49 protein-coding genes and 1 tRNA gene (1 of these 50 running past the window's edge) are annotated in these 57671 nt (G+C 32.9%); 43 read left to right on the forward strand and 7 right to left on the reverse strand.

What is annotated here, in order from left to right; translation table 11 throughout:
• Positions 1 to 187 precede the first annotated feature (187 nt).
• Genes Z053_RS0122915 through Z053_RS0122925 form a run of 3 tightly spaced genes read left to right on the forward strand, consistent with a single transcriptional unit; the run spans position 188 to position 3574 of the window.
• On the forward strand, positions 188 to 1555 hold the full coding sequence (locus tag Z053_RS0122915; protein WP_025667299.1) for a Gfo/Idh/MocA family protein: 1368 nt from the start codon (positions 188 to 190) through the stop codon (positions 1553 to 1555).
• Positions 1556 to 1613: 58 nt separating this feature from the next.
• Positions 1614 to 2687, forward strand: a complete 1074-nt coding sequence (locus Z053_RS0122920) for a mevalonate kinase family protein (protein WP_025667300.1) — start codon at positions 1614 to 1616, stop codon at positions 2685 to 2687.
• A gap of 14 nt (positions 2688 to 2701) precedes the next feature.
• Positions 2702 to 3574 carry a sugar phosphate nucleotidyltransferase gene (locus Z053_RS0122925; protein ID WP_025667301.1) on the forward strand — a complete coding sequence of 291 codons (873 nt, stop codon included), beginning with the start codon at positions 2702 to 2704 and terminating at the stop codon, positions 3572 to 3574.
• Between the two features lie 77 nt (positions 3575 to 3651).
• Here the strand turns inward: Z053_RS0122925 and Z053_RS0122930 are convergent, their stop codons facing one another.
• On the reverse strand, positions 3652 to 3867 hold the full coding sequence (locus Z053_RS0122930) for a hypothetical protein (RefSeq protein WP_025667302.1): 216 nt from the start codon (positions 3865 to 3867) through the stop codon (positions 3652 to 3654).
• Positions 3868 to 4208: 341 nt separating this feature from the next.
• On the opposite strand from Z053_RS0122930, the gene Z053_RS0122935 reads away from it, so the two are divergent.
• Both Z053_RS0122935 and Z053_RS0122940 read left to right on the forward strand, forming a co-directional pair.
• Complete coding sequence (locus tag Z053_RS0122935) at positions 4209 to 5915, forward strand: helix-turn-helix domain-containing protein (protein ID WP_025667303.1); 1707 nt, start codon at positions 4209 to 4211, stop codon at positions 5913 to 5915.
• 130 nt (positions 5916 to 6045) lie between these two features.
• Complete coding sequence (locus Z053_RS0122940; RefSeq protein WP_025667304.1) at positions 6046 to 6231, forward strand: hypothetical protein; 186 nt, start codon at positions 6046 to 6048, stop codon at positions 6229 to 6231.
• 106 nt (positions 6232 to 6337) lie between these two features.
• Here the strand turns inward: Z053_RS0122940 and Z053_RS0122945 are convergent, their stop codons facing one another.
• Complete coding sequence (locus Z053_RS0122945) at positions 6338 to 7480, reverse strand: acyl-CoA dehydrogenase (protein ID WP_025667305.1); 1143 nt, start codon at positions 7478 to 7480, stop codon at positions 6338 to 6340.
• A gap of 471 nt (positions 7481 to 7951) precedes the next feature.
• Between Z053_RS0122945 and Z053_RS0122950 the strand changes: the two genes are divergently transcribed.
• The 7 genes from Z053_RS0122950 (at position 7952) to Z053_RS0122980 (ending at position 14107) form a co-directional block, all read left to right on the forward strand.
• A complete protein-coding gene (locus Z053_RS0122950) occupies positions 7952 to 9178 on the forward strand; it encodes a Glu/Leu/Phe/Val dehydrogenase dimerization domain-containing protein (protein WP_025667306.1) in 1227 nt (408 codons plus the stop codon).
• 27 nt (positions 9179 to 9205) lie between these two features.
• Positions 9206 to 10675: a sodium/proton antiporter NhaB gene (nhaB, locus tag Z053_RS0122955; RefSeq protein ID WP_025667307.1), complete on the forward strand. Its 1470-nt coding sequence runs from the start codon at positions 9206 to 9208 to the stop codon at positions 10673 to 10675.
• Positions 10676 to 10757: 82 nt separating this feature from the next.
• Complete coding sequence (locus Z053_RS0122960) at positions 10758 to 11444, forward strand: MotA/TolQ/ExbB proton channel family protein (RefSeq protein WP_025667308.1); 687 nt, start codon at positions 10758 to 10760, stop codon at positions 11442 to 11444.
• Position 11445: 1 nt separating this feature from the next.
• Positions 11446 to 11838, forward strand: a complete 393-nt coding sequence (locus Z053_RS0122965) for an ExbD/TolR family protein (RefSeq protein WP_025667309.1) — start codon at positions 11446 to 11448, stop codon at positions 11836 to 11838.
• 2 nt (positions 11839 to 11840) lie between these two features.
• Entirely contained in the window at positions 11841 to 12734 is an 894-nt protein-coding gene (locus Z053_RS0122970; protein WP_025667310.1) for a hypothetical protein, read from the forward strand.
• Between the two features lie 8 nt (positions 12735 to 12742).
• Positions 12743 to 13960, forward strand: a complete 1218-nt coding sequence (locus tag Z053_RS0122975) for a bifunctional folylpolyglutamate synthase/dihydrofolate synthase (RefSeq protein WP_025667311.1) — start codon at positions 12743 to 12745, stop codon at positions 13958 to 13960.
• Between the two features lie 69 nt (positions 13961 to 14029).
• Positions 14030 to 14107: transfer RNA gene (locus Z053_RS0122980), tRNA-Val, on the forward strand.
• A 145-nt stretch (positions 14108 to 14252) separates the two neighbouring features.
• Here Z053_RS0122980 and Z053_RS0122985 read toward each other — a convergent pair.
• Positions 14253 to 14927, reverse strand: coding sequence for an RNA polymerase sigma factor (locus tag Z053_RS0122985; RefSeq protein WP_051476128.1), 675 nt, complete (start codon positions 14925 to 14927; stop codon positions 14253 to 14255).
• Positions 14928 to 14978: 51 nt separating this feature from the next.
• On the opposite strand from Z053_RS0122985, the gene Z053_RS0122990 reads away from it, so the two are divergent.
• The 19 genes from Z053_RS0122990 (at position 14979) to Z053_RS0123080 (ending at position 40128) form a co-directional block, all read left to right on the forward strand.
• Positions 14979 to 16097, forward strand: coding sequence for a FecR family protein (locus tag Z053_RS0122990; protein WP_025667313.1), 1119 nt, complete (start codon positions 14979 to 14981; stop codon positions 16095 to 16097).
• Positions 16098 to 16356: 259 nt separating this feature from the next.
• Positions 16357 to 19788 carry a SusC/RagA family TonB-linked outer membrane protein gene (locus Z053_RS0122995; RefSeq protein ID WP_160170139.1) on the forward strand — a complete coding sequence of 1144 codons (3432 nt, stop codon included), beginning with the start codon at positions 16357 to 16359 and terminating at the stop codon, positions 19786 to 19788.
• 21 nt (positions 19789 to 19809) lie between these two features.
• Positions 19810 to 21375, forward strand: a complete 1566-nt coding sequence (locus Z053_RS0123000; RefSeq protein ID WP_081748323.1) for a SusD/RagB family nutrient-binding outer membrane lipoprotein — start codon at positions 19810 to 19812, stop codon at positions 21373 to 21375.
• Between the two features lie 284 nt (positions 21376 to 21659).
• Entirely contained in the window at positions 21660 to 23708 is a 2049-nt protein-coding gene (locus Z053_RS0123005) for a beta-N-acetylhexosaminidase (protein ID WP_035096609.1), read from the forward strand.
• A gap of 4 nt (positions 23709 to 23712) precedes the next feature.
• Positions 23713 to 24585 (forward strand): SMP-30/gluconolactonase/LRE family protein, encoded by an 873-nt coding sequence (locus Z053_RS0123010; protein WP_025667317.1) that lies wholly within the window; start codon positions 23713 to 23715, stop codon positions 24583 to 24585.
• A gap of 27 nt (positions 24586 to 24612) precedes the next feature.
• Positions 24613 to 25470, forward strand: a complete 858-nt coding sequence (locus tag Z053_RS0123015) for a carboxylesterase family protein (RefSeq protein ID WP_025667318.1) — start codon at positions 24613 to 24615, stop codon at positions 25468 to 25470.
• 161 nt (positions 25471 to 25631) lie between these two features.
• Complete coding sequence (locus Z053_RS0123020) at positions 25632 to 28973, forward strand: VCBS repeat-containing protein (RefSeq protein WP_025667319.1); 3342 nt, start codon at positions 25632 to 25634, stop codon at positions 28971 to 28973.
• 20 nt (positions 28974 to 28993) lie between these two features.
• Positions 28994 to 30310, forward strand: coding sequence for a gluconate:H+ symporter (locus Z053_RS0123025; RefSeq protein WP_025667320.1), 1317 nt, complete (start codon positions 28994 to 28996; stop codon positions 30308 to 30310).
• A gap of 11 nt (positions 30311 to 30321) precedes the next feature.
• Entirely contained in the window at positions 30322 to 30789 is a 468-nt protein-coding gene (locus Z053_RS0123030) for a RidA family protein (RefSeq protein WP_025667321.1), read from the forward strand.
• A 3-nt stretch (positions 30790 to 30792) separates the two neighbouring features.
• Positions 30793 to 31902: a D-TA family PLP-dependent enzyme gene (locus tag Z053_RS0123035; protein WP_025667322.1), complete on the forward strand. Its 1110-nt coding sequence runs from the start codon at positions 30793 to 30795 to the stop codon at positions 31900 to 31902.
• A 187-nt stretch (positions 31903 to 32089) separates the two neighbouring features.
• Positions 32090 to 32308: a hypothetical protein gene (locus Z053_RS30480; protein ID WP_025667323.1), complete on the forward strand. Its 219-nt coding sequence runs from the start codon at positions 32090 to 32092 to the stop codon at positions 32306 to 32308.
• 4 nt (positions 32309 to 32312) lie between these two features.
• A complete protein-coding gene (locus tag Z053_RS0123045) occupies positions 32313 to 33377 on the forward strand; it encodes a dipeptidase (RefSeq protein ID WP_025667324.1) in 1065 nt (354 codons plus the stop codon).
• Complete coding sequence (locus Z053_RS0123050) at positions 33368 to 34387, forward strand: sugar kinase (protein ID WP_025667325.1); 1020 nt, start codon at positions 33368 to 33370, stop codon at positions 34385 to 34387. Before Z053_RS0123045 ends, Z053_RS0123050 begins: the two co-directional genes overlap by 10 nt.
• A gap of 9 nt (positions 34388 to 34396) precedes the next feature.
• Entirely contained in the window at positions 34397 to 35032 is a 636-nt protein-coding gene (locus Z053_RS0123055; protein WP_025667326.1) for a bifunctional 4-hydroxy-2-oxoglutarate aldolase/2-dehydro-3-deoxy-phosphogluconate aldolase, read from the forward strand.
• A 19-nt stretch (positions 35033 to 35051) separates the two neighbouring features.
• Positions 35052 to 36197: a glycoside hydrolase family 18 protein gene (locus Z053_RS0123060; protein WP_025667327.1), complete on the forward strand. Its 1146-nt coding sequence runs from the start codon at positions 35052 to 35054 to the stop codon at positions 36195 to 36197.
• A gap of 25 nt (positions 36198 to 36222) precedes the next feature.
• Entirely contained in the window at positions 36223 to 37194 is a 972-nt protein-coding gene (locus tag Z053_RS0123065) for an aldo/keto reductase (RefSeq protein ID WP_025667328.1), read from the forward strand.
• A gap of 11 nt (positions 37195 to 37205) precedes the next feature.
• On the forward strand, positions 37206 to 38102 hold the full coding sequence (locus tag Z053_RS0123070; RefSeq protein ID WP_025667329.1) for a sugar phosphate isomerase/epimerase family protein: 897 nt from the start codon (positions 37206 to 37208) through the stop codon (positions 38100 to 38102).
• On the forward strand, positions 38099 to 38857 hold the full coding sequence (locus tag Z053_RS0123075) for an SDR family NAD(P)-dependent oxidoreductase (protein WP_025667330.1): 759 nt from the start codon (positions 38099 to 38101) through the stop codon (positions 38855 to 38857). The genes Z053_RS0123070 and Z053_RS0123075 overlap by 4 nt, the downstream gene beginning before the upstream one ends.
• A gap of 185 nt (positions 38858 to 39042) precedes the next feature.
• Positions 39043 to 40128, forward strand: coding sequence for a DUF2652 domain-containing protein (locus Z053_RS0123080; RefSeq protein WP_025667331.1), 1086 nt, complete (start codon positions 39043 to 39045; stop codon positions 40126 to 40128).
• Here the strand turns inward: Z053_RS0123080 and Z053_RS0123085 are convergent.
• Complete coding sequence (locus tag Z053_RS0123085) at positions 40125 to 41402, reverse strand: UDP-N-acetylmuramoyl-tripeptide--D-alanyl-D-alanine ligase (protein WP_025667332.1); 1278 nt, start codon at positions 41400 to 41402, stop codon at positions 40125 to 40127. The two genes, Z053_RS0123080 and Z053_RS0123085, sit on opposite strands and share 4 nt — an antisense overlap.
• Before the next feature lie 76 nt (positions 41403 to 41478).
• Positions 41479 to 43155: a gliding motility lipoprotein GldJ gene (gene gldJ / locus Z053_RS0123090; protein WP_025667334.1), complete on the reverse strand. Its 1677-nt coding sequence runs from the start codon at positions 43153 to 43155 to the stop codon at positions 41479 to 41481.
• Positions 43156 to 43670: 515 nt separating this feature from the next.
• Between gldJ and porV the strand changes: the two genes are divergently transcribed.
• The 7 genes from porV (at position 43671) to Z053_RS0123130 (ending at position 51362) form a co-directional block, all read left to right on the forward strand.
• The gene (gene porV, locus Z053_RS0123095; RefSeq protein WP_025667335.1) at positions 43671 to 44846 is read left to right on the forward strand and encodes a type IX secretion system outer membrane channel protein PorV; all 1176 of its coding nucleotides are present in this window, start codon (positions 43671 to 43673) and stop codon (positions 44844 to 44846) included.
• A 198-nt stretch (positions 44847 to 45044) separates the two neighbouring features.
• Positions 45045 to 45554, forward strand: a complete 510-nt coding sequence (locus Z053_RS0123100; RefSeq protein ID WP_323754786.1) for a cytidine deaminase — start codon at positions 45045 to 45047, stop codon at positions 45552 to 45554.
• Between the two features lie 149 nt (positions 45555 to 45703).
• The gene (pdhA, locus tag Z053_RS0123105) at positions 45704 to 46705 is read left to right on the forward strand and encodes a pyruvate dehydrogenase (acetyl-transferring) E1 component subunit alpha (RefSeq protein ID WP_025667338.1); all 1002 of its coding nucleotides are present in this window, start codon (positions 45704 to 45706) and stop codon (positions 46703 to 46705) included.
• Positions 46706 to 46708: 3 nt separating this feature from the next.
• Positions 46709 to 48316: a pyruvate dehydrogenase complex dihydrolipoamide acetyltransferase gene (locus Z053_RS0123110; RefSeq protein ID WP_025667339.1), complete on the forward strand. Its 1608-nt coding sequence runs from the start codon at positions 46709 to 46711 to the stop codon at positions 48314 to 48316.
• An 80-nt stretch (positions 48317 to 48396) separates the two neighbouring features.
• The gene (locus Z053_RS0123115; RefSeq protein WP_025667340.1) at positions 48397 to 49368 is read left to right on the forward strand and encodes a M28 family metallopeptidase; all 972 of its coding nucleotides are present in this window, start codon (positions 48397 to 48399) and stop codon (positions 49366 to 49368) included.
• A gap of 66 nt (positions 49369 to 49434) precedes the next feature.
• Entirely contained in the window at positions 49435 to 50115 is a 681-nt protein-coding gene (locus Z053_RS0123120; protein WP_025667341.1) for an SDR family NAD(P)-dependent oxidoreductase, read from the forward strand.
• A gap of 455 nt (positions 50116 to 50570) precedes the next feature.
• On the forward strand, positions 50571 to 51362 hold the full coding sequence (locus tag Z053_RS0123130) for a hypothetical protein (protein ID WP_035096610.1): 792 nt from the start codon (positions 50571 to 50573) through the stop codon (positions 51360 to 51362).
• Between the two features lie 82 nt (positions 51363 to 51444).
• Here the strand turns inward: Z053_RS0123130 and Z053_RS0123135 are convergent, their stop codons facing one another.
• Both Z053_RS0123135 and Z053_RS0123140 read right to left on the reverse strand, forming a co-directional pair.
• Positions 51445 to 51903: a hypothetical protein gene (locus Z053_RS0123135; RefSeq protein WP_035096611.1), complete on the reverse strand. Its 459-nt coding sequence runs from the start codon at positions 51901 to 51903 to the stop codon at positions 51445 to 51447.
• The gene (locus Z053_RS0123140; RefSeq protein ID WP_025667345.1) at positions 51900 to 52445 is read right to left on the reverse strand and encodes a hypothetical protein; all 546 of its coding nucleotides are present in this window, start codon (positions 52443 to 52445) and stop codon (positions 51900 to 51902) included. Before Z053_RS0123140 ends, Z053_RS0123135 begins: the two co-directional genes overlap by 4 nt.
• 494 nt (positions 52446 to 52939) lie before the next feature.
• On the opposite strand from Z053_RS0123140, the gene Z053_RS0123145 reads away from it, so the two are divergent.
• From Z053_RS0123145 to Z053_RS0123165, 5 genes are all read left to right on the forward strand, one after another.
• Positions 52940 to 53827 carry a DUF4349 domain-containing protein gene (locus Z053_RS0123145; RefSeq protein WP_025667346.1) on the forward strand — a complete coding sequence of 296 codons (888 nt, stop codon included), beginning with the start codon at positions 52940 to 52942 and terminating at the stop codon, positions 53825 to 53827.
• Positions 53828 to 53910: 83 nt separating this feature from the next.
• On the forward strand, positions 53911 to 54507 hold the full coding sequence (locus Z053_RS0123150; RefSeq protein WP_025667347.1) for a SprT-like domain-containing protein: 597 nt from the start codon (positions 53911 to 53913) through the stop codon (positions 54505 to 54507).
• A gap of 2 nt (positions 54508 to 54509) precedes the next feature.
• The gene (locus Z053_RS0123155) at positions 54510 to 55589 is read left to right on the forward strand and encodes a mannose-1-phosphate guanylyltransferase (protein ID WP_025667348.1); all 1080 of its coding nucleotides are present in this window, start codon (positions 54510 to 54512) and stop codon (positions 55587 to 55589) included.
• A gap of 6 nt (positions 55590 to 55595) precedes the next feature.
• Entirely contained in the window at positions 55596 to 57041 is a 1446-nt protein-coding gene (locus Z053_RS29215) for a DUF389 domain-containing protein (protein WP_035096613.1), read from the forward strand.
• A 191-nt stretch (positions 57042 to 57232) separates the two neighbouring features.
• A protein-coding gene (locus tag Z053_RS0123165) for a hypothetical protein (protein WP_025667349.1) crosses the window boundary here: on the forward strand, positions 57233 to 57671 show its 5' portion. It continues 8 nt past the right edge of the window; only the first 439 of its 447 coding nucleotides appear in the window; the start codon lies at positions 57233 to 57235; the stop codon falls past the right edge of the window.

The raw sequence follows: 57671 nt of genomic DNA on the forward strand, positions 1-57671 counted from the left end.
GGTTTTTTTTATGATTTAAAACTAACTTAAAATACTTCCAAAAGTATCATATCTATCCAATAACATAACACCAAATAAAAAATAAAAACTTATAGTCTGGAGAGATAGAGAAAAAGAAATGTATAGGTTTTTTTAACTATGCGCTTTTCTATTATATTTAAAGAATGTAATAGAAAAACTAAACATCATGAGTACACACAAATCTAGACGAAACTTTATTAAAAAAACAGCAATAGCAGGAGCTGGCATTTCTGTATTGCCTAACTTAACTTTTGGGAATAAGGGATATACTCAAAAAGATAAGCTTAAATTAGGGTTAATTGGTGTTGGTTTAAGAGGGACAAATCATTTAAGAAATGTTCTTTTAAGAGATGATGTGTTAGTAACAGCAATTTGTGATATTGATCAGGCTCGAATAGACCTTTCTTTAGAAGCAATCAATAAAGCAGGGAAAACTAAACCAAAAGTATTTAGCAAAAATGAATATGATTACAGAAATCTGCTAAACCTAGAGGATGTAGATGCAGTGATTATATCTACTCCCTGGTTGTGGCATACCAGGATGGCCAAAGATTCGATGGTGGCTGGTAAATATACTGGTCTTGAAGTTTCTGCTGCTAATACTCTCGAAGAATGCTGGGATTTGGTAAATACCCATGAAGCTACAGGTACACATCTTATGATTTTAGAAAATGTTAACTACAGACGAGATATTTTGGCAGTCTTAAATATGGTTAGACAAAATGTGTTTGGAGAGTTGGTACATTTTAGATGTGGGTATCAACATGATCTGAGATTTGTAAAACTAAATGATGGGAAAACTGCATATGGAAAAGGAGTAGAGTTTGGCGAAAAAGGTATTTCTGAATCAAAATGGAGAACACAGCACTCGGTAGTAAGAAATGCAGATGTATATCCAACCCATGGTGTAGGTCCTATGGCTACAATGTGTAATATTAATAGAGGTAATCGTTTTTCATCAATTACTTCTAATGCAACAAAAAGCATAGGTTTACACAATTATATTGTAAAACATGGAGGAGAAAATCATCCAAATGCAAAAGTTAAGTTTAAACAAGGGGATGTTATTACTTCAACCATTGAGACTACAATGGGAGAAACCATCATAGTTACTCATGATTGTAACTTGCCTCGCCCTTATTCATTAGGGTTTAGAGTTCAAGGAGCTAATGGATTATGGGAGGTCGATGGAAATAGAATATATATAGAAGGAAAATCAGAATCACATAAATGGGATCAGGCAGATGAATGGCTGGCAAAATATGACCACCCTTTATGGAAAAAATATGGAGAACATGCAATGGGTGCTGGTCATGGTGGGATGGATTTTTTTGTGATTAATGCTTTTGTAGAATCTGCAAAACAAAATATAGCACCACCATTAGATGTGTATGATGCTGCTGCATGGAGTGCAATTACACCTCTGTCAGAAGTCTCTATAGAGAATAATGGAGAACCACAGGATTTTCCGGATTTTACAAGAGGATTGTGGGTCAAAAGAAAACCGTACAACTGGATTAAGGATACCTATTAGTTTTAATAGAGATTATTGAGATGGATTATTATAAAACATACATTATTTAAAAGCAATTTTGAAAAAAATAAATATAGTATCTCCGGGAAGAACTTGCTTATTTGGAGATCATCAGGATTATCTTGGATTACCTGTTATTGCATGCGCGATAGATAAATATATCACACTAAATGCTATTGAAAATGCAGCCGCTCTTTTCAAGATAAAATTACCAGATATTGGAGAAGAGAGAGAGATTCTTATAGGTGAAAAATTTGAGCAGATCGAGCACAGGGATTATTTTGCTTCGTCTCTTAGAGTGCTAAGACGATATGGCTGCATCCCAGATCAAGGTTATGATATAGAGATAAAAGGAGATTTACCACTTAATGCAGGAGTTTCCAGTTCTTCTGCACTAATAGTAGCATGGGTAAGATTTCTGTTGGAAGCATTTGGTGCAAACCAGGAAGTAACCCCAATACTGGTTTCTAGAATAGCTTATGAAGCCGAAGTTCTGGAACATAATGAACCAGGAGGATTGATGGATCAATATTCAATTGGCTTGGGAGGAGTTTTGTTTATCGATACCAGTGAGAAAACATCTTATGAAAGGATACAGAATACGGTACCGGGATTAATTGTGGGCGAATCCGGAGTGAAAAAAGAAACCATAGGTACGTTGGGAGATCGAAAAGAAAAAGCACTTAAAGCTATAGAATACGTGACACTAAAAAAACCTGATTTCAATATAAAATCTACTTTACTGGAAGAGTATGACGAATATGAAAAATATATTCCATCTGATTTGAAACCTTATTTCTTTGCGGCCCTAAAAAATCATTCTATAACACTTGAAGCTTTACAAGAATTTAAAAAGGAAGTTCCTAATATGAAGTATTTAGGAGATTTAATGAATCAACACCACCATATTCTAAAAGATATCCTTAAAATAACGGTTCCTGTAATAGATAAAATGGTAGATAGTGCAATCGAAGCAGGGGCTTATGGGGTTAAGATTGTTGGATCAGGGGGGGGAGGTAGTATTGTAGCTATAGCTCCAAAAGATAAGGAGCAACAAGTTGTAGAAGCTATTAAACGGGAAGGTAAAACAGCCTATGTTGTAAATGTAGACTCTGGAGCAAGAGTTGTTTAAAGCGAAGAGAAATTATGCATGAAAATTTAATCATTTTGGCAGGAGGTGCATCCTCGCGAATGAAGAAAGCAATAAACACTGGATTGAGTACTGATCTAACAGCGCAAGCTAATACGCGATCAAAATCTCTTATTAGTATAGATACAAGCGGGAGACCTGTGATGGATTACCTTTTGTATAATGCTAAACAGGCAGGGTATAAACATGTATTCATTGTTATCGGAGAAAAAGAAAACCTGATAAAAGAGTTCTACGGAGATAATCTTAAGGGAAATAGCTTTCATGGCCTCACTATTAATTATGCAATACAGTATATCCCAAAAAATAGAGAAAAACCTTTTGGGACTGCAGATGCTTTACATCAGGCGATTACACAATATCCAGAATTGAATACCGAAACCTATACTGTTTGTAACAGTGATAATCTGTATTCTGAGGTTGCCTTAAAGGCTTTACGCTGTACAGATCATGCAAATGCTTTTGTGAGTTATGATAGAGATGCATTACAGTTTAGTTTACAACGTATAGCTCGGTTTGCTCTGGTATCTTTGGATGAAGAAGGGTTTTTGAAGGATATTATTGAAAAACCATCAGTCCAGGACAGTGAACTCTATAAAGATGAATCTGGTAAACTGAGGGTAAGTATGAATATTTTTAAGTTTGATGGAGCAATGTTTCAGGAGTATGTAGTGAATTGCCCGGTTAATGAAAAAAGGAATGAAAAAGAACTTCCCACAGCGCTATTAAATATGGTAAAAGAGCACTCTGCATCGGTAATCGGGATACCAATATCAGAACATGTCCCGGATCTAACATCAAAAGAGGATATTGCTATCCTTAAAGAATATATAGAGAAACACTATGTTGATATGGATTGGAATAGATAAAGCGTTTTATATGATCTTCAAAAAAAGGTTCATCTACATAAGATGAACCTTTTGATATTTATATGTGCTTGTGCTAATTAAACTTCTACAGCACATAATCCAACACGGCCTCCAACACAGGATAAACCAGGTCCACAGGATAAATGTGGTAATGATGATCCTTGCAGGCATAATTCGCCTACTTGTTTATCGCCGTCACCTGCAAGCTGAAGTGCAGTAGCAGCTCCTCCGTTTATTAACTTTTGTTCTTCTCTGCTAAGTGTGTTGCTTAAAGCTAAGATATTTTTTAACATAATATAAAGTTTGGTTTATTAACGCCATAATTTTTTTTGAGTCGTTCATGGCTTTACGACTTATTCTTAGAACAAAAACAGTATAAAGTTAACTGTGCATCGTTATTTGTTTATTTTTTGATTGAGTTTGATTGAAACAAATATATAGACAGAGCTAGTAGTTTTTCAAGGTGCTCTGGTTAGCATTTATAAATTTTACCTTATCGATTTATAAATTTTAACCTACGTTTTTATACTTAGGTTCTTTTTTTGTAATTGCCAGGATAACTACTTTTTTGAAGTTTTTTATTCTTTGTAAGTTTGTTTATTAAACATACATGCCCTTTTTAATCTACTTATATATGAAATGGATCGGTTTATTGGTAATATTAATATCTTATATCCCTTCATTACACACAACATCACCATTACAAACTGAACAGAAAATTGTTGATGCAGATTCATTAAAGAATAAAACATTAAGAGAATTAACAATTGAGTTTTGGAAAGGGAAAGACCTCGATTCTGTTTATAAACGAAAACTTGCAGATACTTATATTTTTAAAGCGAAAAAACAGATTAATAATGAGAGGGTAGCAGATGGATATCAAATGTTTCTTTCTATCTACAAAAAACAACCTGAAATATCATTACAGTATGCAGATTCTATAATTGAAATAACAAAAAAGTTACGAAATAACCATTATCCTTCTACAGGATATATGATAAAGGGAAATATATTAAGTACCATAGAACAGCACGATGAAGCATTAGAAGCATATTTAATTGCTAAAGAATATGCAGAAAAGAATAACAATAAACGACAATTGATTGGTTTAAAACATAATATTGCATTGTTAAAAACCATCCTGGGAAAAGAGAAAGAAGCACTATTGGTGTATAAAGAGAATTATAATTATTTAATGAAACAGGAGAATAGTGTTTTAAGACGCAGTCAGATTTATATAGCTACGTTGTATAAATTGTCTGATAGTTATAATCGACTTAAGCACTATGATTCGGCATACTTTTATCTTAAAAAAGGAATAAAAGCTAGCCTGTCTAATGCTTATAAGCATCATTACCCGAATCTTTTATTTGCTTACGGAATCAATAGTTATTATAGAGAAGAATACCAATCGGCTATCGATAGTTTAGATAAAGCATTAATTTTATCTGAAGAAGATGTCAATGATGTAAATGTAAGAAAAGGATATCTGTATTTGGGGAAAACCTATTTGCAACTAAAAGAAGAGCGAAAAGCATTACAATATTTAAAGAAAGTAGATGAAATTACTAATGAGTCAAATTATAGATTAGAAATAAGAGAAGCGTTTACATTATTGCTTGATCACTATAAAAAGAATAAAGATCAAAGGAATCAGTTAGAAATAATGAAAAAACTGTTACGGTATGAAAACGCCTCTAGTATAAAATATAGCCGATTAAATCATTCTATTGTAAAAAAGTACGATATACCACAGTTGATAAAAGATAAAGATCACTTGATAAGTGAAATTAGAAATAACAATAAAGTTTTAACTTATAAGTCAATAGCGTTTAGTGTCTTTTTGATCATAATTGTAAGTTCTTTATATATCTATTTTTCTAAGAAAAGAAAAAATAATTATAAAATTCAATTAAATAGAGAGTTAGAGAAGGTTAAAGTTTTAGAGAATAAAGAGAGGAAGATTGTGAAGTCAAGTAAGGATTTTTCAACTAAATTGAAAAAAGAAATACTTGAGAAGTTGAACGATTTTGAAGATAATAAAGGATATTTAAAAAATGATCTTACTTTAAATAAGGTTTCGAAAAACTTAAAAACAAATTCTACCTATTTATCTAAGGTGATCAACATGGAGAAGCAAAAAAACTTCGCAAATTATATTAATGATTTAAGAATTGAATATTGCATACAACAGATAGAACAAAATAAAAATTTTAAACACTACTCGATCAGATCAATGGCAAAAGAAGTTGGTTTTAATAATCTACAATCTTTTGTCACAGCTTTTTCTAAACAAAAAGGATGTAATCCCGCAGAGTTTATGAAAAAGTATGGAAATTAGTTTAGGGAGGCTTGTATTTGTAATGAAATAAGGTAAAGATTTATAAATTTTGACCTGTAATGATTTTTAATAGACACTACAAGATTGTTTCTTCATTACTTTTGATGCATCCATTAATACAAGAGAAACCATGAAAAGAAAGAACAAAATTAAAATCAATCTTCAAAAAATTAAAATAACAAAATTAGATAACCCGATGAAATATAATGTGAGAGGTGGTGGTTTTCAAGATACCTATGATTCCATAATTAATCTTTGTAATAGTAATGGTTGTGATTCTAATCCTCCTTGTAATATTGAGAAGACAGATAGTTAGATTAGAAAATAGTAATGATATAACTAATCTAAGCTAAAATAAATAACACAAAAGCCCAGTTCGTAATTTTACAAACTGGGCTTTTTTATTAGAGAGTTTTAACTAATTAATCTCTAAGAATACTTCTTGAAATTACAATCTTCTGTATTTCACTGGTACCTTCATAAATCTGAGTGATTTTTGCATCTCTCATTAATCGTTCTACGTGATATTCTTTAACAAAACCATTACCTCCATGAATTTGTACTGCTTCTATACTAACATCCATTGCAGCTTGCGACGCAGCTAGTTTTGCCATAGCACCAGATAAATCGTAGTTTTCATGGTTATCTTTGTCCATTGCAGCTTTATAAACTAACATACGAGCAGCTTCAATCTGTACATGCATGTCGGCAAGCTTAAAAGCAATTGCCTGATGATTCATGATTTCTGTTCCAAAAGCTTTACGAACCTTAGCATATTCTTTTGCCAATTCATACGCTCCCGAAGCGATTCCTAATGCTTGTGCAGCGATTCCTATACGACCTCCAGCCAATGTTTTCATAGCAAACTTAAATCCAAAACCATCTTCTCCAATTCGATTTTCCTTAGGAACTTTTACATCATTAAATATAAGAGAATGTGTGTCACTTCCTCTGATTCCTAGTTTATCTTCTTTTGGTCCAACTTCAAATCCTTCCCATCCTTTTTCAACAATAAAAGCATTGATACCTTTATGCCTTTTTTCTCTATCTGTTTGAGCAATAACCAAATAATAATCAGCAGAATTACCATTAGTAATCCAGTTTTTTGTTCCGTTTAGTACATAGTGATCCCCTTTGTCAATAGCCGTTGTTTTTTGAGAAGTAGCATCACTACCAGCTTCGGGTTCAGATAGACAAAAAGCTCCTATAGATTCGCCTGTAGCAAGCTTAGTTAGATATTTTTCTTTTTGCTCAGCATTTCCATAAGTATCAAGACCCCAACATACCAAAGAATTGTTTACCGATACAATTACAGAACAAGAAGCATCTACTTTAGATAACTCTTCCATTGCCAAAACATAAGAAATTGTATCCATTCCACCACCACCATACTCTGGAGAGGCCATCATCCCTAAAAACCCAAGTTCTCCCATTCTTTTTACCTGTTCTTTAGGAAATTCTTGTTTGTTATCACGTTCGATTACACCTGGTAATAGTTCTGTTTTAGCAAAATCACGAGCTGCGTCGCGTATCATTAACTGCTCTTCGGATAATTTGAAGTCCATAATTTTCTTTATAATTTACTGTGCGTGCATAACACGAAATTTTCACTTTCAATGAAAATAAATCGAGATAATCACGATTTTGTTATTAATTCTACAAATATAAGCTATAATATGATAGTTTTACTGTTTTTTTGATTTTTTGAGATAATCATTTTTTAAGATAAAGTTTAGAAGATTTTTATAAGGGATATAAAAATACCGTAGATTATTTTTTTTGAAGTAAAAAAACTACTACTTAATTACCATAATTTTATTTTTATTTAAGCTTTTGCCATGTTTAGTTTTTTATATTTGTGAAGTCGAATTTTGACTATAGTTCGATTTATTGTAATATCTGGTAATATGACTCAACTCTAACCTCCGTAATGGAGGATTATTTTTAATTAAAAAGATAGGATAAAATAAGTATGTTGTTTTTTGAAATGTTTTTTAAAAACACAATTGGTTATTCAATAAATTGAAATTTTAAGAATGAAAGAGTTATTAAATAAATACGAAAATAAAACACCCGAAATAGTTTTTAATTGGAAAGATGCTGAAACTGAAGCAGAAGGGTGGACAGTTATAAATTCATTGAGAGGTGGTGCTGCAGGCGGAGGAACCAGAATGCGTAAAGGATTAGATATGAATGAGGTCCTTTCTTTAGCAAAAACAATGGAAGTCAAATTTACAGTATCTGGCCCGGCAATAGGAGGAGCAAAGTCGGGTATTAATTTTGATCCCGATGATCCCCGCAAAAAAGGAGTTCTTAAACGATGGTATAAAGCTGTATCTCCTTTGCTAAAAAGTTATTATGGTACAGGAGGAGATCTTAATGTAGATGAGATCCATGAAGTTATACCTATAACCGAAGAATGTGGAGTTTGGCACCCTCAAGAAGGAGTATTTAATGGTCATTTTCAACCTACCGAAGCCGATAAAATAAATAGAATAGGGCAACTGCGCCAGGGTGTTATTAAGGTATTAGAAAATACTATGTTTTCTCCCGATGTTACCAAAAAATATACTGTGGCAGATATGATTACAGGATATGGAGTAGCAGAGGCTGTACGGCACTATTATACTATTTACGGGGGCGAAGTAAAAGGAAAAAAAGCAGTAGTACAAGGTTTTGGTAATGTAGGATCTGCAGCAGCATACTATCTTTCTGAGATGGGAGCAAAGATTGTAGGGATAATTGATCATGCCGGAGGACTCATAAACGAAGATGGCTTTTCGTTTGAAGAAATAAAAGAATTGTACTTAAATAAGAGAGGCAATAAGTTGTATAGTGAACAACGCATTCCTTTTGATGAAATGAATGAAAGAATATGGTCTTTACAAACCGAAATCTTTGCTCCTTGCGCAGCATCCAGATTGATTACCAAAGATCAAATTACCAAAATGATTGATTCTGGTTTAGAAGTTATTTCATGTGGAGCCAATGTGCCTTTTGCAGATAGCGAAATATTTTTTGGACCAATAATGGAATATACCGATGAGCGAGTAAGTTTGATCCCGGATTTTATTTCTAACTGTGGAATGGCAAGAGTTTTTGCTTATTTTATGGAGCGAAAAGTGCAAATGACTGATGAAGCTATTTTTAAGGACACTTCAGAAACTATTAAGAAAGCGATTCAGGATACATATAATGAAAAACAAACAGAAACCAATATCAGTAAAACAGCGTTTGAGATAGCTCTCAGACAGCTGATATAATATTAATTGTATTAACCAAGTAAAATTATGTTCAAGTATTTTTTAGGAAGCAGTCCGAAATGGTTTAAAACCATAATGATCGGATTTTTGATTTTTAATGTATTTTCTTATTTCCTTTTAGGACCCACGGTAACCGCGTGGTTGTTTATAGCAGAGTTTATTTTTACCCTTGCCATGGCGCTTAAATGCTATCCGTTACAATCAGGAGGGTTATTAGCGATAGAAATTCTGGCATTAAATCTCACAACGCCAAAAAAAGCGTATCATGAAGTAGATCAGAACTTAGAGGTAGTTTTACTATTGGTTTTTATGGTTGCAGGGATTTATTTTATGAAGCCCTTACTGATGTACATTTTTAGTAAAGTATTTACCAAAATAAAATCCAAGATGGTATTGTCGCTATTATTTGTATTTCTAGCGGCAGTACTTTCAGCATTTCTGGATGCTCTAACAGTAACGGCTGTTTTAATAAGTGTTGCTGTAGGGTTTTATGGAGTATATCATAAAATTCATTCTGGATCTGGAGATTTTGACGAGAGTGGAGTTCTGGATAGAAAAGAGTTGAGTGGAGAAACCTTAGAACAGTTTAGAAGTTTCTTAAGAAGTTTGGTAATGCACGGGGTAGTAGGAACAGCATTAGGAGGCGTATGTACCTTGGTAGGAGAACCACAAAACTTACTTATTGGAGAACGAATGGGGTGGGATTTTATACAATTCTTTTTAAAAATGGCACCAATTTCAATACCTGTTCTGGGAGCAGGATTGGTTACAACAATGGTTTTAGAAAGTACAAAATCATTTGGTTTTGGAGAAAAATTACCAGAAGTAGCCAGAAAAATTATAGAAAGCTATACCGAAGACGAAGATGCAAACAGATCTGATAAATCTAAATATGGACTAATTGTACAAGCAGTATCTGCAATACTTTTGATTATCGGTTTAGCATTGCACCTGGCACCTGTTGGTTTTATAGGCTTGGCATTAATTATTGTTCAGACTGCCTTTATGGGAATTACAGAAGAGCATCAGTTAGGAAAAGCTTTTGAAGAAGCACTTCCGTTTACAGGTTTGATTGTGGTTTTCTTTGTTATAGTAGCCATGATACATGACCAACATCTTTTTAAACCAATTATTGATTGGGCATTATCCTTAGATCCAGGTCAACAACCTTCTATGTTTTATATTGCTAATGGAGTTTTATCGATGATTAGTGATAACGTTTTTGTAGCAACAGTATACATAGGAGAAGTGAAACAAGCTTTTGACAATGGTGCAATATCACGAGAACAATTTGAGAAATTAGCAATTGCAATTAATACAGGAACAAATTTACCTAGTGTTGCAACACCTAATGGTCAAGCTGCGTTTTTATTTTTACTAACCTCTTCCTTGGCACCGTTAATTGGATTGTCATATACCAAAATGGTAAAGATGGCTTTTCCGTATACAATAGTACTGGGAGGTATTGGTTTATTAGGAATTATATATGTATTATAAGAATAAAGAATATACTTAACCTACAGAAATAACGTTAGTATACTAACACTAAATTAACAAAATCAAAATGACGTATTTATCAATGCTTGGTGCTTTAGCCCAAAATACCCCAGAAATTGATCCGCAAGTAGAAGAAAATACATTATCCATTATGGACCTTTTACTTAGTGGTGGAACAGGAGCAATCGTAATCATATCGATTCTTTTTGTATTACTATTTGTCGCTGTTTATATTTATTTTGAAAGAATTTTTGCTATTAAAGCAGCTTCAAAATATGATGAAAGTTTTATGGATAAAATTAGAGATAGCGTGGTGAATGGTAAAATTGAAGCCGCAAAAATTTTATGTGCGCAGACAAATAATCCTATTGCAAGGTTAACCGAAAAAGGAATTTCGAGAATAGGTCATTCGTTAGAAGATATTAATAAAGCGATCGAAAATGCTGGTAGACTTGAAGTATATAAATTAGAAAAAAATGTTAGTATTCTAGCTACAGTAGCAGGAGCTGCTCCTATGATTGGTTTCCTGGGAACAGTAATTGGTATGATTTTGGCATTTCATAATCTGGCATCGAGTTCAGGAACAGCAGATATGGGTGTTTTGGCCGAAGGTATTTATACGGCAATGACAACAACTGTTGGTGGACTAGTAGTTGGGATTGTAGCCTATATAGGGTATAATCATTTGGTGGTTCGAACAGATAAAGTGATTCACAGTATGGAAGCTAATGCTGTAGATTTCTTAGACTTGTTAAACGAACCTGCGTAATATGAATTTAAGAGGAAGAAATAAAGTTAGCCCAGAGTTTAGTATGTCTTCTATGACAGATATTGTATTTCTGTTATTAGTTTTCTTTTTACTAACATCTCCTGCAATTACTCCAGAAGCCTTGGATTTAATATTACCAAAAGCCAAAGGAAAGAGTTCTAATGCACAAAATATATCGGTAAGTATTACTAATAAATTACAATACTATATCGATGAAGAGCGTATAAGCCAAAGTAGTTTAGAATCTACTTTATTATCACGATTACAAGGAAAAAATGAACCTACCATTATTCTAAGAGCCGAAGAAGGAGTTCCTATAGAAAAGGCAGTTGGTGTAATGGATATTGCCAATAGAAATAAATTTAAAGTAATATTAGCCGTTAGGCCCGAATAAAAATGATAAAGCTGGATACAAAACATAAAAAGAAATCCTTTGTGCTTACGATACTAGTACACGTAGCGATTATCTTTTTATTGTTTTATCTGAGCTTAAATTATATGGAGCCTGAAGAGGAAGGTGGTATTGCTGTAAATTTTGGGACCACAGCAACCGGTTCGGGTAAAATCCAGCCTAATAAACCTATTAAATCCTCACCCAGGCAAACTACTCCAGAAACAACATCGTCGACTCCAGAGCCACAAGAAGAATCTCCTCAAATAAAAGATAAAGTGGTTACTCAAGAGCTCGAAGATGCACCTGTGATAGAAAAAAAACCAAAAAAGAAGCCTAAAAAAAAGACAGAGAAGCCTAAAGAAAAACCGAAACCTTCGGACCAGAAGCCTTCAAAAAATACAACAAAAGAAAAGCCCGTTAAAAAGGTAGAAGAAAAAAAACCAGATCCAAAACCAGATAAATCTACTTTAGATATTCTAAATAGTTTTTCTAACGGCCCAAAGAATGATGGTAAAGCAAAGGGAGGAGAAGGCGATGATAAATCACCAGGAGATAAAGGAAGCCCGGATGGAGATCCTAATGCCAGATCATACTACGGAACTGGTAAAGGATTAGATGGAGACGGTAATTATCGATTAGGCGGTAGAAAAGCTCTTAATAAAGAAAAATTTGTTCAGGATTGTAATGAATCAGGCATTGTGGTGGTAAAAATAGAAGTTAACCAAAGCGGAAAAGTGATTAGAGCCACCCCAGGAGTTAAAGGAACGACCAATAGTGCTTCGTGCTTAATGGGGCCAGCAAAAAGAGCAGCCTTGGCTACACGGTTTAATAGCGATTCTAAAGCTCCGGCAAAACAAGTAGGAACAATTATTTATCAGTTTAAACTTTCTGAATAATATAAAGAATGAACTATAGGGAGACCCTCGATTGGATGTTTACCCAATTACCAATGTATCAGCGCCAGGGTGCCAGTGCATACAAAGTAGATCTTCATAATACAATACAATTAGCAGCATATTTAGGAAATCCCGAAACCAAATTTAAGAGTATACACGTAGCAGGAACAAATGGTAAAGGCTCTACTAGTCATATGCTAGCTTCAATACTGCAGGAAGCAGGTTATAAAGTAGGATTGTATACTTCACCACATCTCAAAGATTTTAGAGAACGCATTCGAATTAACGGAGTTACTATATCTGAAGAATATGTGATTGATTTTATTTCAAAACATCAACCTTATCTCGAATCGAATCAACTTTCTTTTTTTGAAATGACCGTAGGAATGGCATTTCAGTATTTTGCAGAATCTAAGGTAGATATAGCAGTTGTAGAAGTTGGGTTAGGGGGAAGGTTGGATTCTACTAATATTATTACTCCAGAAATTTCTGTAATTACTAATATAGGATTAGATCATACTCGTTTTTTGGGAAATACTTTAGCTGCGATAGCTTCAGAAAAAGCAGGGATCATTAAAGAAGGTGTGCCAGTTGTTATAGGAAGGAATGTAGAAGAGACCTCAAAAGTTTTTATAGAGGCCGCTAACGCATCCCAAAGTCCTCTGTATTTTGCCGAAGACTGTAATGGTACAATATATTCGTCTGATCTAAAAGGAAGTTATCAAAAAGAAAATATAAAGACTGTTTTACAAACTGTAGATTTAATTAAATCAAATGGGTGGAGTATATCTGAAAATGATATTAAGAAAGGACTTCAGAATGTAGTAAAAAATACTCATTTGTTAGGAAGATGGCAGATATTACAAGAAAAACCTAAAGTAATATGTGATACTGCTCATAATGAAGATGGATTGAAGGTAGTGATGAAACAATTGATTGAAGAAGAATATGATCATCTTCATATAGTATTAGGAGTGGTTGACGATAAAGATTTAGATACTATTTTGCCATTATTTCCTGAGCAAGCCCGATATTATTTTTCTCAACCTGATATTTTAAGAGGGCTTGATGAGAAAAAATTAAAAAAAGAAGCTTTAAAATTTAACTTAATAGGAGAAGGGTATAGCTCGGTTGCAGAAGCGTATAAAGCTGCGTTACAGCAGGCTACAGAGAAAGATGTTGTTTATGTGGGAGGAAGTACATTTGTTGTTGCAGAAATAATTTAATTTTTCTTTAAAATTCTTTTGGTAGACTATAAAACTGTCTTATATTTGCATCCGCAATCGCAAGATAGCGGGCGCGTAGCTCAGTTGGTTCAGAGCACTTGGTTTACACCCAAGGGGTCAGGGGTTCGAATCCCTTCGCGCCCACCAAAAAGGAATCTTCATTTTTATAATGTTGATTCCTTTTTTTATTTCTTATAAATCATCTATTATTATTTAGGATAACAATATATGGGAAATGGTAATAAGGAGTGATGAAAGAAAAGAATTTGCACTTCGTTAGAAATACCTCTTTTTAGTCCAAATATTTTAATGAACGTTTTTTTAACATTGAAATAAATAAAATGATTTTCTCATTTTTAAAACTATCTCTAATTTTTTGAAAAGCTATTCGCATTTGAGATTCAACAGTTTTTACAGATACATCCAATTTTTCAGCAATTTCTTTATACTTTACCCCATCTCTTTTATTTAGCAATAAAATCTGTTTGCAGCGTGGGGGAAGTTCTTCAATAACTGCTAGAATCTTTTTTACCCTTAATTGCCGTTCTGTAGAATCATTGTATTCGATTTGATTTTTTAAAACACTTAGTTTTAATTCATCGATTACCTTGTTTCTTATTTGATCTTTACGGTATTGATCAATATACAATCTGTAGCAAACTGTGAAAAGGTAATTTTTTAGAGAAGACTCTTCAGATAAAATTTCTCGTTTATTCCATAAAATAATAAAAGAATTCTGAACAATATCCTTAGCTTTTTCTGTGTCGTATGTTAAAGTGGTTACGTAAGCTAATAAAGGCTTATACAATTCATTGAAAATTAATTTAAATGCATCTTCATCATTTTTCTTAATTTTTAAAACCAAACTACTGTCATTCATGCTAAATTCAACGTTATTCCTGAAATGTGAATTACAAATATGCAAAAAAAAAAAAGAATTTTCTTTTAAGGGTTTTTGATAGACCATACGTTTAATTAATAAAGAATAGGTAGTTAGTGTTGAAAAAAAAGAAGAAACTTGAAAAAATTAATTGAAAAATATTTGACCAATACAATTAGCTCATCAGAAATGATGGATTTATCTAATTGGTTAAGAAAAGATGAAAATAAAGAAATTTTTAAAGCATATATACTACAATATTATGATCTAAATTATGCGTTACAAGATGTAGATGTTGAACACGAATATACGACATTGATGAAATCTATTAGTAAACAAAAAAATCGTTATAAAAAGTGGTATAAATGGGCTGCTATTTTTGTGGGCGTGGTTGGACTTAGTAGTTTATTTCTTTTAAACACTTCTAATGAAGTAGTTACCGAAGATAATGAGATTACTTTAAAGTTAGAAAATGGAGATATAAAAATTATTCGAGAGAATAACAATGAAAAAATAGTAAATAAAGAAGGAACAGTAGTAAGTGTATATCAGGATGATAAACTCGAATATAAGAATACTAAAGTAAATGATAAGAAACTTGTATATAATGAGGTGTCTATTCCTTATGGTAAAAAACTTCAACTTGTTTTATCCGATGGGAGTATGGTTCATTTAAATGCTGGCAGTACATTAAAATATCCAGTGAAGTTTTTAAAAGGTAAAGATCGAAAAGTATTTTTAAGTGGTGAAGCATATTTTGTAATAGCAAAAGATAAACAACATCCCTTTATTGTAAATACCCAAGATGTAAATGTTCAAGCTTTGGGGACTAAATTTAATGTTAATTCTTACAGAGAAGATAATGAAATGAATACTGTTTTGGTAGAAGGATCAGTTGGAGTTTATAAAGTAGATGAGAAATTTGATACAAATACTTCTACTGTATTACAGCCAGGTTATAAATTTACTTTGAATAAATCTCAACAGAGTATTGATGTAAAAGAAGTTGATGTTAGTGAGTACACTGCTTGGACTAAAGGAGAGTTGTTATTTAAAATGAAACCATTTTCTGAAATTATTAAAATATTAGAAAGAAATTATGATGTCGTTATTACAAATAATTATAGTTCACTAAATGAAAAACGTTTTTTAGCAAAATTTGATACAGAAACTATAGAACAAATACTAATATCTTTTCAGAGTAGTGAAGAATTTTCTTTTACAATAGAAGAAAATAGAATAACAATAAACAAATGATAATTTTATTAACCACCAAACCATTAAATCAAAGTAATGCCTATGATATAAATTTTTAATATAAAATTATTAATTGAATAAAAACGTATTGCAAAAAAAATCGAGAAATAGTGACGTATTTCCCGATTATAGAATACGATTTAATCAATACGAATCATTTCGACATGAGTCTTATTATTAACTAAATCATCACAAAAATATGAAAAAATTCTTTACCTCAGGGGCATGTTTATATACCCCCCCTAAATTGAATTTAAAAATGAAACTAACACTGTTATTAACATTCATTTCTCTCTTTAAAATTCAAGCTGAATCATATTCTCAAAATACTAGGATTACTATTAATTTAGAATCTGTAAAAGTTATAAAAGTATTAGAGACTATAGAGTCGTTATCTGAGTTTAAATTTTTGGCAAATGAAAATGTAATAGATCAAAACCGTTTGGTTTCGATTAAAATGAAAAATAAAAAGATCTATAAAATATTAAATCAACTATTTAGTAATCAAGGGGTAACGTATAAGGTTATAGATCGTCAAATTATTTTAGTCAAAAATAAACTAAACAATGAAGCTGTTAAAAAGTTAATTCCAGAACCAGTTAAAAAGACAAAACAGGAAAAAGAAATCAATGGTACTGTAAAAGACCAACAAGGGGTTCCATTGACAGGTGTAAATATAATCATATCAGGTACGACTAGAGGAGTACAAACAGATTTTGATGGGAGATATACTATAAAAGCTTCAATAGGGGATGTATTAGATTTTTCATTTATAGGAATGAAAACAGTTTCAATTGCAGTAGGAGATTCGTCAACTATTGATGTCGTTATGGAAGATGACACTGCAAGTTTAGAAGAAGTAGTAGTAACTGCTTTAGGAATTAAAAGGGAGGCCAAAAAATTAGGATACTCAATACAAACCGTAGAAGGCGAAGAATTAACAAAAGTAAGAAATGTTAATGTAGTTAATAATCTTGCAGGTAGAGTAACCGGAGTCCAGGTTAATCAAAATGGGACAGGTATAGGAGGATCTGCTTCGGTTACCGTTAGAGGTGTTACTTCATTAGTGCCAGGGCAAAACTCGGCGTTGATTGTTGTAGATGGTGTTGTTTTAGATGGAGGTAGTTTAGGAGAAGGAAGTTTTTCTGGAGGCTTAGATTATGGAAATGCATTATCCGATATAAATTCTGATGATGTAGAAAGTATCAACATTTTAAAAGGAGGGAATGCCACCGCACTTTATGGTTACAGAGGTTCTGCAGGGGTTATTGTAATTACGACAAAGAAAGGTAAAGCAGGTAGAGTTAAAGTTGATCTATCTTCTTCGGTGACTTTTGATAATGTATTAATTGCCCCTAAACTACAGAATAGTTATGGACAAGGTCGTTTTGATGCAGCTACAGGACAGTTGGTTTATGATATTACCAGACCTGGTAGTTGGGGACCTGCATTAGACGGTAGTCAGCAAACACGATTTGACGGTGTAGGTACAGCTCCTTACAGTGGTAATCCTGGTGATTTTAAAGATTTTTACGGAACAGGTTTAACCATGATAAATTCTGTAGGCTTATCTGGAGGATCTGATATTATAGATTATAGATTGTCTTATTCTAATTTATTTAATAAGCCTGTTTTATCGGGTAGTGATTATAAACGTCAATCTTTGTCGTTAAATACAAATACCAATGTGACAGATAAATTAAAAGTACAAGCCAAAATTGCGTATGTAAAAAATACAGCAATTAATAGAGCCGATATAACAGATGGACAGGCAAATACAGTTCGAAGCTTGATCTTAAAACCTAGAAACATTTCTAATGCAGATTTAGAAGCCAATTATATTAATCCCGATGGTACGCCAAATAATTTTGGAGGATCTTCATTTACAATGAACCCATATTATGCAATTAATACTAAGTTGAATGAAGATACCAAAAACAGGTATACAGGATTAATAAGTGCAACATATAAACTTACAGATGGTTTATCTGCCACTGCTAGATATTCTCAGGATCAAAGTAATTATGCGGCTTCTATATTTAAAGGTCGAGGAGTTTTTGATAATGCACCTTCAGGGCAATTAGTAGAAATCACACAGCAAACTACCACATCAAATTATGATTTCTTATTATCATATAATGGTTATTTAACAGAAAAAATATCTGTAAACTCAACCGTAGGATATAGTGGTTTTGAGAACAAAGCAAAATCTACAACTGTGCAAGCATCGGATTTATTAGACCCTTCGCTTTTTTCAGTAAATAATTTTGGAACTAAAGGAGCTAGTACGAGATTAAGTAATCTTAAATCTCAATCTTTATTTGGTTCGGTACAATTTGGATTTAATGATTTTGCATTTGTTGAAGTAACAGGGAGAAATGATTGGAGTTCTACATTACCAGTAGATAGTTTTTCATTTTTTTACCCTTCTGTAGGAACGAGTTTTCTATTGCACGATATTTTTGGTATAGATAGCGATAAGGTTAATCTTATAAAACTTAGAGCAAGTTGGGCAAAAACAGGAAATGCAACACTGCCTTACAGATTGGCTCCAGTATATAATGTATCTTCTGCTCCGTATAATGGACTTACATTATTTTATTTTGGTGACCCTAATTTAACACAAGGACAAGCAGAAGAAGGAGCAGCTCCAGGAACTGTAATCCCTAATAAAGATCTAAAAGCCGAATTGTCATCAGAATATGAGTTGGGTATGGATGTTAAACTATTCAATAATCGATTAGGGTTAGATGTTACATACTATAATAAGGAGACAAAAAACCAAATATTATCAATCTCTTTGCCTTCTACAACGGGAGCGCAGAGCAAAATAATTAATGCAGGTTTGGTTTCTAATAAAGGAGTAGAGATTGCTTTAACAGCAACCCCTATAAAATCGACAAATTTCGAATGGAATACTGCTTTTAATTTTAGTAAGAATGAAAATAGAATAGAAAAACTTGTACCAGAGTTACCAACTGCTATTATAGCAAGACAATTTAATGATGTTATACAATTAACTGCCACCGAAGGGAATGTATATGGGGATTTGGTTGGGCCATCATTTTCTCGGGATGATCAGGGACGTGTGATTTATGATAGTAACGGTTTACCAGTTGTAGGAGAAAATAAAATAATAGGAAATGTTACTCCGGATTTCTTACTGGGAATTAATAATTCATTTTCATATAAAAACATAGAACTTGGATTTTTGATTGATATTAAATCAGGAGGGGATGTGTTCTCATTTACTGATTTTGTAGCCAGTACAAATGGTAACGATATTAGAACCTTAGAAGGAAGAGAATTTTATTCAGGAGGTAATGGTATTATGGTACCAAGTGACGCCGTTGTAGACGGTACATTATCTCCAAGTGTTGCCGCTAGAGGAGTTGATCCAGCAACATATTATCAAAGATTAGGTAATATCTCTGAAAACTGGATTTCTGATGGTAGTTATGTTAAACTAAGACAAGTATCGTTAACGTATAACTTTCCATCTAGTATTTTAGATAGATTTTCGATTGCAAATATGTCTATAAGCTATATCGGGAGAAACTTAGCAATTCTTCATAAGAATACACAGAATTTTGATCCAGAAGTTGGTTTTAATACCTCTATCCAAGGAATTGAAATTTATGATTTCCCTTCTACCTCTAGCCATGGTGTAAAGTTAAACTTGTCATTTTAATACTAAATAATTTAAAATATTATGAAAAACATTAGTCATAAAAATTATTCAAACATTAAAAGACAATTTTTCGCTATTGTGTTAATGTTTGGTTTCTTAACGTCTTCATGTACTAAAGACTTTGAAGAAATAAATACCAACCCTAATTTACCCGAAGAAAGTGGAGCAGATAACATTATGGGAGGGGTGCAATATTTTACCTTTGCAGAGCCTAGATTTGTGGCATGGAGAGGTAACTTATTATATTCATCACAATTTTCTCATCAATTCTCAACAAGTGTTGCAGGAAGCTGGTGGGCTGGTGGCGATATATACGATAATGATCAAGGTTGGACCAATGCCGTATTTGATAAATCTTTTACAAAGAGTAGTTTAAATCTGCGTAATTTATTAATCAAATTTGGCGAATTAGAGGATACCAATGGTCAAGCCGCGACTAAAATTATGATGTCTCTTTTTTATCAAAAAATGACTGATATCTTTGGGGATGTCCCTTATACCGAAGTTATACTACCTGAGTTTGAAGTAAATCCTCCAAAATATGACACTCAAAAAGTTATTTATAGAAGCATTTTAGAAGATCTAAAAGCGCAAATGGATGTCATAGGAAACTCAACAACAACTATTAGTGGTGATAACGGGGATTTTATATATGAAGGAGATCCTCAAAAGTGGAAAACTTTGGCAAATACATTACGATTGCGCATGGCTTTACGAAGTAGAGATGCATTTACTGCAGACGGTGATGGCGCTTTTATTGATGGTGTCATAGCAGATTGTTTATTAAATCCATTAATAGACGAAACTAATGAGGCTACACTAATTAGATCTCGTGATCCTCTGGTTAATGGTAATCTAGATGGTGGTTTTGAAGATGTTTATTGGGGATTTGGAACTGGTGCCGGAGGTAATGGAGTTACAGGTTCTAAATGGATTTTAACAGATAGACTGGTAAATCTTATGCAAGATAATAATGATCCAAGATTGCCAGAAATTGCAATTGAGGCAGAAAATGGAGGGTACGTTGGAGGTATGCCTAATGTAAGAGTTTCCCCAGCCTGGGATGATATGTCTAAGCCTGGACCAAAAATAGTAGGAACGTCTTTTTCTGATATTAAAGATCAAGTACCCGTAATGGTATTAACAGCAGCCGAATCCTATTTTTTACAAGCAGAAGCTGCATTGTTAGGATATGGAGGAGATGCTAATAGCTTATATCAGAGCGGTATACTAGCTAGTATTAATTTTTGGGGAGGTCAAGATGCTGGTGATTTTATAACAAATGAAGCTATTGCTACATTAAGTGGCGCTACTCAGGATCAGCTTAATCAGGTGTATAACCAAAGATGGTTAGCATCTTTAACAAACGGATATGAGAGTTGGGCATTGGTAAGAAGGGTAGATATGATACCACAAATAACAGATAATGTTAATTTTTGGGTAAGCCAACCTAATAATGGTAACGTTCCTAAAAGATTACAATATTCTAGTACAGAATTAATCTCTAATAGTGTTAATGTACAAGAAGCAATTAATGCTCAAGGCCCAGATATAATGTCTACAGCTCTTTGGTGGGATGTAAATTAATTTACCATTTATAATAGAAGTATAAATGAATGCCAGATTAAGTTTTTAAGAATGGCTATTTTTCAGTATTAATTTCAGAAAATAGAAAAGTGTTTTTTGTAGTCATGATTATTGCAAATTTTGTATAAGAATAATGATATAAAAAAATTACGATATACATTGCAACAAACTTAGTCTGGTAATTTATGCTTTAATTCAAGCTTTTAACACATATAGAAGACATCATCGTTTTCACTATTTAATCATCAAACCACAGAAATTTGAAGTAAAATGCAATACTAGTTATGAAAAATATTAAAAAAATTATATTAATTTTTGTTTTTATAGCATCATGTTTTCACATTAACGCGCAGGTTGAGTTGTCAGAGAAATATGATTTAATGCCCTGGCCAAAAGAAATAACAGAGAACGGTCAAAAATTTATCATTAAAGAAGATTTTACGATTGCAGTAAATAAAGACAATATTAATCCCAAAATAGGTAACGCAACAACCAAATTTCTAAGGCGACTGTCTGGTAGAACAGGAGTATTTATTGACGAAGGGTTTGCAACAATTGCTTCTAAAAGTAAAGAGCCATCTTTAGTTATAAATTATACCAGAGAAGGTAAACTAGAGTTAAATGAAGATGAGTCTTATGAACTTTCAGTATTAAACAACCAAATAAGCTTAACAGCTATAACAGATATAGGTATAATAAGAGGATTAGAAACTTTATTGCAGCTTAATACTCATACTAAAACCGAATATTTTTTTCATGGAGTTAATATTAAAGACGCACCCAGATTTCCCTGGAGAGGTTTAATGATAGATGTGGCTAGGCATTATGAACCACTAGAAGTGCTAAAAAATAACTTAGATGCCATGGCTGCTGTAAAAATGAATGTTTTTCATTGGCATTTAACCGAAGATCAAGGCTTCAGGGTGGAGATAAAATCAAGACCTAAATTTCATCAATTAGCATCGGATGGACAATACTATACTCATGAGCAGATAAAAGAGTTAGTAGCGTATGCATCTAATTTAGGAATTAGAGTTGTCCCCGAATTTGATATACCAGGCCATGCTACTTCTTGGTTAGTAGCATACCCAGAAATGGCAAGTAAGGATACTATCTATAAAATAGAAAGATATGCAGGTATTTTTAATCCTACTTTGGATCCTACAAAAGAAGTTACTTACGAGATTATTACTGATGTGTTTTCAGAAATTGCCCCACTTTTTCCTGATAAATATTTTCATATTGGAGGCGACGAAAATGAAGGCAAGCATTGGGATGAAAACGATAAAATCCAAGAATTTAAGAAGAAAAATAATATAAAAGATAACCATGAATTGCAGGCATATTTTAATATTAAAATTCAAAAAATATTAAAAGAGCAAGGAAAAATCATGATGGGATGGGACGAAATTTTGCAACCTACTTTACCCAAAGATGTTGTTATACATTCGTGGAGAGGTAAAGAAGCAATGTTAAAGGCAGCTAAACAAGGCTATAAAACAGTGTTGTCCAAAGGGTATTATATAGATTTACTTAAATCTATTAGACATCATTATGCAAATGAACCTATTTCAAAAGATCATGGCTTAACAGAAGAACAACTAAAAAACATCTTGGGAGGAGAAGCAACAATGTGGGGAGAATTAGTTACTCCGGTATCTATAGATTCTAGAATTTGGCCTAGAACAGCTGCAATTGCAGAAAAACTGTGGTCATCTAGTGTAGTTAATGATGCAGATAATATGCTTAAAAGATTAGAGAGTGTTAATTACAGACTAGAAGAATTAGGTATTTCTCATATAAGAAATAGAAATGTAATTTTAAGAAACATTAGTAATAATCAAGAATTAAAATCATTGATTAATCTTACAAAAATTTGTGAACCATTAAAAGCATACCAAAGAAATAAAGGAGGAGTTGAGTATAAATCGTATTCGCCATTTACGCAATTTGTAGATGCGTGTAATACAGATGCTATTGATGCTATACTATTTGATAAAAGTGTAAAAAAATATTTAGAATCTAATAGGGGTGCTGATAAACAAGGGATTATAGTTTTGCTTAACAAGTGGATGACAAACCATACTGATTTCAGCAAAATAAATAATAATCCAACACTGGCAAAATTAGAACCTCTATCTTCAAAATTAGCAGAACTATCATCCATTCTGAAAAAAGGATTAACTAGAGGAAGCATAAACAAAGCCGAACATCAAAAATCAATAGTTATTATTGATTTTCTTAGCAAACCAATTGCCGACACAGAACTCGTAATAATACCAGCAATTAAAAAGCTAATCTCAGATATAGAAATTAAAAACGTAAAACCCTAATATATTGAAAAATACTATAATTTTCGTGGTAATGCTTTTTGGAGCAATGATTTTTAATTCGTGTAATAAAAAAGAAAAATCTATAGATCGTAGTACAGATTTTACTAAAGAACACGAGTTTACCAAAGGTATCGAAGGTCCGGCAGTAGATAGTAAAGGAAACCTATATGCGGTTAATTTTAAAGAAGAAGGTACAATAGGTATGGTTAATCGTAAAGGAGAAAGCTCTTTATTTGTAAAATTACCTACAGGTAGCATTGGTAACGGAATTCGTTTTGATGCATCTGATAATATGTATATAGCAGATTATACAAATCATAACATATTGTATATAAAAAAAGGATCAAAAGAAGTTACTGTTTTTGCTCATGACTCTACAATGAACCAACCAAATGATGTTGCTATTTCTTCTAATAGAACCTTGTATGCAAGTGATCCTAACTGGAAAAATGGAACAGGTAATTTATGGATGACTTCTAATCGAAAACTTGTTTTGGTAGAAAAAAATATGGGAACAACCAATGGTATAGAAGTTAGCCCTGATGGAAAGAGATTGTATGTTAATGAATCTATACAACGAAACATTTGGGTATATGATATAACAGATAACGGTAAACCTATTAATAAAAGAATATTCAAGACATTCAAAGATTTTGGCTTAGATGGTATGAGATGTGATGCTAAAGGGAATTTGTATGTGTGTAGATATGATAAAGGAACTGTATTAGTATTATCTCCTGAAGGTAAAGAATTAAGAGAAGTACAACTAAAAGGAAAAAAACCAACTAATATCGCTTTTGGAGGAAAAAATAATACTCAATGTTTTGTAACAATGGCAGATAGAGGGTGTTTTGAGACATTCTTTTCTCAAGAATGATATGCGTTTTTTATAATATAGATCAGTATGGTACATGCTATTATTAAAAAAAAGAGTTACTTGTTTTTATTAACTATTCAATTACTTGTCAATTGTAGCTCAAGTGATAGCGCTATAGATACGAATACAAATGATCTTGTTGAGTTAAATACAATCCCATCAGGTGTGCAGAAGGCATATCCAAAAGGGTCTACAAAGTCCCAATATGGATTCTATGCATATGTTCCTTCTGAATATAATATCACCAATACCGAAAAATATCCTTTATTGATCCACTTACATGGAGGTGGAGCAAGAGGAGATAGTTCTGTAAACTCAAATGATTTAAATTCTATTTTATTTGATGGCCCTTCGTCATTAATACATAAAAATCAATGGAACCCCAAACATCCTATGATTGTTGTATCACCACAATCCCCATCTATTTGGAATACAGAAAACTTGCACAGTTTTATTACTTTTTTGATTGAAAACTTAAAGATAGATACGCAACGAATATACATGACAGGATTTAGTATGGGAGGGAAAGGTTGCTATGATTATGTTTCTTCAAAAGGCAGTAATTCATATGTAGCAGCCATAGTGCCTATAGCAGGGTGGGGAGATACATCTACAGGAAATCAGTTTACTAATATTCCTGTTTGGGCATTTCATGGGGATGCAGATAGGATTATTTCATATGATAAATCGATTTCAATGGTTAATGCAATTAATGCAGAAAACCCAACAACAAAAGCTAAGATAACTATATACTCTGGTATCGGTCATGACTCTTGGTCCAGAACTTATGATAATACAGGGATAGGTAGCGGAAACAGTGCTTATGACCCTTTTGATATCAGTATTTATGAGTGGATGTATTTATACAAGAAGACTGATTTATAAATGACAATTCTAATAAAGAATTATAATCTATATAGGGTTAGTTATTTATGGCTTGCTTTTTTTGGCCCCAAGAAGAATTTTTTAGTGAATAAGCTAATATATAAGTTGTAATTCTCTCGAAAGGATTTAATCAATGAATGTATTTATATAATGATAATTAAATGAATAGAACGGTATTTAAAATAATAACCTGTTTTTTATTATTAGTAGTTATTTTTTCTTGTAGCACTAAAAAAGATGACATTGCTATTACTCTATTTGAAAAAATACCGGAGACTTATTCAGGAATAACATTCAAAAACAATATTTACGAAGACGAGTTCATGAATGCGTTTGTATATGAATATTTTTATAATGGAGGAGGAGTTGCCATCGGTGATATCAATAATGATGGATTAGATGATATTTATTTTACATCCAATCTAGAAGCTAACCAATTGTATATCAATAAAGGGAATTTGAAATTTCAAAATATCACAGAAATGTCTAACACACAGGGTAGTCAAGGATGGACTACAGGTACTAACATGGTAGATATAAATAATGATGGGCTGTTGGATATTTATGTCTGTAAATCAGGGCCTTTTAAGAAATCAAAAATTTTAGAAAATGAACTTTATATAAATAAAGGATTGGATGCAAATGGGATACCTGTTTTTGAAGAAATGGCAGCCAAATATGGGCTTAATGATACTAGCTATTCAATTCAGTCTGTATTTTTTGACTTTGATTTAGATGGTGATTTAGATATGTATTTAATGAATCATAACCCGCAACCTCTTCAACCCGAAATATTAAAGGAAGGAAGGATGAAATTTTCTGAAATTGGAGATAAATTTTATATCAATGAAAATGGTAAATACATAAATAAAACTCTAGAAGTAGGTATCTATTCTAATGCAATATCATATGGATTAGGTATAGGAGTAAGTGATTTAAACCTAGATGGCTGGCCAGATTTATATATTTCTAATGATTATGAAGAGCATGATTATATGTATATAAATCAACAGGATGGAACTTTTAAAGACGTTATAAAAAAAGCAACAAAGCATATATCAAATTTTTCTATGGGAAATGACCTGGCTGATTTTGATAATGATGGGTATATAGATATTGTTACGTTGGATATGGTTGCCGAAGATAATTATGGTATTAAAACAAGTATGCCAGGAATGAATCCCAAAAAATTTAATAACCAAGTAAAAGCTGGAAGGCATTTTCAGTATATGTACAATACTTTTCAAAAGCATACTTCATACATTGATTCTATAGGAACTCCTTTTTATTCAGAAATAGGGCAGATTACTGGTATCTCTAATACAGGTTGGAGTTGGGCACCGTTATTAGCCGACTTTGATAATGATGGGTATAAAGATATTTTTATAACGAACGGTATTAAAAGAGACTTTAGAAATAAAGACTTTTTTGCAAAGATGAAGACATTTTCAAAAAACCATAAAGATGCATATACAAACCCAGAAAAACTAAAGTTTCTGATTTCTGAAACACCTCATAGATCACACAAAAACTATTTCTACAAAAATTCTGGAAATTTAAAATTTGAAAACACCTCAGATGGGTGGTTGAAAAATGCTACGAGAGATTATTCTAACGGGGCAGCTTACGCAGATTTAGATAATGATGGAGATTTAGATTTGGTAATAAATCATGTTGATCAGGAAGCGACTATTTTAAAGAATAATTCTGATGTAATTTCTACTAATAAATACCTTAAACTTGAATTTAAAGGGGTTAAAAACAACATAAATGGAATCGGGACTAAAGCCATTTTATATACAAATAAAGGACAACAGGTTTATGAGAACTATAGTGTAAGAGGATACCTATCTTCTGTTCCATTAAAAATAAATATTGGTGTTGCAGAAAATGCCAAAATAGATTCACTGTCTGTTTTTTGGCCAAATGGTAAAAAACAAAATGTTAAAATTGATCAACTTAATACAACATATTTAGTAGAATTTGATAACTCGGCAAAAGCATTTGAGTCTTCCCACAGAAAATCAAATAAACTATTCTCTTTATATGAGATATCTTCTGACTTAAAACATATAGAAAATGATTATGATGACTATAAACAACAATTACTTTTGCCTCATAAGTTATCCCAATTAGGTCCAGCTATTGCGGTTGGAGATATAAATAACGATGGTACAGATGATATATTCCTGGGGCAAGGTACGGGGCAAGCTTCTATAGTATTTATCCAAGATAAACATGGGAAATTTATAGAAAAGCAAACATTTCATGAAGATGCTATTTTTGAAGATATTGATGCTCGATTTTTAGATTTTGATCAAGATGGAGATTTAGATATATATGTAGCGAGCGGAGGTAACGAATTTAAAGAAAATTCCCCCAACTATGCAGATAGATTATATGAGAATAAATCAGGTGTGTTTGTGAAACGCACAGAACTTCTACCAAAAAATATTCATATAAGCAGTTCTAAGATCAAGGTTACAGATATTAATAAAGATGGGTATCCCGATTTGTTTATAGGGGGAAGACATAAGCCTCATCAGTATCCAAGTGCCACAAGCAGTTATATTTTAATGAACGATAAAGGGAAATATATTGATGTTACCGAAAAAAATGCTTCAGAATTAAAGGATATAGGTATGGTAACAGATGCTACATGGACAGATTATGATACAGATGGAGATTTTGATTTATTAGTTACAGGGGAGTGGATGGCTCCAATTCTTTTTGAGAATGATAATACGATTTTCACAAAAGTAAAACTTACGTATTTAGACAGTATCTCTGGTTGGTACTATGCTATTAAATCTGTTGATTTAGATAATGATGGCGATGATGACTATATATTAGGAAATTTAGGAGAGAATTATAAATATAAAGCTAGTACTATAGAGCCATTTGAAGTGTATTATAATGACTTTGATGACAATGGTAAAAATGATATTGTTTTAGGATATTATAATTTTGGTAAGCTTTTCCCAGTTAGAGGAAAAGAATGTTCGTCTGAACAAATTCCTTTTATAAAAAACAAAATACCTACTTATCATGAATTTGGGAATGCTACTATTGCAGATATATATGGTAAGAATAATCTAAAATCTGCTATGAATTTATCTAGTTATAATTTTAAAAGTGGTATTCTGAATAATAATGGAAATGCGAACTTTGAGTTTATACCATTACCAGAAATATCACAGATTTCTTCTATAAATGATATTTTGATTATAGACATTAATAACGACTCCAAAAAAGATGTAATAATCGCAGGAAACCTATTTACTTCAGAAATTGAAACACCAAGAAATGATGCTGGCTACGGAATGGTTTTACTAAATGAAGGAGATTTTAATTTTTCACCAATTCATGCCTCAAAGAGCGGTGTATTTATCCCATATGATTCTAAAAATTTGCATTGGATAGAAATCGGTGATAATCCTGCTATGATTTCTGGTAATAATGATGATAAGATATCAGTTTTTACAATAAACAAATACGAATAACTTAAAACCCTCCCTTTTATATGCCTTTAGTTATTATCATTTTAGGAATATTGTTGTTGTTTATTTTAATAGCTAAATTTAAACTTAACGCATTTATTTCATTTATCATAGTTTGCATTTTTGTTGGTGTTTTACAAAACATGGAATTACAAAACATGATCCAATCTATCCAAACAGGAATAGGAAATACACTTGGTTTTTTAGTCATGATTTTAGGGTTTGGCGCTATGTTAGGTAAACTCGTTGCAGATAGCGGTGCAGCACAAAGAATTACTTCAAAATTAGTATCAGGTTTTGGAGTGAAATATATTCAATGGGCAGTTGTTCTTGCAGGATTCATTGTTGGGATTCCTATGTTTTACTCAGTAGGGTTTGTTATTTTAATACCATTAGTATTTACAGTAGCAGCTTCAACAGGTTTACCATTAATCTATGTTGGTTTACCAATGCTTGCTTCCTTATCAGTGACACATGGTTTTTTACCTCCTCATCCTGCTCCTACAGCAATTTCTAGTATGTTTAAAGCGGATATAGGAAAAACATTATTGTATGGAATTTTGATAGCTATTCCTGCAATAATAGTGGCGGGTCCGTTATTTACCAGAACGATTAAAAATATAAAAGCCACACCATTAAAAGAGTTTTACAATCCAATTGTTTTAAAAGATGAAGAAATGCCAAGTATGGGTATTAGTGTGTTTAGTGCTTTATTACCAGTTATATTGATCATTTTTTCTACAATTGTTACTAGTTTTTTACCAAAAAATTCCATGTTTAATCAAGTAGTTGTTTTTATTGGAAACCCAGTAATCGCTATGCTAATTTCGGTTTTGGTAGCCATTTATACTCTAGGTATTTCGAGAGGTAAAAAAATGGCCGAATTAATGACTTCTGTTTCCAAATCAGTATCAAGTATAACCATGGTTTTACTAATTATAGCAGGGGCAGGGGCGTTAAAACAAATTTTGGTAGATAGCGGAGTTAGTGAGTATATAGGAAGTTTATTGAAAGATTCGAACATGTCTCCTTTAGTTTTAGCTTGGCTTATTACAACAATAATTAGAGTCTGTGTAGGATCAGCAACCGTAGCTGGTTTAACAGCAGCAGGAATTGTACTTCCTTTAATTACTAATACTAATGTAAGTCCTGAATTAATGGTACTGGCAATAGGTTCTGGAAGCTTGATGCTGTCACATGTGAACGATGGTGGATTTTGGATGTTTAAAGAATACTTTAATCTTTCTGTTAAAGAAACACTTTCTACCTGGAGCCTTATGGAGACTACTGTGGGAATTATGGGGTTAATAGGCATTTTAATAGTAGACATATTTATATAAAAGATAAAAAGATGAATAATAGTTCACCATCAAAAAAAATTGTGGCATTAGGATTAGAGTTTCCTCCTGCCCCAAAACCAACAGGCGTATATAGACCCATACTAGTGGTCGATAATTTTTTATATGTATCTGGGCAAGGGCCAATGCAAAACGACGGAAACTTAATGCAAGGCCGTTTAGGAGATAATTTAGATATAGAACAAGGAAAGCTAGCTGCAAGACAAGCAGGCTTAACTATGCTCTCATCTATACAAACACATTTTGGTAGCTTAGATAAAATAAAAAGAATCGTTAAAGTGTTGGGAATGGTTAATTGTACTCCCGACTTCATAAGACAACCTTTAGTAATAAATGGATTTAGCGAATTAATGGCTGATGTATTTGGTACAGAGAATGGTATTGGAGTCCGAAGTGCAGTAGGTATGATGCTACCAGATGGTATTCCTGTTGAGGTAGAAGCTATGTTTGAATTACATTAAACAATGGAAAATCAAAAATGGTATGAAATCAGTGATGTTGAGAATGTAATTTCTCCTTCCCTTATCGTGTATCCAGATAGGATCAAAGAGAATATTAAAATGATGATCCAAATTGCAGGAGGAACAGATGCTTTGAGACCCCATATAAAAACCCATAAAATTGCAGAAATAATTAAACTACAATTACAATACGGTATTTCAAAGTTTAAATGCGCTACGATAGCTGAAGCTAAACTGTTAGCCACCTGCGGAGTGAAAGATATTCTTTTAGCTATACAACCGGTAGGAATAAATATTGATAGATTTTTTGAATTGATCTTAACGTTTCCAAACTCTAAGTTTTCTACAATTGTGGATAATACAGAAACACTTCAAAAAATTGCCGACCTGGCCTCAAAAAAACAAACATTGGCTTCAGTGTGGTTAGACATTAATAATGGCATGAATAGAACAGGGATATTGCCAAATAATCAAGCAATAACCCTCTATCAAAAAATAGAAAAATACCCTAACCTAATAGCAAAAGGGTTACATGTGTATGATGGTCATATACATGAACCCGATTTTGATTTACGTAAAAAGGAATGTGACAAAGCATTTGATTTGGTGCTGCAATTAAAAAATCAAATAGAGCTTTTAGGAATAAAAATTAAAACCATTATTGCCGGGGGTACACCTACTTTTTCGATACATATAAAAAGAGATAATATAGAAGTAAGTCCTGGTACATCACTATTATGGGATCAAGGGTATGCAGATAAGTATGAAGATTTGAAATTCCTTCCCGCAGCTGTTCTATTAGGTAGAGTGATTAGTAAACCTAAAGTAAATTTTATCTGTTTGGATCTAGGACATAAATCAGTCGCATCAGAAATGAATTTTCCAAGGTTAAAAATTCTGAATTTAGAAAATTGTAAGCAAATAAGTCATAGTGAAGAACATTTGGTAGTAGAATGTGTCGAATCAGAAAAATACCCTATCGGCACTATTTGTTACACTATTCCAACTCACATTTGCCCGACAGTCCCTAAATATGATAAAGTGTTAACAGTTATAGGTAAAAAAATAACAGGTCGTTGGAAAATAGTTGCAAGAGATCATATAATAAACTAATAATGCAAAAATGAAAATAACAATAAAGCCAATGTTGTAAAAGCTTATGATACAACTGGAGCATAGAAATTAATATATGCAGAAACTAAAGAACAAGATTCTGTGCACATCAGGAATGTCAAAACATCAGATTTTATTAAAATAATTAATAAAACTCATTTTACATTCTTTAACCAAAATCATAAAGGTGCAGATCTTTTTTATAGAACAGGAGGAACCTATACAATTAGGGATAATCAATATGTTGAAAGCCTTATGTATACTTGATGGGATGTTTATAGAAATAAAGATTTCCCCCTTTACTATTGAAATAAAAAGAGATTCACTCATTCAGTATAGTATAGAAGAAATAAAAGAAGCAAATATCAAAAAATATATCGTAGAGAAATATATTAAAATTAAGTAAAAACATGTTTATACTCGATGCACATCTTGATCTTGCCATGAATGCTTTAGAATGGAATAGAGATTTAACCTGGACTGTAGAAGATATTCGAAAAAGTGAGGTCAAAATGGTAGATAAGCCAGATAGAGGAAAAAATACAGTTTCTCTGGATGCCATGCGAAAAGGAAATATAGGGATTTGTGTAGCTACACAGATAGCTCGTTATGTAAAAAAAGGAAGCAATTTACCTGGTTGGAATTCTCCACACCAAGCTTGGGCGCAAACGCAGGGGCAATTGGCGTGGTACAAAGCAATGGAGGAAATTGGTGAAATGACACAAATTACGAATGCAAAACAACTAAATGCACATATAGATGTCTGGAAGAAAGATGTGTCAGATAAACCAATCGGATATATCCTAAGTTTAGAAGGAGCTGATTCTATTGTTACAATTAATCATTTAGAAAAATCATATGAGCAAGGATTAAGAGCGATCGGCCCCGCTCATTATGGCCCCGGAACTTATGCTCACGGGACTGATTCTGTTGGAGGTATTGGTACAAAAGGAAAAGAATTACTTAAAAAAATTGAAGAACTCAACTTAATTCTGGATGCAACCCACTTATGCGATGTTAGTTTTTGGGAAACCATGAATGTTTATAATGGACCCGTATGGGCGAGTCATAATAATTGCAGAAAATTTGTAAATCACAATCGGCAGTATGCAGATGAACAAATCCTTGAACTAATTAACAGAGAAGCAGTGATAGGAGTTGCTTTAGATGCTTGGATGATGGTGCCAAATTGGGTAAGAGGAAAATCAACACCCAAAGGTATGGGAGTTACTTTGAATCAAATGATTGATAATATAGATCATATTTGTCAACTTTCTGGAAATTCTAAACATGTAGGGATCGGTACAGATTTGGATGGAGCTTTTGGGAAGGAACAATCACCCTATGATTTGGATACTATTGCAGATTTGCAAAAAATTCCTGTTATGCTTTCTAAAAAAGGATATACAGAAAACGATATTGAAAATATCATGAGTCAAAACTTTATAAAATTCCTTCAAAGAACATGGAAGTAAATAAAACTATTTTAACGTTTGGAGAAATTTTACTACGATTTTCCGCTCCAAATCACCAAAAATTAACTCAAATAAAAACATTTGACGTACACATTGGAGGAGCAGAAGCTAATGTAGCTGTTTCTTTGGCTTTGCTAAATAATAAAGTTAAATATTTAAGTAGACTTCCTAACAATGATATTGGGGATTTAATCATTAAAGAATTAAAAAGTTATCAGGTGAATACAGATTTGATCATACGTGGAGGAGATAGAACAGGAACATATTACTTAGAAAAAGGAGCATCAGTAAGATCATCAAAAGTTGTTTATGACAGAAAACATTCAGCATTTTCTGAGATAACTTCGGCTATGTTTGATTGGGGTCAAATATTTGAGAATGTACATTGGCTTCATGTAACTGGAATTACTCCAGCCCTTTCATACTCTTGCCAGAAGGTATATATAGAGATGCTTAAAATAGCCAAATCAATGGATGTCACTATTAGTTTTGATATCAATTATAGAAGGAGTTTGTGGTCTATTAAAGAAGCAAGAAAAATAATTGATACTACTCTTAAGTATACAGATGTTTTGTTTATGAACAGAGGAGTTGCAGAAGAAGTATTTGGGATAAAAACCAGTACAGAAAATGTAGATGCTATTGATGTTTTTTCTGAAATTACTAAAAAACTAACTTCTTTTTGTAATCCAAAACATATTGCTTACACCAATAGAGATGTTGAATCAGCCTCAAATAATAATTGGCAAGGTGTTTTATTTGAAAATAATAAAGGAGTATGTAGTAAAAACTATACTATAGATATAATAGACAGAATAGGAGCTGGAGATGCTTTTGCTGCTGGAATTATTCATGGGTTGATAAATCAATATGACAATCAAAAAACAATAGATTTTGCCACAGCAGCATCTGCATTAAAACACACCATTATAGGAGATTTTAATTTAGTGAACAAGGATGAAATAATGGAGTTGATGTATAATAGTGCACCCGGATATGTAAAACGATAAGAGTACGATATGAATACTTTAGGTAAAATATTTGATAAAAAGGCAATAGCCGTTATTCGTTCTAAACACGAATTCGAAGCTCTTAAATTTATTGAAACCATTATTGAAGGAGGGATTAGTTGTATTGAAATTACAATGACTACGCCTAATGCATTGGCAATCATACAAGATATGCATAAAGAATTTGGAAACTCAATTGTTTTAGGTGCAGGTACTATTCTTTCTGTAGAAGAGGCAAAAAAAACAATCGATGCAGGAGCAAACTTTATAGTGACTCCAATTTCAGATTTTAACTTAATTGAATACGTAAAACAACAAAACATAGTAGTAATGGCGGGTGCATTTTCACCAACAGAAATATATAACTGCCATGTAGCAGGTGCGGATATTGTTAAAGTTTTTCCAGCCAATAGTGTTGGTGTGCCTTATTTTAAAAGTTTAAGAGGACCTTTTCCAAATATTCCGATGATGCCTACAGGAGGAGTTACTATAGAAAATGCAAAAGAGTGGATACAAGCTGGAGCTAATGCCATAGGTATAGGAAGTACTTTGTTTAATGATAAAATTGTTATAGAGAGAGATTTGCCCAAATTAAAATTCAATGCAGAAAAAATTACTGAATCCCTGAAGAACATAAATTATTAATATCGTAAAGCGTACACAAATGAAACATTTAATAGTATTTTCTTGCTTAGTATTCCTTATTTTAAGTTGTACTTCAAAAAAGAAAGAGCGTTTAGAAGATGATAAGATACCTATTGATAAAAAAATTATCGCCTATGTAAATGCATGGGAAGATAATTGGGGAGAAAATTTTGAAAAAGCAAAGCAAATAACGCATATCAATTACGCATTTGCTAATATCAAAGATGGAGAAGTAATTGAAGGAAAAGATACAGATACTGAAATCATAAAAAAATTAAATAATTTAAAGCAAGTCAATAAGAATTTAAAAATCTTAATTTCTGTAGGAGGTTGGTCGTGGTCTAAAAACTTTTCTGATGCTGTGTTAACAGAAGAATCAAGAGAAAAATTTGCGAATAGTGCAATTGCATTTATGCAAAGACATCAGATTGATGGTATTGATTTAGATTGGGAGTATCCAGGGCTTCCTGGAGATGGAAATATGCATAGACCAGAAGATAAAGAAAATTTTACTGCAATTTTGAAATTGCTGAGAGAAAAATTAAATACACTAGATACAGATCAAAATAAATACCTTTTAACAATTGCTAGTGGAGCCAGTCAAAATTATTTAGATCATACCAATATGAGAAAAGCACATACTTATCTCGATTTTATTAATATTATGACCTATGATTTTCATGGAGGAGGAGAACGTAAAACAGGACATCATGCCAACCTTAACCCTTCAATACATGATGACAATACCATAGTAAGAAATGTTGCTTCGGCTGTTCAGGAACATGTAACCGCAGGTATTCCTATACATAAAATTGTTTTAGGAGTCCCCTTTTATGGAAGATGGTGGAAAGGTGCTAATCCTATTAATAATGGGCTCTATCAAGAAACATATGGGATGACAGGTAGTTATAATTATGAAGCTATTATAGATAGTGTAAATAGTAATAAGGGGTTTACAAAATATTGGGATGAAGAGGCAAATACGCCATATATATGGCGCCAAAAAGATTCTTTATTTATTACTTATGATAATGCCAAATCGATAAAATATAAAGTAGATTTTGTAAAAAATAACCAACTGGGAGGGGTTATGTTTTGGCAATTTAATGGTGATAACGGAACACTCTTGAATGCAATTTTTAATAATTTGTATACGGAAAAATAACAATTTTGGAAAAGCATAGATAAAAATGAAATATAAAAAATTTGGAAAGTTAGATTGGAACGTAAGTCAGGTTGGATATGGTATGTGGGGTATGGCAGGTTGGTCAGAATCAGATGATAAAATATCTAATAAGTCATTAGATAGAGCTATTGAATTGGGTTGTAATTTTTTTGATACAGCGTGGGGATACGCAGAAGGAAGAAGCGAGCAAATTTTAGCGGGGTTATTAAAAAGACACTCGGAAAAAAGATTGTATACAGCAACAAAAATTCCTCCGAAAATTGATGAATGGCCGCCAAGTAAATCATCTACTTTAAAAGATATATATCCATCAAATCATATCGTGGAGTATACAGAAAAGAGCTTGAAGAATTTAGGGGTTGAAACCATTGATTTACAACAATTTCATGTATGGGAAGATAGTTGGGCAGAACGAGATGAATGGAAAGAAATGGTATTAAAACTAAAACAAGAAGGAAAAGTACAATCTTTTGGGATTAGTGTAAACCGATGGGAACCTGCCAATTGCTTGAAAGCACTAGAGTCTGGGTTAATCGATTCAATACAGGTTATTTATAATATTTTCGATCAATCTCCCGAAGATGTATTATTTCCGTATTGCGAAAAGAATGATATTGCAGTTATAGCCCGTGTTCCATTTGATGAAGGCTCTCTTACCGGAAAACTTTCATTAGAATCTAAATGGGATATAGGGGATTTTAGAAACATTTATTTTGGTCCCGAAAATTTGCAGCCTACTATAGAACGTATCGAAAAATTAAAAGAACTGGTTCAGAATGAAATGCCATTAGCAGAATTAGCATTGCGTTTTATTGCAGCACATCCTGCGGTAACTACGATGATTCCTGGTATGCGTCAACTACGTAATGTAGAAGCCAATATGCGTATAGGTGATGGACAAGGACTTTCACAAGAGTGGATAGATAAACTAAGAGATCATCGTTGGGATCGTTTGCCAACAAATTGGTCTTGTTAATCGATAAGAATATGCGCAGAAGAACTTTTATAAAGAAAACTTCAAACACAGCTTTAGGTATGGGGTTAGCGTTATCATTTCCATCACGTATGATCGTAAAAGAAGACACTTTGTTTTTTAAAATATCACTTGCACAGTGGTCGTTACATAGAAGTTTACGTTCAGGAAAACTTACAACATTCGATTTTCCTGCGAAAGCTAAAAATGATTTTGATATTCATGCTGTAGAATATGTCAATCAGTTTTTTCTGGATAGAGCTAAAGATCAAAGGTTTCTTAGCGAATTAAAACAGCGTACATCAGATCTAAATGTAGAAAACGTTTTGATTATGGTTGATGCAGAAGGTGAATTGGGTGATCAAGATAAAAAAGAAAGATTACAAGCAATAGAAAATCATTATAAATGGGTAGAAGCAGCACAATTTTTAGGATGTAGCTCTATTCGTGTAAATCTGCATGGAGAAGGGAGTAGAGCCGATGTTGCAAAGGCAGGAGTGGACAGTTTAGTACAATTATCTGATTTCGCTAAAGATTATGCTATCAATATAATAGTCGAAAATCATCAAAGCTATTCTACCCATGGTGATTGGTTATCCAAAATCATGAAGAATGTTAACTTAAAGAATTGTGGTACTTTACCTGATTTTGGTAATTTTTATGAATATGACCGATATCAAGGTGTAAAGGATATGATGCCTTTTGCTAAAGGGATTAGTGCCAAATCCAATGATTTTGATGAACAGGGAAATGAAACGCAAATCGACTATGTCAAAATGCTTCAAATTGTAAAAAATGCTGGTTATACTGGTTACATTGGTATTGAATACGAAGGAACTAATGATGACGAGGATAAAGGTATTCAATTAACAAAAGAGCTATTGATAAAAACTGCAAGAGAGCTAAAATGAAATTAGAAAATCAGGTATTTATCATTACGGGTGCTACAAGCGGCATGGGAAAAGCTATTGCTGTTTTATATGCAAAAGAAGGAGCTAAATTAGTGCTGAGTGGTAGGAACATAGAGAGAGGAAATGCATTAGTAGCAGAGTTAAAATCGATATCTGCAGGTGTTATATTTCATGCAGGTGATGTAGGAATTCCTGAGGTGAATAAAGAACTGGTTTCCAAAGCAATTACCAAGTATGGAAAACTTAGTGGTATTGTAAGTAATGCAGGAGTTTTAGGGTTGGGAAGCCTTACCGAGATTAGTATTGAAGACTGGCATGAAACCCTGAACATAAATTTTAATTCGTTCTTTTATTTATGCAAATATGCTATTCCATATATCAAAAAAGAGAAAGGAATCATTATTGCTAATGCATCAATAGCTGCATTTAAATGTTTCCCAAACCATGCTGCCTATTGTGCATCAAAAGCAGCGTTAGTCTCTTTGGTTAAGCAAGCAGCATTAGATTATGGCCCCGAAATACGCATTAATGCTATTTGTCCCGGCCCAGTAGATACACCTCTGATTTGGGATTCTGCAAAAGCATTTAAGAACCCTGATGAAGCTGTCGATAATGTAAAAAATGCTACCATATTAAAACGTTTGGGTACACCAGAAGATATTGCTAAACTAGCATTGTTTTTGGCATCAGAAGATTCTTCTTGGATGACAGGTTCTGCTATAACTATCGATGGAGGAATTATGGCGACCTCTTAAAAGAAAAGAAATATGAAGTTAAATATATCTATTGACATATTGATGATCAATAAGGATTTGTATATTGTTAGTTATAAAGAAAAATACCTACTACCTAAATATAAAATAGTTGATCTATGATTTGAAAAGTGTACAAGAGCTATACTTCTCTCTCATTTTAATCAAAACAAATATTAAATTTTCGGATGGCAAAATCATTACTCTTTATACCTGATATTTCTGGTTTTACACACTTTGTTCAGAATACCGAAGTAGAGCATAGTCAACATGTGATTTCTGAGTTGTTAGAGGTTTTGATTAATGCTAATACACAAGATTTAAAACTGGCAGAAATAGAAGGGGATGCATTGTTTTTTTATAAAGAAAATGAAATCCCGTCACAAGAAAAGCTACTGGCTCAGATTGAAACAATGTTTACTTCGTTTTATAGTCATCTTAAACTTTTAGAGAAAAACCGTGTTTGCCCTTGTAATGCATGTGCTACAGCACCTAATTTACAGTTAAAAATAGTAGTGCATTGTGGAGAGTTGCAATTTATTACAGTTCAGGAAAAACGTAAGCCTTTTGGTCAGGTAGTTATTGAGGCTCATAGATTACTTAAAAACTCAATTGTAAGCGATAACTATGCTTTGTTAAGTGATGAAGTGTCTAAAGCTATTGGGCTTCCTGCTAATTACGAGAGTAAATTATACCATTTTAGAGCGGGTAAGGATACTTATGATACTAAGGAAATTACTTATTCGTTTTCCGAAATAAGTAAAAACAAATTGAAGCTTACTCCTTTTGCTACCCCAGAAGTGGTGAGTTTTCAATGTTCCCCGTCCGTAGTTTTAATGAGAGAATTCGAAATTGCTGCAGCACAATTATTAGAATATATTACTAATTATAGCTATAGACATTATTGGGCAAAGGGAGTTGATAAATTCGAGTATAACCCGGGAGAGGTTACTCGATTAGGTACCGAGCATGTCTGTGTAATTGATGGAAAACGACTCAATTTTACAACAGTAACCAAGAAAGCAGGTGTAAATGAAATTGTCTATGGAGAGCGTACTACAGATGCTCCTTTGCATGCATTGTATCAATTTTTTATTATAAAATCATTACCTGGTAATCGATGTTTGCTAACTGTAGAAGTATATCCTGAGGCAAAATCATTATTGCATAAGTTGATGTTGTTTCTTTTGATAAAAAGAGCCATAAGAAAGTCTATAAAAACATCTATAGATAATCTTGAAGCATTTGTAAGAAATGACGCTATAACGAGCTAAAGAAGGTCTAGAATTCTTTCTAGTTTCATGCCTCGGGATCCTTTGATTAGAATTATACCTTTTTGATTTTTTAGAGCCCAATTTGTCTCAAGATCTTCATAAGATTTAAATTTATGAATATGAGGATTAGTACATTTAGTGGCAAAAAAATGAGTCCCAATTAAATATATTTCTTCTGTTTGTGTATTGCTTATCTGGTCTGTTATTTTTTGATGCTCTAGAGCTGCATCATTACCCAATTCAAACATATCTCCCAAAAAGACAATTTTGGTATTATATTGTAATTGAACGAAATTATGGATGGCAGCTTCCATGCTCGATGGATTTGCATTATAGGCATCCAGAATAATGGTATGATCTCCTTTTTTAATGATTTGCGAACGATTATTTGTAGGAGTATAAGATTCTATTGCATGTTTGATCTTGTCTATACTAATTTTGAAATGAGACCCAATGGCGATAGCAGCTGCAATATTTGTAAAGTTGTACTGGCCTATTAAATTACTATGTATGGTACTATCTTGATAAGAAATAATTACATTTGGATCGGTGCCCGTCAATTTAATAATTACGTCACTGGTGTTAGATTGTGAAAAACTATACGCTTTTATTCCAGAAGATGCATTAACAAGTTTTTTGTCTTCAAGATTAAGAAAAACTAATTTGTTGTGCTTTTTTAGATAATCATAAAGTTCTGTTTTTCCTTTTAAAACACCTTCTATACTTCCAAAACCTTCTAGGTGAGCTTTTCCAATATTTGTAATATATCCATAGTCTGGATTGGCAATAGAGCACAAAAATGCAATTTCTTCTAGGTGATTGGCTCCCATTTCTACAATTCCTATTTGAGTTTCCTTTGTCATTGATAAAAGTGTAAGAGGAACTCCGATATGGTTATTTAGATTCCCTATCGTTGCAGAGGTCTTAAAAGAAGAAGAAAGCACACTGTTGATTAATTCTTTTGTGGTAGTTTTTCCATTGCTTCCGGTTAGAGCAATAATAGGAATATTTAAGTGTTTACGATGAAACGAAGCTAAATCTTGTAGCGTTTGTAGAACATCATCTACAAGAATATGTTTTTCTGTTGTTTTAAATGCTACTTCATCAATTATTGCATATGCTGCTCCATGTTCTAAGGCTTTTTGTGCATATGTGTTTCCATTAAAATTTTCTCCTTTTAAAGCAAAAAAAATAACATTAGACTCTATTTTTCGGGTATCTGTACATACGCCATTGCTGGCTAGGAATAACTGATGTATTTGGGTGATGGTCATTAATTATATGATATTAAAAAGCCCTGACAAATATGTACAGGGCTTTTGGTATTTATAACGAACTTTAATTAAATTCTTATCCTTTTGGTTTCTGGTGTCTTGGTGTTTTTTTCTTTCTGGCTTTAGTACCAACACGAGACATTGCATTTCTGAAACCAATATAATCGGTAGCCATATCTTGTGGTAAGAACCTTCTTTGTGCTGGATCTAACCAATAGGCTCTGTCTTTCCAGGAACCACCTTTGTACACACGTACTTCATCATCAACAATAGTAGTTCTTTTACTAGACTCATCGTATCTTCTGTCCATTTTTGTGCTATCTTCTGCATCAGGACCTACGTAGTGAATAGGTGCATTATACATTCTTCTGTTAGGAGTAGCCTGATCCTGAAATCCTTCATAATATCTAGAAGAACTTTTATCACCATCTCTATAGTTTCTGTTATCACTATCAGTAAAATTAGTTCTCATGTATGTTTCCTGCTCATCGATAGGAACTTGTAAAATTCCACCAGGTAATACTCGAGCTATAATTTTACCATTACTAAGTGTGTCATATACTATAGAATCTGTCATAACAATTTTTACAGTTCCATCAGGATTGATAGCATTTTTGGTATATACATTTCCTCTATAGTAGTTAAAATCATTATATTCATCATCTACTATAGGTCTGTAAACATCGGCTACCCATTCTGCAACATTTCCTGCCATATCATATAAACCATAATCGTTAGGATTGTAAGATTTTACAGGAGCAGTAATATCTGCACCATCATCACTCCATCCAGCGATTCCACCATAATCACCATCACCTTGCTTAAAGTTAGCTAATTGATCTCCACGAGTTCTTCTTTTTCCAGAACGAGTGTATTTTCCAGTCCATGGATATTTTTTTCTACCTCTATAGATGTTATAACTTCTAATTTCTACTAATCCTAAAGCAGCATATTCCCATTCAGCTTCGGTTGGAAGTCTATATTTAGGTAAAAGTAATCCGTCTTTCCGTTGTATATATAATCCTGTAGAGTCGTTTGTTTTTGCATATCTTTCTGATGCTCTACCACCTCTGATAGCTTCATCATTACCTCCATAAGTTTGTGTAGGAGCGTTTAAATATGTATCTGTGTCAAAAGTGCTTTCTGCAGAAACATCTTCAAAAGGAGCATTCTTTTTAATTACATCTTCTTCTTCAAGAATTCTTTCATTAACGCGGTTAGTCCTCCAATTACTGAATTCTATTGCTTGAATCCAATTTACCCCTACAACAGGATAATTAGCATACGCAGGATGACGTAAGTAATTATTGGTCATCATTTCGTTAAAACCAAGTCGATTTCTCCAAACTAAGGTATCAGGAAGTGCACCATAATATATGTTTCTGTATTTTGGTTCTGTAGGAGGGTATACTCCTTTTAACCAATCAAGATATTCCAGATACATTACATTGGTAACTTCGGTTTCATCCATATAAAAGGATTGAACATGTTGCTGAGTTGGGGTGTTGTTCCAATCATGCATTACATCATCTTGTACACGTCCCATAGTGAATGTACCTCCTTCAATGAATACTAAACCAGGGCCAGTTTCTTGCTCTTTGTAATTTGTCTGTACCTGAAATCCACCATCTTTGGAATTGTATTTCCAACCTGTGGCTCTAGAACTGCTCCCATAATCGTTCTTAGAACAACTAAACAGTAAAACACTAATGGAAAGCGCCATTAGCGACTTAAAAATAAACGCGTTTTTCATAATCTTAAGTTCGTTTAAGTAGAAATTAGGGCTTGCAATATAAATAATAAACGTTAAAATTACCCTAATTTTTTCAAAATATTATCAATTCACATTTTTTTATGAATTTATAACGACTCTGGTTTAACGCAATATTTGTGAGTTTATTATTTGAGATGTAATAAAAACAAGAAATTTAAAATATTAAAAAAACATTGCACTTAATTTTTTTTCAAGCAATCATATTTCTTAACAAAATGTTAAATAATATGATTATTTAACATTATTTTCACTTCTTGTGGTAAGCAACCTTATGACGAGATGAGATCGTCAATTGTTTGAAATTTAAAAGCTTACATGGGATTTAAGCGTGCATGTTTGAGGTGTTTTGATAAAAATTAATCACGGAAACTAAAATGAAATATAAGATATCCTTAAAATCAGCGTTTATAAACCATCAACTTAAAAAAATTAAGAACTCACTATTCTTACTAACTAAATAACTATATATTTGTCAAACTCAATTTTTAAAGGATATGAAAAGATTATTAACCCTTAGCCTATTGTGTGTTACAGTTTTCACTTTTAAAACTCAGGCTCAGGAACAAAACAGGGCAATAACAACTGCTACTCCATTTTTATTAATAGCTGCAGATGCAAGAGCGGCTGGTTTAGCAGACCAGGGGGTTGCTACTTCTCCAGATGCATTTTCACAACAATGGAATCCGGCTAAATATGCATTCATAAAAAACAAGCAAGGGGTCGGGGTTAACTATACTCCTTACTTAAGTAATCTGGTTAATGATATATTCTTGGGGAATGTAAATTATTACAATCGTCTTAATGAGCGAAGTGCTGTAGCAGCGAGTTTTAGATATTTTAGTTTAGGAGATATAGAGTTTAGACAAGGACCTAATGATGAGCCTAATGTTCAAAAGCCAAATGAATTAACACTTGATGTTTCATATGCATTAAAACTTAGTGATAGGTTTTCTATGGCTGTAGCGGGGCGTTATTTACGTTCTGATCTTAGATTACAAGGTTTGGGAGCAGATGCTAGTGCAGCAGGGAGTTTTGGTGTAGATATTGCTGGTTTTTATAGAAGTGATGAGATTGCTTTTAATTCTTTTAATGGTAGATGGAGAGCAGGAGCTACAATTTCTAATATAGGACCAAAAATAAAATATGATGATGCAGGTCAAGAAAACTTTATACCTACTAATTTTAGATTAGGAGCTGCATTCGATTTTATTCTTAATGAGGATAATCGAATTACACCTTCGTTAGAGTTTAGTAAATTACTTGTGCCAACTCCTTTGGATAATACTATAGATAGAAATGGAGATGGTGTTGTTGATGGAAACGATACAACTATTGCAAATAACGAATACAATGATATAAGTGAATTTGGAGCTATCTTTTCTTCTTGGGGAGATGCACCAGATGGGTTTAGTGAAGAATTAAAAGAAATTACCTGGGCATTAGGTGCAGAGTATATGTATCGCGATGTATTTGCTTTTAGAGCAGGATACTTTAATGAAGCAGAAGAAAAAGGAGCACGTAAATTCCTATCTTTAGGTGCAGGTTTCAGATATAATATTGTAAACTTAGATATATCTTATTTATTTTCTACCTCGTCTGTTAGAAGTCCACTTGAAGGAACACTACGTTTTGGTCTTTCCTTTAATTTTGGAGACGAATATTACGACTAGAAAATATCGTATACTAATATAATAAAGTATCAAGCCGAAGGGTTTGATACTTTTTTTGTTTATAGTACATTGTAATACTTTTATTTGTAGTTCAAATTTAGGAATACGATATGCTTTGTAGAGTTTTTAAAGGCTATGTGAGTTAAACAATACTGTATGAAGAGTTAGAAAGTAATATTAATAACACATAAAACGAGCATTAAGAAATTACTAAAATCTAAACGTGTGAAAGAAATAGAAATAAAATCTGTCTTACAGGTATATGATTCATTTGATGAGTTACCAGGAAATATTCAGGAATTGATGCAGCAATCCATTACTATTAGAGATAAGGCATATGCTCCTTACTCTGAGTTTTTGGTCGGAGCAGCACTTTTATTAGAGAATGGAGAGGTGGTTTTAGGAAATAATCAGGAAAATGCGTGTTATCCCTCGGGATTGTGTGCAGAACGTACAGCTATATATTATGCAGGAGCTAATTTTCCTGAGGTTCCTATTGTTACTATGGCACTTTCTGCTAAATCGTTAAAATATCAATTATTAACCCCGACACCTCCTTGCGGTGCTTGTAGACAGGCAATAGCAGAATATGAGGTAAAACAAAATATGCCAATAGCTATTTATTTTATGGGAGAAACAGGAAAAGTAGTTAAATCATCTTCTTTATCTAATATATTGCCACTTATTTTTGATAATTCATATTTATAACGTTTTCGTTGATTTTATCTGCAAACTCCTTTTTCCTTAATTTCGAATATGTTATTTTTGTTTTTCGTTCTCTTAAAAAATAAGAGAAAAAATTAAATAATGGCTAGTTTTATAGCTAGTTTTTTTTAGACATACATCAGTACAACTAAATGAAAAAGATAACCAAAGATGTTTACCTAAATTGGTACGAAGAAATGCTTTTCTGGAGAAAATTCGAGGATAAGTTAGCTCAAGTTTATATTCAACAAAAAGTAAGAGGTTTTTTACACTTATACAATGGTCAGGAAGCAATTTTGGCGGGGGCTTTGCATGCTATGGATCTTACTAAAGATCGCATGATTACAGCATACCGTAATCACGTGCAGCCTATTGGTATGGGTGTTGATCCAAAACGGGTAATGGCAGAGTTATACGGTAAAGGTACCGGTACTTCTCAAGGTTTAGGAGGGTCAATGCATATTTTTTCTAAAGAACATCGATTCTATGGAGGACATGGAATTGTCGGAGGACAAATCCCTTTGGGAGCAGGTTTAGCATTTGCAGATAAGTATAATAAAAGAGACTCGGTTACACTTACTTTTATGGGTGATGGAGCTACCAGACAGGGATCACTACATGAGACGTTTAACTTAGCAATGCTTTGGAATTTACCAGTAGTATTTTGTGTAGAAAATAACGGTTATGCAATGGGAACATCTGTAGAAAGAACAGCTAATCATCCAGATATATGGAAGTTAGGGTTAGGATACGAAATGCCATGTGGACCAGTAGATGCAATGAATCCAATAAAGGTTGCTGAAGCAATGGATGAAGCGATTACCAGGGCAAGAACAGGTGGTGGACCAACATTTTTAGAACTCAAAACATATAGATATAGAGGGCATTCTATGAGTGATGCACAAAAATATCGTACCAAGGAAGAAGTAGCAGAATATCAAAAAATAGATCCGATCACTCAGGTTTTAGATATTATTAAAGATAAAAAATATGCTACCGATGAAGAAATTGCAGTGATAGACAAACGAGTAAAAGATAGAGTGGCAGAATGTCAAAAGTTTGCCGAAGAATCACCATTCCCTGAGAAGAATGTGATGTATGACGTTGTATACGAACAGGATAATTATCCATTTTTATCACACAAACCACAATAAATTATGGCTACAGTAATTAATATGCCGCGATTGAGCGATACCATGGAAGAAGGAGTGGTTGCGAAGTGGCTTGTTAAAAAAGGAGATAAAATTAGCGAAGGAGATATCCTTGCTGAAATAGAAACAGATAAAGCGACAATGGAGTTTGAGTCTTTTTATGAAGGAACACTACTTCATGTAGGGATCGAGGAAGGTGAGACAGCTCCGGTAGATCAATTACTCGCAATTATCGGAGAAGAAAACGAAGATATTTCTGATTTATTAAACGGAAATACAACACCCGATACAGAATCGGTAAAAGAAGAAAAAGTAGAAGAATCAGCACCCGTTTCAAATCAAACTGCTACAATTCCTGATGGCGTAGAGATTATTACTATGCCACGTCTTAGCGATACAATGGAAGAAGGAACCGTAGCTACCTGGTTAAAAAAAGTAGGAGATACTGTTGAAGAAGGAGATATTCTAGCCGAAATAGAGACAGATAAAGCTACTATGGAGTTTGAGTCATTCTATAACGGAACCTTGTTGCATATTGGGATAGAAGAAGGGCAAACTGCTCCGGTAGATGTTTTATTGGCAATAATTGGCCCTGCAGGAACAGATATATCTGCGCTTAAAGATGGCGTTCCTGTAACAGCAGCAGCAAAAGATGCTGCACCTGCAAAAGAAGAAAAAGCAGAAACAACAGTTGCAACTTCACAAGGAAATGGAACATCGGGAGGGCGAATATTTGCTTCTCCGCTAGCAAAGAAAATAGCAGCAGATAAAGGAATAGACCTTTCTCTGGTAAAAGGAACAGGCGAAAACGGGCGTGTTGTTAAGAAGGATGTAGAGTCATTTACACCTTCTGCAGCTAGTGCTGGTACCTCACAACAAGTTAAAGAAACAACTTCTGCTCCTGTAGTACAAACATATACGCCAGCAGGAGAAGAAAGTTTTGAAGAAGTGAAAAATTCGCAAATGCGTAAAGCTATTGCAAAAAGTCTTTCGGCTTCAAAATTTAATGCACCACACTACTACCTTACTATCGAGGTAAATATGGAAAATGCAATGGCATCGCGTAAGAAGATTAACGAATTACCAGATGTTAAAGTATCTTTTAATGATATGGTGGTCAAAGCATGTGCATTGGCACTTCGTAAACACCCACAGGTTAATACGCAGTGGACAGATGTAGCAACCAGATATGCTAAACATATTAATGTTGGGGTCGCTGTAGCGGTACCAGATGGATTGGTAGTTCCTGTTTTACCTTTTACAGATCATATGTCTCTTACTCAAATAGGAGCTAAGGTTAAAGATTTAGCAGGTAGAGCCCGTAATAAAAAATTAACTCCGCAAGAAATGAGTGGTAGTACATTTACGGTGTCTAATCTAGGGATGTTTGGAATCCAGGAATTTACTTCTATTATTAATCAACCTAATTCAGCTATACTTTCGGTTGGTGCTATTGTAGAAAAACCAGTTGTTAAAGATGGTCAGATTGTAGTTGGTAATACAATGAAAGTGACCTTAGCTTGTGATCACAGAACTGTAGATGGAGCAACAGGAGCTCAGTTTTTACAAACGTTAAAACAGTATCTTGAAAATCCGGTTACTATGCTTGCGTAGATGACTGCTATTATAATATTCATATTCAATCCTGCTTCTAATGAAGCGGGATTTTTTATCTTTATCCAAAACATATTTTTATGAAAAAGAACATATTGATCATCCTGATTTCGATTTTATTTATCAATTGTAAGCAAGGAACAATTGCTCAACCACAAGCTAAGACAGCAGAAAATGCTTCTATAGAAAAAACTAAAGTTTCTGATGTTGCGGCTATAATGAATTTTTTAGCTAGTGATGAGTTGAAAGGAAGAGATACCGGAAGCGAAGGTTTAGAAAAAGCCGCAAAATTTATTGAAGAAGAGTTTAAAAAAAATAAGATAGCACCTTATTTTGAAACTTATAGAGATGCTTTTGATGCAAAAGGAACAGCGACATATAATGTTGTTGGATTTCTTAAAGGTACAGATGATAAGTTATCAAAAGAATTTATCATATTGGGAGCACATTTTGATCATATAGGTACAGGAAAAGAAGTTAATGGTGATGTAATTGCTAATGGTGCTAATGATAATGCAGCAGGAAGCAGTGCAGTAATTTCTCTGGCTAAACAATTTGCTCAATTAAAAAATAACAAACGTAGTATTCTTTTTGTGCTGTTTGGCGCAGAAGAAAGAGGATTACTGGGGTCGGCACACCTTGCAGAGGTACTAAAAGAAAAGAATATTAATGTGTATGCTATGGTTAATTTTGAAATGATAGGAGTACCATTAAATGATAAACCATACAAAGCCTATATCACAGGATATGAAATGTCTAATATGGCTCAAAAAATGAATGAATACGCAGGATCAGAGCTGATAGGGTATTTGCCAAAAGCCAAAGAGTTTCAACTGTTTAGAAGAAGCGATAATTATCCATTCTATGAGCAATTTAAAGTGCCTTGCCAGACGATTTCTACCTTTGATTTTACCAACTATGACTATTATCACCATGTAGATGATGAAATATCTGAAATGAATTTTGAGTTTATGGCAGAACTTATTAATAGTTGTTTTCCAGTACTTACAAAAATGGCAAATACATCGGATAAAGAAATTAAGTTGAATTAATAAAAAGAAATGGTCTGAAAAGTCAAAAAAGATATGATTTTTCATGTGACTTTATTTTAGAGAAGAATGAAAAATATCATTATAACAGGTGCAAGTAGGGGTATAGGGTATGAAATGGCAAAGCTATTTGCCGACGAAGGTCACCAGGTGTTGGCATTATCAAGGAATGAAAAGCCTATCGATGCTCTTCAACATAAAAATATACATACATTTTCTTTTGACATCTGTAACCCAAAAGATCTTGAAAAGATGAGTAGCTACATCTCTTCTTCATGGAAACAGGTAGATATTTTGATCAATAACGCCGGTAAATTACTAAATAAACCTTTTGGTGAAATCTCTACTCAGGATTTTGAAGAAGTATATAAGGTAAATGTTTTTGGAGTAGCCGAAATTACACGTTTGACTTTGCCACATATGAAATCAGGTAGTCATGTAGTTACTGTAAGTAGTATGGGGGGTATACAAGGGAGTATGAAATTTCCTGGGTTAGCCGCCTATAGCTCTAGTAAAGGTGCTGTGATTACCTTAAACGAACTATTGGCAGAAGAGTATAAAGAAAGTGGTATTGGTTTTAATGTGCTTGCTCTTGGAGCTGTGCAGACCGAAATGCTGGAAGAAGCATTTCCGGGGTATCAGGCACCTTTAACAGCTGTAGAAATGGCAGAATATATAAAAGGATTCTCTTTAACCGGAAATAAATTCTATAACGGAAAAGTCCTTCAGGTGTCTAGTAGTACACCATGATCTCATGAAACCTCACAGGTTTTAAAAACTTGTGAGGTTTCCTTTGTTATGTAGCAACAATCGTTTAAAAGTATGTCGATGAATATGAAAAATACTTTTGCTGCATATTAGTTTGTTTTCCTTCTATTTTTAATATAGACTACAATAATCAACTGCATATAATATTTATTGCCAGAAGTAATAGTTTGATTTTTTAAATAAAACAGATAATGGTTATTCATTAAATAAGTGATGGATAACCATTATCTGTTTTGATGGATATGCATATAATGTGTAAGGTATTCTTTTGTGAAAAAGGGGATATTTCCCCCTTTTTACTCAAAGGAAAAAGAATACATTTACATATGCTATTAAGAGTTTTAAAGGCGCCAAAAATGATTAATAGCACCCTAACCAAAACTATAGGCGAACTCCGAAAAGCCTTAAATAGAGTAGGAATCTTAAAACCATAAAAAATGAAACTAATTATTAAATTCTGTGCAGTGTCAGTTATGATGCTTTTTGTCTTTACAAGTTGTAATAAAGACGAATTAAATATTGAAGAACCTGGTGTAAAATCAACTAAAGATCTTCAGAATAAAGCTTCGGAACAAGGAATTGTAGAAATCGTACACAATTATGATTATTACGGGGAAAAATTTAAAGTCCTTTATGTTTTAGATACCAAGGAATCTGAAGTAGTAAAAGTGGACGGAGATGTACAAATGGCAGAGCGTATTTTTGGAAAAAAAGATTCTCCTCAAGGATTATTTTTTGAAGATCAAAAAGAAGGAGAAACAACCATTAATGTAAAAGTTTTTAATACTAATGATGAGGTAGATGAATATATAGTTAAACTAGCAGGGGATTTTCCTAAAGAAAGATCAGAACAACAAGTTACAAAAGGAGCTTGTGTAGATGGATCGATTAATGGTACCGGAAACTTTTATTTCTACTATCATATAAACTATGTTACAGAAATGACTGGTATACGTAGAACTAATAAATACTATTATAAAGATTGGAATTTGGGAGGATACAATGATCATATGTCTTCTCTTAGACTTACTAAGCCATGGGGGAGAAGAGCGTATGTAAGATTATACCAGCATAGTTGTTATAACGGCAGAACCTTAAATTTTTATTCTCCATATTATCAAACTGTTGCCGGAGCAAATGATTTAAGAAATTATACCTTATCGGGATGGTGGTTCTGGAAAAAATCATGGAATGATAAAACATCATCATATAGAGTTTGGGCTTGGTAAACAGATCCTTGACCATACTATATCTTTGATGTTGTAAATAGAATTAGAGAAGCCATCGATTATGCCTTAATCGATGGCTTTATTAATTTTGGACACCTTCTGCTTTTTCGAACTCTATTTTATGTGTTTTAAAAACTTTGTTGTCAATAGTAATGATAGATGTTTTGATCAATGTAATAATAGTATCAGTTTGGTGTTCAAGAACAACTTGTGTTGTTACTTTTTTTACAGAATCTGAAACCGTTTCAAAAGGAGTGATAAAATTAATATGTTTAAGTTGGGCTCCTTCCTTTGCAGAGAGGAATTCATTTTTATTTGTATCGATAGTAAAATCGGGATTGGTCTTGGCTAATGTTTTTTTGTCTAGGTATTCCTGAAGTTTTTGAGTAATGATAAGAGTGTAGGCATCATCCTCAGAAAGGTCAGATTGCACTTCTACTTTTTCAAAGCTCTCTGCAGCATCCATTTCCATAGATTTAGACGTATTATTGGCACAGCCTAATGAGAATAAAAGCACTATGATATATATGAGTCTTTTCATGATTTTATCCTGAATTTTAGTTTAACAATCTGTCCATTTAATCTTCGGGATTCTATAATCTCAATATTTTTTAAGCTTTGTGTTGGTGTAGTTAGTTTGTTTATAAATTCGTCCTTGGCATACATTTCAATACCTAATCGCTGTGGTAGTACCTGAAAAATAGTGGCATCATTAGCAATTATTCTGGATAACTCTTTTCGTCTGTTTTTCCAATCATTAACTTTTCCGTTAGCATAATAATGAAGCATTAAGGCATAGTCATCTGTTTTAATATGTACATCTTCACGGCGATCAGAAGAAGCAATTCGATATATAGTATCGGTCTTATGGTAAGGAGACTTGACTATAAAGCGAATAAAGTCATCTTTGGTTTTCCAGGTAAAGCAACCTGTGCTATCACTTTTTGAATAAAAAGGAGATTCCTCATCGTTTAGTATAATAATATCAATAGGAATTTTGGTAATAGGTCGATTTCTATCCTGGTCGATAAAACAAAAACTAAAGGTGTTCTGCTTGGGAATTAAGAAATATACTAGAATCAATACACCAAGACTTAAGGGTGCAACCCAAAACCATTTAGGAATATCTATTGTCTTTGCAGGGGTTGAAGAAATGGTGTGATTACTTTTAAAGTCGTTCCAGTTTTTATATTCGCAATATTGTGAGAGTAGATTAAGGATATCAACGCGAGGTAATTTTTCTGAAGAATTTTTAAAATAACTATAGAAAGATTTTTCGCTAATCGAAGCTTTTACTTGTTTTTGTAAATCTTCCTGAAACCATATAATATCCTGCCCTTTCCATTCAGAAATATCATAACTCGAAGCAGTATTCTCCTTTAGGAACCGTTGTGCAACAGCTTTTTTAAGGAGATCGAATAGTATTTTTTCTTCAGAAGTTATAATTGTAATATTTTGATAATGAGTTATTTGTGTTTTGTAAAATGTTTTACAATCCCTTTACAAGTATTCTACAATAGATAGATAAGGTTAGCTTTTAAGTTTGTTTTCAGTTTAACAAGATAAAAAATATAAAAATGAAAACGAACAAATTTAAAATAAGCAGAATAATAATTTTAATTGGAATTACCGTATTAGGATATTCTTGTGCTAATAGTGAAAACAAATATGCATTAGAATCAGAACATATTATGTTAGAAGATACAGGAGAAACTCCTGTATTGTCAAGTATTGAATCTGGAGAACAAACAAAAGAAGCTACACTACTGGATAGTGATAGAATGAAAACTAAAAAAAACAATGTAGATGCTACCTTAAAGATTATTAAGAATGCTAATTGTAGAATTAAGGTGAAAGATGTTGAAAAAGTAACAGTATTGGCTAAAAAAATTGCGTTAAAATACCAAGGATATATTTCTGATGAGCGATTTACAAATACAAATTATACTAAAGAAAATCGTTTTACGATCAGAATTCCTCAAAACCAGTTTGATACTGTTTTGGATAGTGTATGTGGATTGGCAGAATTCGTGGATTATAAAAATATATCTACAGTAGATGTAACCGAAGAATATATTGATATTACATCACGATTACAAACAAAGTTAGATGTAAAAGAGCGTTATGAAACCATTTTAAGAACAAGAGCTAAAACGGTAGAAGATATTTTAAAGACCGAAGAAAAGCTTAGTTTGCTTCAGGAAGAAATCGAATCTGCTCAGGGAAGATTAAAATATTTAAGTAATAAAGTGTCTTATAGTACGGTTCAGGTAGATGTATATCAAACTATAATACCAAAAGATGAGCCTGTAGGATACGAACCTCATTTTTTAGATAAAGCGAAACAAGGGTTGTCTTTTGGTTGGTCGATTATAGAAAACCTAACATTACTATTGTTTTATATCTGGCCATTATTAGTATTGGGGAGTGTAATCTTTGTTTATTTTAAATGGATAAGAAAGTAAAAATATTAGATTAAGCGTGCCATTCTGGTGCGCTTAATTTTGTATTTTGCGTAAGTAAAAGGAAGATTAATAATTTTGGGCATTTGAAAGAAATATTGAAGAAATATATTCCAGAACGATCTGTAGATAAAGTGTTTGATCTTATCATAAAATGTAATGTACATCTTAAAATCGTTAATGAAAGAGTTACACGACATGGGGATTATCGCAAAATGCCAGATGGGAGACATCAGATTACTGTAAATGCATCTCTTAATGAGTACCGTTTTCTCATTACCTTGATTCATGAAATAGCACATCTCGTAGCTTTTGAAAAGTATGGGCGTTATATAAAACCACATGGAATAGAATGGAAAAGAACCTTTCAGCAATTAATGTTACCCTATATTAATCCCGAAGTGTTCCCAGCTAAATTATTACCTGTTATAGCACATCATTTTAAAAATCCAAGAGCAAGTAGTGATACCGATGAAAAATTATCATTAGCATTAAAACAATATGATCCTGCTAATGATAAAAATTATATCTTTGAGTTACCCCTCGGAAGTGTTTTCCGTTTGTACAATGGAAAAGTCTTTAAGAAAGGTAATAAGAAAGTAAAACGTTATGAATGCGTAGAACTTAATACTGGCAGAATTTACCTTTTTAACCCAAACGCAGAAGTCGAATTATTAAATTGATTATGAACAAAGATTATTATGCAATATTGATGGCGGGAGGAGTAGGGTCAAGGTTTTGGCCTGTGAGTACTTCAGAATTCCCAAAACAGTTTCACGATATGTTAGGAACAGGAGAAACGCTGATCCAACGTACATTTTCACGTCTGGCTAAGATTGTTCCCAAAGAAAATATATTTATTCTTACCAACGAGCGATATAATGATCTGGTTTTAGAGCAGTTACCAGAAGCAGAGCAACGACAGGTAGTAACCGAACCGGCAATGCGTAATACAGCACCATGTATCCTGTATGCAGCATTAAAAATCCAGAAGGATAACCCTGATGCAGTAATGGTAGTTGCGCCTAGTGATCATTGGATCGAGGATGAAGATGCATTTATAACAAATCTAGAATATAGTTTTACGGCATGTTTAGAACATGATATTTTGATGACCTTAGGAATTCAACCCACATTTCCTAATACAGGATATGGTTACATCCAATATGATAAAGAAAGTGAAGAAGCTAAGAAAAAAGTGACCCAATTTACAGAAAAACCAGATTATGATACTGCCAAAAAGTTTTTAGGTGAGGGAAACTATTTATGGAATGCCGGGATTTTTATTTGGAGTGTGCAAAGTATTATAACAGCTTTTGCAGAATTTCAGCAACAAATGATGGCTTTATTCGAAAAAGGGTCAATGGTCTATAATACAATGCAGGAGAACGATTTTATACAAAAAAATTATCCACTGGCAGAGAACATATCTATCGATTATGCTATTTTGGAGAAAGCAGATAATGTATACGTACTTCCGGCAACTTTTGATTGGAATGACTTGGGAACCTGGGGGTCGTTATATGATAAATTAGATAAAACAAAAGCTAATAATGCTGTAGTTAATGCCAGAGTATTACCAGAAGATGCATCTGGTAATATGATTAGAACATCTGATGATAAAATTGTGGTAGTCGATGGACTTAAAGATTATATTATTATAGATAAAAAAGAAGTGCTTTTAATTTATCCCAAAAAGAAAGAACAGGATATTAAAAAGGTACTTAAAAAAGTAAAAGAAACCTACGGAGAACAATACGGATAAAGTACAATGACAGAAAATACAAATCAACCCGTTCCTGATCAGGACGAGATGGCAGAAACAATAAAGAGAGATGCTAAAGGCCTTTTTGCCAGCGCTAATACTTTTGTTAGAGAACTATTAGACATAAGATCAGAGACAGATAAGGATCAAACAATAGAGGATGTTAAAAATGATATCCCTTTTAAAGGACATAACGCCTGGATTCTTATTTTTTCGGTATTTGTAGCATCTATTGGTCTTAATGTAAGTTCTACGGCAGTGGTGATAGGGGCGATGTTAATTTCTCCATTAATGGGACCAATTGTTGGAGTTGGATTATCTATTGCTATTAATGATATTGATACATTAAAAAGATCTCTGGTTAATCTGGGTGTGATGGTAGGACTAAGTGTCCTTGCGGCCACATTATATTTTTGGGCTTCCCCCTTAACAGAATTAACTCCCGAGTTAGAATCCAGAACAGCACCTACTATTCTGGATGTATTAGTTGCAGTTTTTGGAGGTTTGGCATTAATTGTCGCCAAATCTAAAAAAGGAACAATGCCTAATGCTATAGCAGGAGTAGCTATTGCTACTGCGTTAATGCCACCTCTATGTACGGTAGGGTATGGTATTGCAGAGTGGAAATTAGAGTATGCCCTGGGAGCACTGTATTTGTTTTCTATTAATGCCACATTTATTGCATTATCTACATTTATCGTTTCCAAATTATTGCGTTTCCCGATGTTGCGGTATGCTAATTCTGCAAAAAGAAAACGTATAGCACGACTTGCTTCTTTACTAGCAATATTGGTAATGATACCTGCTAGTTATACATTTTATGTAACTCTTAATGAGAGTAATGCAGAACGGGATTATAAGGCATTTAAAGCTAATGAAATTGATGCTAATGAAAACTTGTACCTCAGAAAAGATTTCTATGATTATAATAATGAATCTATAAAATTATATTTTGATGGAGAGATTAATGAGGCTACCGTGAGTGATTTGCAAAATGAAATTAAAAAATATACAAGTATTAGTGATTTTGCATTGGCAATAAATGGTAATAAGTCGAGAGGTATTGATCAGATATCCAAAGCATATGATAGGTCTATAGTGCAGTTAAATCGTGTAGAAAAAGAAAATGATAAGCTTCTGGATGAAATTGAAGATCTTAAGATTAAGATAGCCGGTCTAGAAACTCAACTTAAAGAAGCAAATAAGGTAGTTCCGGTAACTGTAATGCCATATGCCAGTATAGCCAAAGATGCAAAAATACGATTCCCAGACCTGGCAGAGCTAGGATATGGTGAGGTACAAAAATCAAATTTCTTAAAAGTAGATACTGTGCAAGTTATCTTTCCTAGATGGAAATTTCAGGTATCCGATAGTCTTAATGCTATTAGGGTGAATAAACTACAAGAATGGATTACCAAAGAAATGAAAGCAGATACATTGTATGTAGAATAAATTTAGTAGTAAGAATTTTTATACTCTTATAATGCCTGTAATCCCTTAGTATTCTTAATGATCGCATAAAATGTTTTTAAATTTTAATCCTTGTAAAGTGTAAAGAAATATCAAGTGATGTAAAATATTTTTTACATTAAGTAAAAAATTATTACCTTTGTGTTGTATTTTGTTAACTTATATAAAAACATATGACAACACAAGAAAAACGACCAATTGTATTTTTGATCATTGATATTATCACATTTCTAAGTTATTATATCGTGCTATTAAATGTTTATACTAGCAAGGTTATATCTATGGGGGAATTGCCTTTTTGGGGAGCTTCAATACTGCTGTTTATTCCCATAATGATTATTTCACGAATTGTTTTGTATGTGCTATACAGCATAATGAACTCTGTTATGACTAAAAAAGAAGAGGATAAGTTTCTTACCGATGAGTTTGGTCAATTGATCAAACTTAGGGCAACTCGAAATTTCAATAACACATTTATGATTGGTTTTGTAATAACGATGGGACTTCTCGTTCTGGGAATATCAATTACGACTATGTTCAAGCTTCTATTCCTTTCGATATTTGCTGCTTTTGTAGTCCAGAATCTATCTGAATTTTATTATGCAAAAAAAA

It is taken from the genome of Aquimarina megaterium XH134, assembly GCF_000520975.1.
GTDB classification, from domain to species: Bacteria; Bacteroidota; Bacteroidia; order Flavobacteriales; family Flavobacteriaceae; genus Aquimarina; species Aquimarina megaterium.

Bases quoted from the DNA above. Each gene is read 5' to 3' on its own strand.
- Z053_RS0123075 (WP_025667330.1), top strand. From the start codon at position 38,099: ATGAAATTAGAAAATCAGGTATTTATCATTACGGGTGCTACAAGCGGC.
- Z053_RS0122960 (WP_025667308.1), top strand. From the start codon at position 10,758: ATGCTTGGTGCTTTAGCCCAAAATACCCCAGAAATTGATCCGCAAGTA.
- Z053_RS0123050 (WP_025667325.1), top strand. From the start codon at position 33,368: ATGGAAGTAAATAAAACTATTTTAACGTTTGGAGAAATTTTACTACGA.
- Z053_RS0123110 (WP_025667339.1), top strand. From the start codon at position 46,709: ATGGCTACAGTAATTAATATGCCGCGATTGAGCGATACCATGGAAGAA.
- Z053_RS0123115 (WP_025667340.1), top strand. From the start codon at position 48,397: ATGAAAAAGAACATATTGATCATCCTGATTTCGATTTTATTTATCAAT.
- Z053_RS0122975 (WP_025667311.1), top strand. From the start codon at position 12,743: ATGAACTATAGGGAGACCCTCGATTGGATGTTTACCCAATTACCAATG.
- Z053_RS0123085 (WP_025667332.1), bottom strand. From the start codon at position 41,402: ATGACCATCACCCAAATACATCAGTTATTCCTAGCCAGCAATGGCGTA.
- Z053_RS0122995 (WP_160170139.1), top strand. From the start codon at position 16,357: ATGAAACTAACACTGTTATTAACATTCATTTCTCTCTTTAAAATTCAA.
- Z053_RS0122950 (WP_025667306.1), top strand. From the start codon at position 7,952: ATGAAAGAGTTATTAAATAAATACGAAAATAAAACACCCGAAATAGTT.
- pdhA (WP_025667338.1), top strand. From the start codon at position 45,704: ATGAAAAAGATAACCAAAGATGTTTACCTAAATTGGTACGAAGAAATG.
- Z053_RS0123015 (WP_025667318.1), top strand. From the start codon at position 24,613: ATGGTACATGCTATTATTAAAAAAAAGAGTTACTTGTTTTTATTAACT.
- Z053_RS0123065 (WP_025667328.1), top strand. From the start codon at position 36,223: ATGAAATATAAAAAATTTGGAAAGTTAGATTGGAACGTAAGTCAGGTT.
- Z053_RS0122930 (WP_025667302.1), bottom strand. From the start codon at position 3,867: ATGTTAAAAAATATCTTAGCTTTAAGCAACACACTTAGCAGAGAAGAA.
- Z053_RS0122970 (WP_025667310.1), top strand. From the start codon at position 11,841: ATGATAAAGCTGGATACAAAACATAAAAAGAAATCCTTTGTGCTTACG.
- Z053_RS0123070 (WP_025667329.1), top strand. From the start codon at position 37,206: ATGCGCAGAAGAACTTTTATAAAGAAAACTTCAAACACAGCTTTAGGT.
- Z053_RS0122925 (WP_025667301.1), top strand. From the start codon at position 2,702: ATGCATGAAAATTTAATCATTTTGGCAGGAGGTGCATCCTCGCGAATG.
- Z053_RS0123135 (WP_035096611.1), bottom strand. From the start codon at position 51,903: ATGAAAAGACTCATATATATCATAGTGCTTTTATTCTCATTAGGCTGT.
- Z053_RS0123080 (WP_025667331.1), top strand. From the start codon at position 39,043: ATGGCAAAATCATTACTCTTTATACCTGATATTTCTGGTTTTACACAC.
- Z053_RS0122940 (WP_025667304.1), top strand. From the start codon at position 6,046: ATGAAAAGAAAGAACAAAATTAAAATCAATCTTCAAAAAATTAAAATA.
- Z053_RS0123155 (WP_025667348.1), top strand. From the start codon at position 54,510: ATGAACAAAGATTATTATGCAATATTGATGGCGGGAGGAGTAGGGTCA.
- nhaB (WP_025667307.1), top strand. From the start codon at position 9,206: ATGTTCAAGTATTTTTTAGGAAGCAGTCCGAAATGGTTTAAAACCATA.
- Z053_RS0122945 (WP_025667305.1), bottom strand. From the start codon at position 7,480: ATGGACTTCAAATTATCCGAAGAGCAGTTAATGATACGCGACGCAGCT.
- Z053_RS0123130 (WP_035096610.1), top strand. From the start codon at position 50,571: ATGAAACTAATTATTAAATTCTGTGCAGTGTCAGTTATGATGCTTTTT.
- Z053_RS0123060 (WP_025667327.1), top strand. From the start codon at position 35,052: ATGAAACATTTAATAGTATTTTCTTGCTTAGTATTCCTTATTTTAAGT.
- Z053_RS0123020 (WP_025667319.1), top strand. From the start codon at position 25,632: ATGAATAGAACGGTATTTAAAATAATAACCTGTTTTTTATTATTAGTA.
- Z053_RS0123025 (WP_025667320.1), top strand. From the start codon at position 28,994: ATGCCTTTAGTTATTATCATTTTAGGAATATTGTTGTTGTTTATTTTA.
- Z053_RS0123000 (WP_081748323.1), top strand. From the start codon at position 19,810: ATGAAAAACATTAGTCATAAAAATTATTCAAACATTAAAAGACAATTT.
- Z053_RS29215 (WP_035096613.1), top strand. From the start codon at position 55,596: ATGACAGAAAATACAAATCAACCCGTTCCTGATCAGGACGAGATGGCA.
- Z053_RS0122935 (WP_025667303.1), top strand. From the start codon at position 4,209: ATGAAATGGATCGGTTTATTGGTAATATTAATATCTTATATCCCTTCA.
- Z053_RS0122985 (WP_051476128.1), bottom strand. From the start codon at position 14,927: ATGGTCTATCAAAAACCCTTAAAAGAAAATTCTTTTTTTTTTTTGCAT.
- Z053_RS0122915 (WP_025667299.1), top strand. From the start codon at position 188: ATGAGTACACACAAATCTAGACGAAACTTTATTAAAAAAACAGCAATA.
- Z053_RS0123005 (WP_035096609.1), top strand. From the start codon at position 21,660: ATGAAAAATATTAAAAAAATTATATTAATTTTTGTTTTTATAGCATCA.
- Z053_RS0123145 (WP_025667346.1), top strand. From the start codon at position 52,940: ATGAAAACGAACAAATTTAAAATAAGCAGAATAATAATTTTAATTGGA.
- Z053_RS0123055 (WP_025667326.1), top strand. From the start codon at position 34,397: ATGAATACTTTAGGTAAAATATTTGATAAAAAGGCAATAGCCGTTATT.
- Z053_RS0122965 (WP_025667309.1), top strand. From the start codon at position 11,446: ATGAATTTAAGAGGAAGAAATAAAGTTAGCCCAGAGTTTAGTATGTCT.
- Z053_RS0123120 (WP_025667341.1), top strand. From the start codon at position 49,435: ATGAAAAATATCATTATAACAGGTGCAAGTAGGGGTATAGGGTATGAA.
- Z053_RS0123035 (WP_025667322.1), top strand. From the start codon at position 30,793: ATGGAAAATCAAAAATGGTATGAAATCAGTGATGTTGAGAATGTAATT.
- Z053_RS0123045 (WP_025667324.1), top strand. From the start codon at position 32,313: ATGTTTATACTCGATGCACATCTTGATCTTGCCATGAATGCTTTAGAA.
- Z053_RS0123030 (WP_025667321.1), top strand. From the start codon at position 30,322: ATGAATAATAGTTCACCATCAAAAAAAATTGTGGCATTAGGATTAGAG.
- gldJ (WP_025667334.1), bottom strand. From the start codon at position 43,155: ATGAAAAACGCGTTTATTTTTAAGTCGCTAATGGCGCTTTCCATTAGT.
- porV (WP_025667335.1), top strand. From the start codon at position 43,671: ATGAAAAGATTATTAACCCTTAGCCTATTGTGTGTTACAGTTTTCACT.